This window comes from Marimonas arenosa, from assembly GCF_030848945.1.
Classification (GTDB): Bacteria; Pseudomonadota; Alphaproteobacteria; order Rhodobacterales; family Rhodobacteraceae; genus Marimonas; species Marimonas arenosa.
Genome location: NZ_JANHAX010000005.1, coordinates 1 through 54433, shown reverse-complemented (window position 1 = coordinate 54433; position 54433 = coordinate 1). Strand labels below are relative to the sequence as shown.

Annotated in this window: 56 protein-coding genes and 2 tRNA genes (1 of these 58 cut by a window edge); 23 read left to right on the top strand and 35 right to left on the bottom strand. The window is 65.2% G+C overall.

What is annotated here, in order from left to right:
• The 6 genes from NO357_RS15390 to NO357_RS15365 all read right to left on the bottom strand — a co-directional run.
• Window positions 1–493, bottom strand: partial view of an MFS transporter gene (locus tag NO357_RS15390; protein WP_306736594.1) — the beginning only. The gene continues 713 nt to the left of window position 1, outside the view; only the first 493 of its 1206 coding nucleotides appear in the window; it begins with the start codon at window positions 491–493; the stop codon falls past the left edge of the window.
• Window positions 494–608: 115 nt separating this feature from the next.
• A complete protein-coding gene (locus NO357_RS15385) occupies window positions 609–1517 on the bottom strand; it encodes a hypothetical protein (protein ID WP_306736593.1) in 909 nt (302 codons plus the stop codon).
• 156 nt (window positions 1518–1673) lie between these two features.
• Window positions 1674–2093 (bottom strand): OsmC family protein, encoded by a 420-nt coding sequence (locus NO357_RS15380; RefSeq protein WP_306736592.1) that lies wholly within the window; start codon window positions 2091–2093, stop codon window positions 1674–1676.
• Entirely contained in the window at window positions 2090–2983 is an 894-nt protein-coding gene (locus NO357_RS15375; protein WP_306736591.1) for a DMT family transporter, read from the bottom strand. The genes NO357_RS15380 and NO357_RS15375 overlap by 4 nt, the downstream gene beginning before the upstream one ends.
• A 171-nt stretch (window positions 2984–3154) precedes the next feature.
• Window positions 3155–3550, bottom strand: coding sequence for a hypothetical protein (locus NO357_RS15370; RefSeq protein ID WP_306736590.1), 396 nt, complete (start codon window positions 3548–3550; stop codon window positions 3155–3157).
• 796 nt (window positions 3551–4346) lie between these two features.
• Window positions 4347–4766 (bottom strand): Fur family transcriptional regulator, encoded by a 420-nt coding sequence (locus tag NO357_RS15365; RefSeq protein WP_306736589.1) that lies wholly within the window; start codon window positions 4764–4766, stop codon window positions 4347–4349.
• A 365-nt stretch (window positions 4767–5131) separates the two neighbouring features.
• Between NO357_RS15365 and NO357_RS15360 the strand changes: the two genes are divergently transcribed.
• On the top strand, window positions 5132–6391 hold the full coding sequence (locus tag NO357_RS15360) for a DEAD/DEAH box helicase (RefSeq protein ID WP_306736588.1): 1260 nt from the start codon (window positions 5132–5134) through the stop codon (window positions 6389–6391).
• 200 nt (window positions 6392–6591) lie between these two features.
• Here NO357_RS15360 and NO357_RS15355 read toward each other — a convergent pair whose 3' ends face one another.
• The 3 genes from NO357_RS15355 to NO357_RS15345 all read right to left on the bottom strand — a co-directional run bounded on the left by NO357_RS15355 (window position 6592) and on the right by NO357_RS15345 (window position 9553).
• Window positions 6592–7434 (bottom strand): PhzF family protein, encoded by an 843-nt coding sequence (locus NO357_RS15355; RefSeq protein WP_306736587.1) that lies wholly within the window; start codon window positions 7432–7434, stop codon window positions 6592–6594.
• Between the two features lie 15 nt (window positions 7435–7449).
• Window positions 7450–8712 (bottom strand): cation:proton antiporter, encoded by a 1263-nt coding sequence (locus NO357_RS15350; RefSeq protein WP_306736586.1) that lies wholly within the window; start codon window positions 8710–8712, stop codon window positions 7450–7452.
• 139 nt (window positions 8713–8851) lie between these two features.
• Complete coding sequence (locus NO357_RS15345; RefSeq protein ID WP_306736585.1) at window positions 8852–9553, bottom strand: endonuclease/exonuclease/phosphatase family protein; 702 nt, start codon at window positions 9551–9553, stop codon at window positions 8852–8854.
• Window positions 9554–9591: 38 nt separating this feature from the next.
• Here NO357_RS15345 and NO357_RS15340 point away from each other — a divergent pair, with 38 nt between their 5' ends.
• Both NO357_RS15340 and NO357_RS15335 read left to right on the top strand, forming a co-directional pair.
• The gene (locus NO357_RS15340) at window positions 9592–10296 is read left to right on the top strand and encodes a DUF2238 domain-containing protein (protein WP_306736584.1); all 705 of its coding nucleotides are present in this window, start codon (window positions 9592–9594) and stop codon (window positions 10294–10296) included.
• Window positions 10297–10344: 48 nt separating this feature from the next.
• Window positions 10345–11220 (top strand): DMT family transporter, encoded by an 876-nt coding sequence (locus NO357_RS15335; RefSeq protein ID WP_306736583.1) that lies wholly within the window; start codon window positions 10345–10347, stop codon window positions 11218–11220.
• 67 nt (window positions 11221–11287) lie between these two features.
• Here NO357_RS15335 and NO357_RS15330 read toward each other — a convergent pair whose 3' ends face one another.
• From NO357_RS15330 to NO357_RS15315, 4 genes are all read right to left on the bottom strand, one after another.
• Window positions 11288–12706, bottom strand: a complete 1419-nt coding sequence (locus NO357_RS15330; RefSeq protein ID WP_306736582.1) for a protein adenylyltransferase SelO — start codon at window positions 12704–12706, stop codon at window positions 11288–11290.
• Window positions 12707–13035: 329 nt separating this feature from the next.
• Window positions 13036–13482, bottom strand: a complete 447-nt coding sequence (locus NO357_RS15325; protein WP_306736581.1) for a GNAT family N-acetyltransferase — start codon at window positions 13480–13482, stop codon at window positions 13036–13038.
• On the bottom strand, window positions 13479–13883 hold the full coding sequence (locus tag NO357_RS15320) for a GrpB family protein (protein WP_306736895.1): 405 nt from the start codon (window positions 13881–13883) through the stop codon (window positions 13479–13481). The genes NO357_RS15325 and NO357_RS15320 overlap by 4 nt, the downstream gene beginning before the upstream one ends.
• Window positions 13883–14824, bottom strand: a complete 942-nt coding sequence (locus tag NO357_RS15315; protein WP_306736580.1) for a nucleoside hydrolase — start codon at window positions 14822–14824, stop codon at window positions 13883–13885. Before NO357_RS15315 ends, NO357_RS15320 begins: the two co-directional genes overlap by 1 nt.
• A 180-nt stretch (window positions 14825–15004) precedes the next feature.
• Between NO357_RS15315 and NO357_RS15310 the strand changes: the two genes are divergently transcribed.
• Together NO357_RS15310 and NO357_RS15305 are read left to right on the top strand one after the other, a co-directional pair.
• Window positions 15005–15841 carry an FkbM family methyltransferase gene (locus NO357_RS15310; RefSeq protein ID WP_306736579.1) on the top strand — a complete coding sequence of 279 codons (837 nt, stop codon included), beginning with the start codon at window positions 15005–15007 and terminating at the stop codon, window positions 15839–15841.
• A 4-nt stretch (window positions 15842–15845) separates the two neighbouring features.
• Window positions 15846–16742, top strand: a complete 897-nt coding sequence (locus NO357_RS15305) for a hypothetical protein (protein WP_306736578.1) — start codon at window positions 15846–15848, stop codon at window positions 16740–16742.
• A 63-nt stretch (window positions 16743–16805) separates the two neighbouring features.
• On the opposite strand, the gene NO357_RS15300 is transcribed toward NO357_RS15305, so the two are convergent.
• Together NO357_RS15300 and mazG are read right to left on the bottom strand one after the other, a co-directional pair.
• Entirely contained in the window at window positions 16806–17804 is a 999-nt protein-coding gene (locus tag NO357_RS15300) for a Fe(3+) ABC transporter substrate-binding protein (RefSeq protein WP_306736577.1), read from the bottom strand.
• Window positions 17805–17972: 168 nt separating this feature from the next.
• Entirely contained in the window at window positions 17973–18794 is an 822-nt protein-coding gene (gene mazG, locus NO357_RS15295) for a nucleoside triphosphate pyrophosphohydrolase (RefSeq protein WP_306736576.1), read from the bottom strand.
• A gap of 58 nt (window positions 18795–18852) precedes the next feature.
• Between mazG and NO357_RS15290 the strand changes: the two genes are divergently transcribed.
• Both NO357_RS15290 and NO357_RS15285 read left to right on the top strand, forming a co-directional pair.
• The gene (locus NO357_RS15290; RefSeq protein WP_306736575.1) at window positions 18853–20022 is read left to right on the top strand and encodes a M20 aminoacylase family protein; all 1170 of its coding nucleotides are present in this window, start codon (window positions 18853–18855) and stop codon (window positions 20020–20022) included.
• Between the two features lie 417 nt (window positions 20023–20439).
• Window positions 20440–21600, top strand: coding sequence for a M20 aminoacylase family protein (locus NO357_RS15285; RefSeq protein WP_306736574.1), 1161 nt, complete (start codon window positions 20440–20442; stop codon window positions 21598–21600).
• Between the two features lie 78 nt (window positions 21601–21678).
• Here the strand turns inward: NO357_RS15285 and NO357_RS15280 are convergent, their stop codons facing one another.
• Window positions 21679–22383, bottom strand: a complete 705-nt coding sequence (locus NO357_RS15280) for an SDR family NAD(P)-dependent oxidoreductase (protein ID WP_306736573.1) — start codon at window positions 22381–22383, stop codon at window positions 21679–21681.
• Window positions 22384–22644: 261 nt separating this feature from the next.
• Between NO357_RS15280 and NO357_RS15275 the strand changes: the two genes are divergently transcribed.
• The 3 genes from NO357_RS15275 to NO357_RS15265 all read left to right on the top strand — a co-directional run bounded on the left by NO357_RS15275 (window position 22645) and on the right by NO357_RS15265 (window position 25455).
• Window positions 22645–23910 carry a hypothetical protein gene (locus NO357_RS15275; RefSeq protein ID WP_306736572.1) on the top strand — a complete coding sequence of 422 codons (1266 nt, stop codon included), beginning with the start codon at window positions 22645–22647 and terminating at the stop codon, window positions 23908–23910.
• Between the two features lie 117 nt (window positions 23911–24027).
• Entirely contained in the window at window positions 24028–24993 is a 966-nt protein-coding gene (speB, locus tag NO357_RS15270) for an agmatinase (protein WP_306736571.1), read from the top strand.
• Between the two features lie 51 nt (window positions 24994–25044).
• Window positions 25045–25455 (top strand): DUF1499 domain-containing protein, encoded by a 411-nt coding sequence (locus NO357_RS15265; RefSeq protein WP_306736570.1) that lies wholly within the window; start codon window positions 25045–25047, stop codon window positions 25453–25455.
• On the opposite strand, the gene NO357_RS15260 is transcribed toward NO357_RS15265, so the two are convergent.
• Entirely contained in the window at window positions 25372–25683 is a 312-nt protein-coding gene (locus NO357_RS15260) for a hypothetical protein (protein WP_306736569.1), read from the bottom strand. The genes NO357_RS15265 and NO357_RS15260 overlap by 84 nt on opposite strands.
• A 94-nt stretch (window positions 25684–25777) precedes the next feature.
• On the opposite strand from NO357_RS15260, the gene prfA reads away from it, so the two are divergent.
• The 3 genes from prfA to NO357_RS15245 all read left to right on the top strand — a co-directional run bounded on the left by prfA (window position 25778) and on the right by NO357_RS15245 (window position 28424).
• Window positions 25778–26827, top strand: a complete 1050-nt coding sequence (gene prfA, locus NO357_RS15255) for a peptide chain release factor 1 (protein WP_306736894.1) — start codon at window positions 25778–25780, stop codon at window positions 26825–26827.
• On the top strand, window positions 26824–27663 hold the full coding sequence (prmC, locus tag NO357_RS15250; protein WP_306736568.1) for a peptide chain release factor N(5)-glutamine methyltransferase: 840 nt from the start codon (window positions 26824–26826) through the stop codon (window positions 27661–27663). The genes prfA and prmC overlap by 4 nt, the downstream gene beginning before the upstream one ends.
• A 236-nt stretch (window positions 27664–27899) precedes the next feature.
• A complete protein-coding gene (locus NO357_RS15245) occupies window positions 27900–28424 on the top strand; it encodes a DUF4167 domain-containing protein (protein WP_306736567.1) in 525 nt (174 codons plus the stop codon).
• A gap of 55 nt (window positions 28425–28479) precedes the next feature.
• Here the strand turns inward: NO357_RS15245 and rsmA are convergent, their stop codons facing one another.
• From rsmA to lptF, 6 genes are all read right to left on the bottom strand, one after another.
• Window positions 28480–29316, bottom strand: a complete 837-nt coding sequence (gene rsmA / locus NO357_RS15240; RefSeq protein WP_306736566.1) for a 16S rRNA (adenine(1518)-N(6)/adenine(1519)-N(6))-dimethyltransferase RsmA — start codon at window positions 29314–29316, stop codon at window positions 28480–28482.
• Between the two features lie 114 nt (window positions 29317–29430).
• The gene (gene pdxA, locus NO357_RS15235; protein WP_306736565.1) at window positions 29431–30411 is read right to left on the bottom strand and encodes a 4-hydroxythreonine-4-phosphate dehydrogenase PdxA; all 981 of its coding nucleotides are present in this window, start codon (window positions 30409–30411) and stop codon (window positions 29431–29433) included.
• Window positions 30408–31637: a peptidylprolyl isomerase gene (locus tag NO357_RS15230; protein WP_306736564.1), complete on the bottom strand. Its 1230-nt coding sequence runs from the start codon at window positions 31635–31637 to the stop codon at window positions 30408–30410. Before NO357_RS15230 ends, pdxA begins: the two co-directional genes overlap by 4 nt.
• 80 nt (window positions 31638–31717) lie before the next feature.
• Window positions 31718–33913: an LPS-assembly protein LptD gene (locus NO357_RS15225; protein WP_306736563.1), complete on the bottom strand. Its 2196-nt coding sequence runs from the start codon at window positions 33911–33913 to the stop codon at window positions 31718–31720.
• Complete coding sequence (lptG, locus tag NO357_RS15220) at window positions 33910–35007, bottom strand: LPS export ABC transporter permease LptG (RefSeq protein ID WP_306736562.1); 1098 nt, start codon at window positions 35005–35007, stop codon at window positions 33910–33912. The genes NO357_RS15225 and lptG overlap by 4 nt, the downstream gene beginning before the upstream one ends.
• Window positions 35004–36152 carry an LPS export ABC transporter permease LptF gene (gene lptF / locus NO357_RS15215; protein WP_306736561.1) on the bottom strand — a complete coding sequence of 383 codons (1149 nt, stop codon included), beginning with the start codon at window positions 36150–36152 and terminating at the stop codon, window positions 35004–35006. The genes lptG and lptF overlap by 4 nt, the downstream gene beginning before the upstream one ends.
• 158 nt (window positions 36153–36310) lie before the next feature.
• Here lptF and NO357_RS15210 point away from each other — a divergent pair, with 158 nt between their 5' ends.
• Together NO357_RS15210 and NO357_RS15205 are read left to right on the top strand one after the other, a co-directional pair.
• Window positions 36311–37780 carry a leucyl aminopeptidase gene (locus NO357_RS15210; protein WP_306736560.1) on the top strand — a complete coding sequence of 490 codons (1470 nt, stop codon included), beginning with the start codon at window positions 36311–36313 and terminating at the stop codon, window positions 37778–37780.
• 19 nt (window positions 37781–37799) lie between these two features.
• Window positions 37800–38264, top strand: coding sequence for a DNA polymerase III subunit chi (locus NO357_RS15205; protein WP_306736558.1), 465 nt, complete (start codon window positions 37800–37802; stop codon window positions 38262–38264).
• Window positions 38265–38445: 181 nt separating this feature from the next.
• Here NO357_RS15205 and NO357_RS15200 read toward each other — a convergent pair whose 3' ends face one another.
• The 6 genes from NO357_RS15200 to NO357_RS15175 form a co-directional block, all read right to left on the bottom strand.
• Complete coding sequence (locus tag NO357_RS15200) at window positions 38446–39747, bottom strand: NAD(P)/FAD-dependent oxidoreductase (protein ID WP_306736557.1); 1302 nt, start codon at window positions 39745–39747, stop codon at window positions 38446–38448.
• Complete coding sequence (locus tag NO357_RS15195) at window positions 39744–41114, bottom strand: glutamine synthetase family protein (protein WP_306736556.1); 1371 nt, start codon at window positions 41112–41114, stop codon at window positions 39744–39746. Before NO357_RS15195 ends, NO357_RS15200 begins: the two co-directional genes overlap by 4 nt.
• Complete coding sequence (locus NO357_RS15190) at window positions 41111–41797, bottom strand: type 1 glutamine amidotransferase (protein ID WP_306736555.1); 687 nt, start codon at window positions 41795–41797, stop codon at window positions 41111–41113. The genes NO357_RS15195 and NO357_RS15190 overlap by 4 nt, the downstream gene beginning before the upstream one ends.
• 94 nt (window positions 41798–41891) lie before the next feature.
• The gene (locus tag NO357_RS15185; protein WP_306736554.1) at window positions 41892–43208 is read right to left on the bottom strand and encodes a glutamine synthetase family protein; all 1317 of its coding nucleotides are present in this window, start codon (window positions 43206–43208) and stop codon (window positions 41892–41894) included.
• A 97-nt stretch (window positions 43209–43305) separates the two neighbouring features.
• On the bottom strand, window positions 43306–43884 hold the full coding sequence (locus NO357_RS15180) for a retropepsin-like aspartic protease family protein (protein ID WP_306736553.1): 579 nt from the start codon (window positions 43882–43884) through the stop codon (window positions 43306–43308).
• Between the two features lie 19 nt (window positions 43885–43903).
• Window positions 43904–44533 carry a MarC family protein gene (locus tag NO357_RS15175; RefSeq protein WP_306736552.1) on the bottom strand — a complete coding sequence of 210 codons (630 nt, stop codon included), beginning with the start codon at window positions 44531–44533 and terminating at the stop codon, window positions 43904–43906.
• A gap of 198 nt (window positions 44534–44731) precedes the next feature.
• Between NO357_RS15175 and NO357_RS15170 the strand changes: the two genes are divergently transcribed.
• On the top strand, window positions 44732–45262 hold the full coding sequence (locus NO357_RS15170) for a hypothetical protein (protein ID WP_306736551.1): 531 nt from the start codon (window positions 44732–44734) through the stop codon (window positions 45260–45262).
• Window positions 45263–45265: 3 nt separating this feature from the next.
• Here NO357_RS15170 and NO357_RS15165 read toward each other — a convergent pair whose 3' ends face one another.
• On the bottom strand, window positions 45266–47101 hold the full coding sequence (locus tag NO357_RS15165) for an ABC-F family ATP-binding cassette domain-containing protein (RefSeq protein ID WP_306736550.1): 1836 nt from the start codon (window positions 47099–47101) through the stop codon (window positions 45266–45268).
• A 170-nt stretch (window positions 47102–47271) separates the two neighbouring features.
• Between NO357_RS15165 and NO357_RS15160 the strand changes: the two genes are divergently transcribed.
• Window positions 47272–48465 (top strand): multidrug effflux MFS transporter, encoded by a 1194-nt coding sequence (locus NO357_RS15160; RefSeq protein ID WP_306736549.1) that lies wholly within the window; start codon window positions 47272–47274, stop codon window positions 48463–48465.
• A gap of 79 nt (window positions 48466–48544) precedes the next feature.
• Window positions 48545–48967 carry a nucleoside-diphosphate kinase gene (gene ndk / locus NO357_RS15155; RefSeq protein WP_306736548.1) on the top strand — a complete coding sequence of 141 codons (423 nt, stop codon included), beginning with the start codon at window positions 48545–48547 and terminating at the stop codon, window positions 48965–48967.
• Here ndk and NO357_RS15150 read toward each other — a convergent pair.
• Together NO357_RS15150 and NO357_RS15145 are read right to left on the bottom strand one after the other, a co-directional pair.
• A complete protein-coding gene (locus tag NO357_RS15150; RefSeq protein WP_306736547.1) occupies window positions 48964–49296 on the bottom strand; it encodes a TfoX/Sxy family DNA transformation protein in 333 nt (110 codons plus the stop codon). The genes ndk and NO357_RS15150 overlap by 4 nt on opposite strands.
• Before the next feature lie 26 nt (window positions 49297–49322).
• Window positions 49323–49445 carry a hypothetical protein gene (locus NO357_RS15145; protein ID WP_306736546.1) on the bottom strand — a complete coding sequence of 41 codons (123 nt, stop codon included), beginning with the start codon at window positions 49443–49445 and terminating at the stop codon, window positions 49323–49325.
• A gap of 267 nt (window positions 49446–49712) precedes the next feature.
• Between NO357_RS15145 and NO357_RS15140 the strand changes: the two genes are divergently transcribed.
• The 3 genes from NO357_RS15140 to NO357_RS15130 all read left to right on the top strand — a co-directional run bounded on the left by NO357_RS15140 (window position 49713) and on the right by NO357_RS15130 (window position 50583).
• A tRNA-Asp gene (locus NO357_RS15140) sits at window positions 49713–49789 on the top strand.
• A 454-nt stretch (window positions 49790–50243) separates the two neighbouring features.
• Window positions 50244–50320 (top strand) — tRNA-Asp (locus NO357_RS15135).
• 32 nt (window positions 50321–50352) lie between these two features.
• Window positions 50353–50583 carry an RND transporter gene (locus NO357_RS15130; protein WP_306736544.1) on the top strand — a complete coding sequence of 77 codons (231 nt, stop codon included), beginning with the start codon at window positions 50353–50355 and terminating at the stop codon, window positions 50581–50583.
• On the opposite strand, the gene NO357_RS15125 is transcribed toward NO357_RS15130, so the two are convergent.
• Window positions 50568–51341 carry a hypothetical protein gene (locus NO357_RS15125; protein WP_306736543.1) on the bottom strand — a complete coding sequence of 258 codons (774 nt, stop codon included), beginning with the start codon at window positions 51339–51341 and terminating at the stop codon, window positions 50568–50570. The genes NO357_RS15130 and NO357_RS15125 overlap by 16 nt on opposite strands.
• A 142-nt stretch (window positions 51342–51483) precedes the next feature.
• Between NO357_RS15125 and NO357_RS15120 the strand changes: the two genes are divergently transcribed.
• Both NO357_RS15120 and NO357_RS15115 read left to right on the top strand, forming a co-directional pair.
• On the top strand, window positions 51484–52359 hold the full coding sequence (locus NO357_RS15120) for a glycosyltransferase family 2 protein (protein ID WP_306736542.1): 876 nt from the start codon (window positions 51484–51486) through the stop codon (window positions 52357–52359).
• A gap of 155 nt (window positions 52360–52514) precedes the next feature.
• The gene (locus NO357_RS15115) at window positions 52515–53087 is read left to right on the top strand and encodes a c-type heme family protein (protein WP_306736541.1); all 573 of its coding nucleotides are present in this window, start codon (window positions 52515–52517) and stop codon (window positions 53085–53087) included.
• Between the two features lie 10 nt (window positions 53088–53097).
• On the opposite strand, the gene NO357_RS15110 is transcribed toward NO357_RS15115, so the two are convergent.
• Both NO357_RS15110 and NO357_RS15105 read right to left on the bottom strand, forming a co-directional pair.
• On the bottom strand, window positions 53098–53286 hold the full coding sequence (locus NO357_RS15110) for a hypothetical protein (RefSeq protein ID WP_306736540.1): 189 nt from the start codon (window positions 53284–53286) through the stop codon (window positions 53098–53100).
• A gap of 155 nt (window positions 53287–53441) precedes the next feature.
• Window positions 53442–54433 (bottom strand): 2-oxo acid dehydrogenase subunit E2 (locus NO357_RS15105; protein WP_306736539.1); only part of this gene is annotated, 992 nt, incomplete at its 5' end.

Genomic DNA, 54433 nt, shown 5'->3' with positions numbered 1-54433 from the left:
CCTGGCGCCAGCCATAGGTCAGGAGCAGCGCCGCGGCCAGCGGCGGAATGGTGATCTGGCCCAGTGCGGTGCCGGTTTTCACCACGCCCGACATGATGCCGCGGCGGTTTTCGAACCAGCGGGCGATGGTCGACAGGGTGACGACATCATGGGTGCCAAGACCCAGCCCCATGAAGATGCCGAAGATCGCGAACATCTGCCACGGCGCGGTGATCTGCGACAGCAGAAGAAAGCCGGTGGCATAGGCGATGCCGGTGAAGGTGAGCACGAGGCGCGGACCGAAACGGTCATTCATCCGTCCGCCCAGGATGGCCAGCACCCCCATCATGAAAAACGACAGAGACGACGCGCTGGACAGCAGGGTGCGAGACCAGCCGAACTCTTCCTGCAACGGCTTGAAGAACAGGCCGAAGGCAAAGAGCAGGCCGATGACGGTAAACTGCGTCAGACAGGCGCCGAAGACGATGCGATAGCGTGTTTCGATCAGTGGCATGCCCGTCTCCTTGCTGCCGGTCATCCGATCACGGCGCAAGGCAGGGGGCAAGTGGAACGTTCCGGAAGGTCGGACGGGTGGGTCGGGCCGTGGCCACGCGGGACGGTGCGGTGCGTCAGTCGAAGCCGTAAATCCGCTCGTATCCGCTCAGGATGTTGTCGCATCGGATCGTGATCGATATGCCGCGGCGGCCTTCGCCCTTGATGCCCCAGCCGAAGGCGAGCCGGTCTTCGTGTTCGATCAAAAGCTCGCGCCTGGCGGTTCCGTCATCTTCATAATACCAGTCGAACCCACCCATGAACACGTTGGGCGGGCGGGCCGTGAGCATGGCACGGATGTCGCGCAGAGCCTGGGCGACTTCCGGGTGGCCCGCGGCGGCCTCGAGTTGGCTGAGATCGACATAGGAATAATGGTGATCGCCGAACCCGAAATGGAAATCCTCGGTCACGGTGCGGCCCATCGGACCGACGGTGGAAATCTGGTAGTTGCCGGCGCGCGGGCGCACATCGGTGACGACCCGGTAGAGGCTCCAGTCGAGGCTGACCCAAAGCTGCACCCGCGCCTCGCCGGAACCGCCGCCCGAGGAGGTGGTGGTGTGACCCGCCAGCGCGATCGGATCCGAGGAAACGGTCCAGCGATGACGGTGAGCGAAGCGTTGGCCGGCGCGGGCGGGACGCAGGTTGATGCGTTCATCGGCGTAGAATTTGGCGCCGCCGCCGGTCGGAATTTGGGCCTCGAGTTGCCAGGTCAGGACGCCGGAATAGCAGCCGGGATCGACCGGCCGGAAGCCGCGGACGGCATAGAAATTGTTGGGTGGCCGCGCGCCGGGGCGGGAAATGCGATAATCGCCGCTGCCATAGACCTCGCCCCTGCGATTGTCGTCTTCGAAGTCTTCCGCCAGGGGCTTGGGCTCTTCGGCCGGGGCATCGGTGCTTTCGGTATCGTGGCTTTCGGCTGTGGCCCGAAGGGTGGGAAGGGCGAGCAGCAAAACAAGGACCGCAAGGAAACGCAGGATCGTCGGCATCGTCGGGGCCCCCGTTTTGTTGTGCTGTGCAGGTCTGACGCAACCCCACCACGGCGCAAGACGTCTCAAACCCCGCGCGGGCGGCAGCCTGCACCCATATATACCATACCATCGCAGGTGGCCCTGTGATGATGCGACACAAAACCCCTGTGCCGTTCAGGCCGTGTCGATCAGCTCGAAATCATGGGTCATCTCGGCCGTGGCCGCCATCATTGCCGAGGCCGAGCAGTATTTCTCGATCGACAAGCTGATGGCGCGCTCGACCTTGGCCGGGCTCAGGCCGGGACCCTTGACGATGAAATGCATGTGGATCCTGGTATAGACCTTGGGATCGGTTTCGGCGCGGGTGGCGTCAATCTCGACCACCACGTCCTCGATCGGCTCGCGGCCGCGTTCGAGGATATGGACCACATCATAGGCCGAGCAGCCGCCGGTGCCGAGCAGCAAGAGTTCCATCGGGCTGGGCCCGGGTTTCTTGCCGTCGTCGCCATGCGCTGCGCCGAAAGCGATGGTATGGCCGGACTCGGTGCGGCCGAGGAAGGTGCGTTCTCCGGCCCAGGTGACGCGTGCTTTCATGACGGGGTTCCTTTCAAGCTTTGCTGTTGAGCGACGCGGCGTTCGCGCAGGAAGGCATAGAGACCTGCGGCGATGGTGATGCCACATCCGACATAGGTTATCCAATCGGGTTCTTCGCCGAAAACCACGAACCCAACCGTCAGGGCGAACAGGATGCGGGTGTAGCGGAACGGCGCAACCACGGAAATCTCGCCGATCCGCATCGCCTGGATCATCAGGTAATACCCGAGGGCGCCGAATCCGATGCTGCCGGCGAGATAGGCCTGCGTGGCGGCGTCTGGCGGCGTCGGTGGCGCGATAACTGCCATGTGCAGGCTGCCGGCCACCACCAGCGTGGCCATGCCGTAAAACGCGATCCGGGTCGACGGCGTGGTGCCGGGCATCAATCTTGTCGAGACGTCACGCAGCGCCAGCCCGATCATCGCGGAGACCGCCCAGAGCGCGTTGATGTCGAAGCCTTCGAGGCCGGGTCGGAGGATCACCAGAACGCCGGCAAAGCCTGCCAGGATCGCCCCCCAGCGGCGCCAGCCGACCTTCTCGCCCAGCAGCACGATGGCGACGAACGTCACGACGAGGGGCGTGGCCTGGATCACCGCCGAGGCCAGCGAAATGCCGACGGTGGAGAGCGCGGTGACGAAGCTGAACGTGGCGAGGATCTCGGCCCCGTTGCGCAGCAGCATCGGCCAGCTGACCAGGTCGGGCGCGACGACCCGGTGGCCGCGCGCCCGGGTGATGGCGGCAAAGATCACGGCCCCACCGAGCCCCATCGTGGCCAGCACCTGGCCCTTGGGCAGGCTCTGGGCGGCCAGTTGCACGCAGGCGTCGGTGGTGGCGAAGAACGCCATGGCGGCAATCAGATAGGCGATGCCGCGCAGGTTGTCGCTGGGCATGGGGAGCCTTTCACCAGATGACTGCGCCGTCATTGGCTGCGCGGTGCGGGATTGTCTAGGCTCGTGAGCACAAATTTCGCGATATTTGTCAGATGACAGGTTTTGGTCCGAAGACGACGTCAAGAGAAGCAGATCGGTTGTCCGCTTTTAGCGCCCTGCGGACGTCAGATGTCAGCGTGGTCGGCGTACCACTGCGGCCAATTCAACAAGCCCGGTTCCCAGAACAACAATCGTGACAGTCCACAAGACCACGTATCCGCGTGCCGGCATGTTAAAGGGATCGACCAGCAACCATACGAGTACCGTTCCGGCGGCAAGGATGTTGATTGCGATTGCGCCGGCCAGGCCAAGACCGCGCCAGCGATCCTCATTCCGACGTTCAATCCAAAGCGCGATGCCGATACCAAGAAGTACCGCACCAAGCACGGTGACATAGAAGTACGTGCCGGTCACCGGCAGTCCAAAAAACGCGATGGTTTGCCCGGGAAACACCAGGAGGCAGACCCCAAGCACAACGTTGATAACGGCGTCTATGGCAAGAAGTCCCTTGCGGTGTCGTTCGTTCATCACGGCAGTTTCGCACGGCGACAATGTCAGAATCAATCAGCAAGTGGCCGACACGAAAACCGTTTCGAATCCAAATCTACCGGGCCCCGTCGCTTGCGGCGCGCCATGGCGCAGAACAGGAAGTTTTATTTTGCGTCGGATCGTCTGCCGTCGTTTCAAACCGGCGAGTGTTTACGGAAAGCGAAAGCCTCAGACGAAATCGGCACGGCAATGAACATTGAGCCGCCAGCCAACCGTTACATAGCCAAAGGAGCGTGCCTGCGCCGCTTTTGGCCGCGAGGCAAAACTTCCGGCAAACTCAGACAAACAAGTTTTGATGGGCCCCGCTTGCGACAACCACGGACATCGCGAAGACAAATGCCGACGCATAGTCGGTCAGTTTCCGCTGTGCCTTCTTGGGCCGCATCGTCCACTCGGACCATTTCTTCTGGTCATCTTCAAGGTTTGAGTCATCCGAGTAGTTCATAGCATTCCCATTCGTCACCCCACAGAACCTGGTTCAAAATACACAACAATTTGGCAGAACTATGGCAAATACGGTGAAAAGAAGCCGAAACTGACCAATCGATGATCCCAAGGATCAGCGGCGGAAATCGGAGTTCCGGCATAGTCTTGCTTACTGCGATTGCGTCCGCCGCAATTGCATATGTTGGGTAAGTCCCGCGGAGCCGTCATTGAATACCGTTTATGCCTGTCGGGGCTGCAACCCGCAGTACTGCCGCCGTGCTTTTCCTGGCCGCGGTTACGCGCCAAAGCAGTGCAGCTGCGCGCCCGGGACAGACCGGCTTCCGAAGGGTTACTTGCCGGGTTTGTGGATCGGCACGCCGTAAAGCTCCAGCCGGTGGCCCTTGAGCCGGTAGCCGAGTTTCTCGGCGATCTTTTCCTGAAGCGCTTCGATCTCGGAATCGACGAATTCGATGACTTCGCCGGAGTTGAGGTCGATCAGGTGGTCGTGGTGGTCGCGTTCGGCATCTTCATACCGCGCGCGGCCGTCGCCGAATTCGAGCTTGTCGAGAATGCCGGCCTCTTCGAACAGCTTCACCGTGCGATAGACCGTGGCGATCGAAATGCCGGGGTCGCGGGCCGAGGCGCGGGCATAGAGTTCTTCCACGTCCGGGTGATCGTCGGCATCCTCGAGCACCGCCGCGATGGTGCGGCGCTGGCCGGTCATGCGCAGGCCCTTCTGTTCGCAGCGTTCGGTGATGGTTTCGGTCATGGATCGGTGCGCGCCTCGGGTCTGCCACTTGGTGTATCGGTTTAGCCGCAGGGGCGGGCGATTTCCAGATGCAATGCGGCCAGCCATTGACTTCCAGCGAGGGGGAGACCATGTAGCACCCAACCGACGTCTCCTGCCGCGTGAGCAGTGAAAGCAACATCCGGACAAGACCGGAGCCGAGACGAGATGTCGAGTGATGTTCCCAAAATCACGCGTGGGTGCAGGCGCTGCTGCGGCGGGCACGGGCAATCGGCCCCGCCCGTGAGGCATGCCAGCGCAACCCATATGACCGCAGCCTTGCCCATGATGGGCCGGGCCGGTTTGAACATATGCGCGGCGCGACGTGCCCCGCGCGAAAGGACAAGATGAAAGATTTCAATTCGATGGGCCTGTCCCAGCACCTGAAGACGCAGCTGGGCAAGCTGGGCTTTTCCGAGCCCACCCCGATCCAGGCCCAGGCCGTGCCGCATGCCATGGACGGCCGCGACGTGATGGGACTGGCCCAGACCGGCACCGGCAAGACCATGGCCTTCGGCCTGCCGCTGGTGGCGCAGATGATGAGCCGCGGCAAACCGGCGCCGAAAACCGTGCGCGCGCTGGTGCTGGCGCCGACGCGGGAACTGGCCAAGCAGATCTCGGAAAGCCTGAAAGCGCTGGTCGAGGGCACGCCGATGAAGGTGGGTCTGGTGGTCGGCGGCGCCGGCATCAACGCCCAGATCAACCGCCTGGCGCGCGGCACCGATATCCTGGTGGCGACGCCGGGGCGGCTCATTGACCTGCTCGACCGCAGGGCCCTGACGCTCGATGAAACCCGTTTCCTGGTGCTCGACGAGGCCGACCACATGCTCGACATGGGCTTCATTCACAGCTTGCGGAAAATCGCGGCGCTGTTGCCGCAGCCGCGTCAGACCATGCTGTTCTCGGCCACGATGCCGAAGCTGATGGAAGAGCTGGCGCAGAGCTATCTGAGCGATCCGGTGAAGGTTCAGGTTTCGCCGCCGGGCAAGGCCGCCGACAAGATCGACCAGGTGGTGCATTTTATCGCCAAGGCCGAGAAGCTGAACCTGCTGATCGAACTGCTCGACACCCACCGCGACGAGCGGGCGCTGGTGTTCGGTCGCACCAAACACGGTTCGGAGAAGATCAAGCGCCAGCTCGAGAACGCGGGATTTGCCGCCGAGTCGATTCATGGCAACAAGAGCCAGGGTCAGCGGGACCGGGCACTTGCCGCCTTCAAGGCGGGTGACACGCGCGTGCTGGTCGCGACCGACGTGGCGGCGCGCGGGCTGGATATTCCCGAGGTGCGGCATGTCTATAATTTCGACCTGCCCAACGTGCCCGACAACTACGTGCACCGGATCGGCCGCACAGCGCGGGCCGGCGCCGATGGCGCGGCGATTGCGTTCTGCGCGCCCGACGAGATGGGCGAGCTGAAGGCGATCCAGAAGGTGATGGGGATCACCATTCCCGTGGCCTCGGGTCGAGCTTGGGAACCGATGGAGGCGGCCAAGCCGAAAGCGCGGCGCGGCGGCAAGCCGGGCGGCGTTGCAGCGAAAGGCAAGCCTGGCGGTGGGCGCCGCCGACGGCGGCGTGGGCCGGGCAAGGCTGCGCAGAAAGCGGCCTGAACAGGATCACGCGGCGTGAACGGGTCTGTTCGTATCGGAATGAGGGAGACTTCTAGCCTGGAACTGTCATTGGCTGACCCGCGCGAATAGCGGCTCGGTGCTCAATGACCGCTCCAGGCCCAAAAACGGGGCACCCTCTCCGGCAAGACCCGCCGCGGCCTAACCCTTCCCGCACGCATGTGCCCCGAATTGCGCCTCCGTCAGAGCAGCAGAGACCCCTCCATGACCGGGCAGACCTCGCCCGTAATGGTGACTGTTTGGCCGTCGGTTGAGACCCCGATCTGCGACGGCCGGCCCATGTCTTCGCCCTGCCGGACCGTGAACGATTGATCGGCCCCGGCCAGCGCCGCGAGCAGCGCACCCAGCGTTGCCGCGGCCGAACCGGTGGCCGGGTCTTCGGGGATGTTGTCGAGCGGTGCGAACATGCGGGCATGGATCGCGTCCGGCCCACGCCAGTAGCAGAACTGCGCGAAATCGAGCGCGCCGGGGTATTTCGCGTTGCCGGCGCGAAAGCCGGCTATGTCGGGCGTGGCGGCCGCCAGCGCGTCGCGGCCGCCAAGCTCGGTGAAGGTGAAGGGTAGGCCCAGCGTCGCCATGACCGGCGCGTGGGCGGTCGTGGCGATCTGGTCAGGGTCGAGCGACAGCGCGGCGGCGATCTCCCCCACCGTCGGGTGCGCAAGAGTGCCGAGGGGCGCGGCCGTGGTGAAGCGGGCCCGCGATGCGGTCGCGTGGGCGCGGATCGGGCCAACGCCCAGGTCCAGCACCATGTCGGGGCCGTGGCCGGCCCGGGCCAGCGCCACGGCGGTGCCGATGGTCGGGTGGCCGGCGAAAGGCACCTCCATGGTGGGGGTAAAGATGCGCACCCGGGCGGTGTGGGCCGGGTCTGCGGGCGGATAGACGAAGGTGGTTTCCGAGTAGTTGAACTCGGCCGCGATCTTTTGCAGCAGCTCTTCCGGCAGGCTGGTCGCGTCGGGGATCACGGCGAGGGGATTGCCGCTGAACGCGGCGTCGGTGAAGACGTCGAAGGTGAGATAACGGGTCATAACCAGGTCTGGCCCTCAGACAAGACCGGGCTCGCGCCCGAAGCGGTGGGCGACGCGGGTGACGGTGAGCCCCTGCACGACGATCGAGAAGACGACGATGACATAAGTCACGGTCAGGATCATCGGCTTCCACTCGGTGTCAGGCAGCGACAGCGCCAGGGCCACCGAGATGCCGCCCTTGAGCCCGCCCCAGGTCATGATCGGGATCACGCCGCGGGAAAAGGCGCGGAAGGGCGACAGCATCAGCACCGGTACCGCCACCGCAGCGAGACGCGCCACCAGCGCCAGGGCAATGCAAAGGACGGCGATGACAAGATAGCTTTCATCCAGCACCACGGCGAAGACTTCGAACCCGATCAGCAGGAACAGGACGGCATTGAGGATCTCGTCGATCAGCTTCCAGAAGGCATCGACATAATGGCGGGTTTCCTCGCTCATGCCGTGGCGCGCGCCGATATCGCCGATCAGGAGCCCGGCGCAGACCGCCATGATCGGGGCCGAGAGATGCAGGAAGAGCGAAATCTGGTAACCGCCGAAGGCCAGCGCCAGGGTGAGCAGCACCTCGAGCGAGTAGTCGTCGATACGCCTCATGATGCGGAAGGTGAGCCACCCAAGCACCACGCCCATCACCGCGCCGCCGATGGCCTCCTGCGCGAACAGAGCCAGCGCGTCCATCGCAGCGTTCTCTTCGCCGTGGCCGCCATGCCCGCCAGTTGCGGGAAAGGCGAGGCCGAGCAGCACCAGGAAGACGACATAGCCGACGCCGTCATTGAACAGGCTTTCGCCGGCGATCTTGGTTTCCAGCGACTTGCGCAGGTTGGCCGCGCGCAGAACACCGAGGACGGCGACCGGGTCGGTCGGCGAAATCAGCGCGCCGAAGACCAGCGCGATCAGCAGCGGCGCGCCGGTGAGCCAGGCGAAGCCGAGGCCCACGATCGTGGTCGAGAGCGCCACGCCGATCGTGGCCATCAGGAACACCACGCGCCACTGTTCGCGCAGGTCCGAAATCTTGACATGTAGCGCTCCGGCGAAGAGCAGCAGCCCCAGCATGCCTTCGAGCAGCGCTTCGGAAAAGTCGATGCCGGTGATCAGGGCGCGCGAGCTTTCGGCGATGGTGAGCTGCGGCCAGATCCAGTCGGTTATCAACACGCCGAAACTGGCGAAAAGCGCCACGACGAGGATGCCGATGGCTGAGGGCAGTTTCAGAAACAGGTAGTTAATGGCGCCGAACGCCGCGGCCAGCACGATGAGAAGCGAGGCGATCTGCAAAAGGTCCATGGCGTCGGTCTGTCCACTGATTGATCTGCGGCAGGGCCTAGCATGAGGGTGGGGGTTTTCAAAGCGTTGCGGCGGCCGGAAAGAGCGTGGAGGGTGGTGTGTGTCGGTTCGGCACGGGCCCGGTCCGTGCCGCTCGCACCTATCTCTGGCGCGCCAGGTCGGCCCAGACCGGCAGGTGGTCCGAGGCCACTCGGGCGGGGCGGGCGGAATGGGTGCCGTGCGCCAGGGCGCGCAGATCGGGCGAGAGCGCGAAGCGGTCCAGCGGCGCGACCGGGCGCGGCGACGGAAAACTCGGGCGTTCGGGCAGGATGGTGAGACCGGGCGTGGCGACGTCGAGTGCTCGGGCCGGCCCCCATTCGTTGAAATCACCGGCGAGCACCGTTGGCAGTGGCGGCAGCCGTCGCAGGTGGCGGGTGATCGCGGCGAGCTGCAGCAGGCGGTAGCGGCGGATCAGACCGAGATGCACGCCGAGCACCCGCAGCGGGCCGATCGGCGTGGCGAGTTCGGCCAGGATCGCGCCGCGCGGCTCGAGTCCTGGCAGGTCGATATGGTCGGTTTTGAGGATGTCGATCCCGGGGGCGAGCAGCATGGCGTTACCATGCCAGCCCAGCGATCCGCCCGGCTCGCCGAAATGCGCCACGTGCCAGCCTTCGTCCTCGGCCATCTCGTGCGGCAGTGCCGCGGGGCGGGGCGGCAGGCGCTTGTCCGCCTCCTGCAGCACGACGATCTGCGCTTGGAGCGCACCGATCACCTCGAGCGAACGGTCCGGCCGCCGCCGCAGGTCGAGCCCGACGCATTTCTGCAGGTTGTAGCTTGCAATTCTGACATGCTCTGCCTTCATGGGCTCTATATGCAAACCATGAACGGGAATGTCACGAGGTGTTGCGCGAGCAGACATTGCTGACCAAGCTGATCTGGGCGGCGCTGCTCATCATTGCGGCAGATGCGCTGCTGACCGGGCGTTTGCCGGTCGCTTTCGTGGCACTGGCAACGCTGGGACTGTCGGCCGTGCCGGTGGTGTTTGCCCGTTGGGCAGCGGTGTATGTACCGCCCTCGTTCATGCTGGCGGTGGTGGCCTTCGTCGGCGGCACGCTGTTCCTGGGCGAGGTTTATGATTTCTACGAGCGTTTCTGGTGGTGGGACATCACCATGCACGGCGCCAGCGCGCTGGGTTTCGGGCTGATCGGCTTTCTCCTGGTCTTCATGATGTTCCAGGGCGACCGGTTCGCCGCACCGCACTTAGCGGTGGCGTTTTTCGGTTTCTGCTTCGCCGTCGCCATCGGCGCGGCCTGGGAGGTGTTCGAGTTCGTCATGGACCAGCTTTTCGGGCTCAACATGCAGAAATCGGGACTGATGGACACGATGGGCGACCTGATCGTCGATATCATCGGCGCGTTCCTGGGCGCGACGGTGGGGTGGGCCTATCTCAAGGGTCGGCAGGCGGCGGGGCTGCAAAAGCTGGTGGCTGAGTTCGTCGAACGCAATCCGCGGTTTTTCAGCCGCCTGAACGGCGACAAACCGGTGACGCGGCCGCGCGGGCCGGATACCGAACAGACCGGAGCGCGACGCAACGGCGCGGATTGACCTTTCACGCCGCTTGCCGGCTTGATGGCGGTGGGGAGGACTGCGCGGATGGAGCGAAAGGACAGGGTCGACGCGGCCGGAGCCGCCGCGATGGTGGCATTCGCGCTGCTCTTGGGCTTCAACCAGGTGGTGATCAAGGTGTCCACCGATGGTTTCCAGCCGGTGTTTCTGGCCGCGCTGCGCTCGATCGGTGCGGTGGCGGCGATCTGGCTGTGGATGCGGCTCCGCGGCATCGCCATCCGGCTGCCGCGCGAGGCCCGGCTCGGGGCGCTGCTGCTGGGGTTGTTCTTCACCTCGGAATTCGTCTGCCTCTACCTGTCGCTCGACCGCACCAGCGTCGGCCGGGCCTCGATCATCTTCTATTCCATGCCGGTCTTCGTGGCGCTGGCGGCGCATCTGTTGTTGCCCGCAGAGCGGCTTAACGCGACCCGCGCGCTGGGGCTGGTGCTGGCGATGGCAGGGGTGGCCTGGGTGATGGCCGACCGCGGCGCCGGCGAGGCGGACCTGACCGGCGATCTGCTGGCGCTGCTGGCGGCGGTGTCCTGGGCGGGGATCGCGCTGGTGGTGCGGGTGACGCCGCTGGAGCGGGTGGCGCCCGAGGTCCAGCTTCTCAGCCAGCTGGCGATCTCGGCGGTGCTGCTGACCGGCGCGGCGTTCTTCTTCGGGCCGTTCATCCGCGACCTGCAGCCGGTGCACTTGGCCGGTCTGGCGTTTCAGACCCTGGCGATCGCGAGTTTCGGATACCTGTTCTGGTTCTTCCTGATGAAGAAATACCCGGCATCGGGCGTGGCGTCATTTTCTTTTCTGTCGCCGGTCTTCGGCGTCGGTCTCGGTTGGCTGATGCTGGGCGAGACGGTGGGCGCAGAGATCGTCGGCGGCCTGGTGCTGGTGGCGGCGGGAATCACGCTGATCAACCGGCGCTGAGGCGGCCTGGCCACCCGTCGGCGCGCCGGGCGTTTGCACGGCAATCCGTCGCGGCGGGCAGGGGCCGTCAGGTGCCGCAGAAAGTCTGCCGCACCCGTTCATGCGGCTCCGGCGGGCGGGTGAGATCGGCCGCCTCGGGCTGGTCGTCATGGGGGCGCGCCAAGACCTTCAGCAGCCGTTCGAACGGCGCGAAGTCACCAGCGACGGCGGCGCCGATCATCTCTTCGACGCGGTGGTTGCGCGGAATGATGACCGGATTGCTGCGCGCCATCAGCGTCGCCGGATCGCCGGGTTCGGTCGCGCGGCGGGCTTGCCAGCGGGCCTCCCAGGCCTCGAAGCGGGCGCGGTCGGTGACCTGGTCGCGGGCCCGGGCCGTGCCGAGGGCGCGGAAGGTGTTGGTGAAATCGGCGCCGTCCTGCGCCATCAGATCGAGCAGCTCGTCGATCAGCACACGATCAGCCTCGCGGGGACGGGACAGCCCCAGCTTGGCGCCGAAGCGGACGAGCCGTTCCGTCTCGATCCGGGCCGGCATGGCATGGACGAGATCGGTGAACTCGGCCACCGCCGCGTCGGCATCCGGGCAAAGCGGCACCAGCGCGGTGGCCAGCTGGGCCATGTTCCAGACGATGACATGCGGCTGGTTCGACCAGGCATAGCGACCGTGGCGGTCGATCGAGGAGAATACCGTGTCGGGGTGGAAATCGTCGATGAAGGCGCAGGGACCGTAATCGATGGTCTCGCCCGACAACGTGGTGTTGTCGGTGTTCATCACCCCGTGAATGAAGCCGAACGACATCCACTGCGCCACCAGCTTGGCCTGCCGGTCGATCACCGTCGCCAGCAGCTCGGCCGGGGTTTCGGCCTGGGGATAGTGGCGGGCGCGGGTATAGTCGAACAGCGTCCGCAGACCGTCGATGTCGCCGCGGGCGGCAAAGAACTGGAAGGTGCCGACCCGGATATGCGAAGCAGCCACCCGCGTCAGCACCGCGCCGGGCAGACCGGTTTCGCGCCAGACGGTTTCACCGGTCGTCACCGCGGCCAGCGCCCGGGTGGTGGGCACGCCGAGCGCATGCATCGCCTCGGACAGGACGTATTCGCGCAGCACCGGCCCGAGCCAGGCCCGGCCGTCGCCGCCGCGGGAATAAGGCGTGCGGCCGGCGCCCTTGAGCTGGAGGTCGACCCGGCCCGCTTGGGTCTCGACCTCGCCCAGCAACAGCGCCCGACCGTCGCCCAGTTGCGGCGAGAAGCCACCGAACTGGTGGCCGGCATAGACCTGGGCCAGAGGGTCGGCGCCGGGTGGCACGTGGTTGCCCGCGAACACCCTCGCGAGTTCTTCGGGGGTGCCTTTGTCGATGCCGAGCAAGTCGGCCAGCGCGTCGTTGAAGGCGATCAGGCGCGGCTCCGCCACCGGGGTGGCGGGCTGACGGGTGTAGAAACGCGCCGGCAGCGTGCCGTAGCTGTTGGAGAAGGGAATGTGCAGCGTCATCGGCTAAATATAACATTGAGGAGCACCTTTTCCAGCGCGTGTCTTGTTGAGCAGGGCAGACGCGGGGGCCAGCCCCCGCACCCCCGGGATATTTCGGGTCAGATGAAGAAGCCGTCCCGGGGGCGAAATGAAACGGGATCAGCAGGGAATGAAGGCGACGTCCGCGATGCGGGAGACGAGAACCAGGCCCGGCGCGCCGGCTCGCAGGTGCGGCGGTGCCATCCGCCGGAGGGCCACGCAGATTTCGACAATCCCTCTGTCCCCGGGGGCGGCGCGGCGCGTGCCGGAAGAGGCGATGGGACATTTGGCAGCCGGTGGGCCGCCGCCGGTCAGGCGATGCGGGTCATCAGGTGGAAGGCTTCGCGCGGCTTGAAGCCGGCGCGCTCATAGAGGCGGCGGGCCCGGGGATTGTCGCGATCCACCTCGAGATGCAGCGCCTTGATGCCGTGGCTTTCGAGCGCCGGCAGCAGCGACAGCAGCACCTCGGTGCCCATGCCACGGCCGCGGACGCGCTCGCGGATGAAGAACTCGTCAATGAAACCGTCAATGCCGCCCATCTCGACCGAGTAGCCGAACGAGATCACGATATAGCCCACCGGGGCGCGGCGCGGGCCGATCAGGTAGGCGACGCCGTGGGGCGTGCCCTCGAGCAGCGGCACCAGGGCAGCGCGGCGCTGGTCCTCACCGGTCTCGATACCTGCGAAGCCGTGATAGGCGGCAACCAGCGGTTCGAGCCTGTCGAGGTCGTCGGGGCGGGCGAGTTGCAGGGTGCTCACAGGGCGGGGCTTTCTCTTGGGGCGCGGGTTTCGCGCGCGTCGATGGGGACGGATTTGCAGTCCCCGTGGGCGGCGTGGTCATCGGGACACGCCGCCAGGCAGCGCGCTTTGGCAGCTGCACAGGCGGTGCGGGACCGCGCGTCACGGCGCAGGTGGCGGCGGTTGGGCAGGCCAAACGTCCCCATCCATTTGTCGCCCGCGGCCCCGAGTGCCGGGCGGGCGGCGTCGAGCCCGTCCAACATCGACACGACAGGCTGCAGATCGATCAACGGTTTCGCGGGCAGGCCGGGCACGGCTGTGGACCCAACAGGATGCACGCCCAGGCAGTCGGGGCCGGGAAGGGCGCTCAAGTCCCGGGCCACCACGGGCCAGGCGGAATCGGAGGGTGGGCGCGGAGGCATCATAGCCGCGCCAGCCTTTCGGTCAGCAGGGAAAAGAACCCATCGGCATCGATATCGCCGATGAACATTGCGTTGGGGGAGCGGCCCGAGACGCCCCACCAGTCGGCCACGGTCATGCCCAGGGTGAGCTCGGAGCGGGTCTCGATCTCGACATTGACGACCCGGCCCGAGAACAGATCGGGCCGAAGCAGGTAGGCGGTGACGCAGGGGTCGTGCAACGGGGCGCCTTCCGAGCCGTATTTCTCCTTGTCGAAGCGTTCGAAGAAATCGGTCATCTGGGCGACGGCGACGCCCACCGGCGTGCCCAGGGCGCGAAATGCGTCGTTGCGCGGCGCCGTGACCAGCGCCTTGTGCGTGACATCGAGCGGCATGACCGTGAGTTTGACGCCGGATTTGAAAACGATATTCGCGGCTTGCGGGTCAACGTAGATGTTGAACTCGGCCGCCGGCGTGATGTTGCCGACCTGGAAGTAGGCGCCGCCCATCAGCACGATTTCGGCGACGCGCGCCATGATGTCGGGCGCTTTCTCGAACGCCATCGCGATGTTGGTGAGCGGCCCCAAAGGGCACAGCGTGACGCTGCCCGGGGCCTCGCGGCGCAGGGTCTCGACGATGAAATCGACGGCGTGGTCCGGTTGCAGTGGCATCGCCGGGTCGGGCAGGGTCGGGCCGTCGAGCCCGGTCTTGCCGTGGACATGTTCGGCAGTGACCAGCTCACGGCCCAACGGACGATCGCAGCCGGCAAAGACCTTGATGTCAGGTTTGCCTGCCAACTCACAGACAATACGGGCATTTTTCGACGTGAGGGGGAGTGGAACGTTGCCGGCGACGCAGGTGATGCCCAGCAGGTCGATCTCGTCCGGCGATGCCAGCGCCAGCAGGATGGCGACCGCATCGTCCTGGCCGGGGTCGGTGTCGATGATGATCTTGCGCGGGGCCATGAACTCCTCGTAACCGGTTCTCAGTGATTTGGCGGTATTCCGGGCCGGGCTGCAAGGTAAATCACGGCGAGGCGAATCGGAAATGCCACAGGCGGCGAAGGCTTGCCAACCGGGGCCTGTGCAAGTTGTGCCGGGCCGTGTACTTTGTCGCAAATGCCGGAAAACGGCAGGCAACCGGGCATGGGCAAGGGCAAGGAAATGGGTGGCACTCTGAGCGCGGGCATGGAGCCAGTGGCCAGCAAGGCAATGGATGCCAAGCTGCGCGAGATATGGGGAAAATTCGAAAAAGGTTGGATGCGGCGCGAACTGCGCAGCGTTCTGCCGCCCACGCGTATTGAGTGGATGGGCGTGAAGTTCATTGTCTATCCCCGTGATAATTTTACGGAATTCCGCATGTGGGAACTGGGCCGCCCGCCCGAACACGAGGCGACCGAGGAAATCGCCGCGATGTTGGCGGGCAGCAACGCGGTGATCGTGGATGTGGGCGCCAACGCCGGGGCATTCGGGCTGCCGATCCTGGCGCGGGCAGGCAAGACCGCGCGCGGCCTGTTTTTCGAACCCAATCCGGTGATGCTGCAACGGTTGAACGCAAATATTGGGCTCAATGAAATCAAGAACGCCCGCGTCTTCGATTGTGCGATCAGCGACGCGCCGGGTCGTTCGGCCATGTTTTTCCCAAAGAACGGCAATCTCGGGCAGGGGCGCGTCGAGCTTTCCTACGCCGGCACCGCCGAGGCCGACGAGACGATCGAGGTCGAAATCAAGACGCTGCCCGATTGCCTGCGATCGGCCCGGGTGGCCCGGGTGGATTTTCTCAAGGTCGATGTCGAAGGGCTGGAGGACAAGGTGATCGTGCCGCTGCTGGACGGCGACGAGAAGCTTTGGCCGGGGATGATTTACTTCGAGGTTGAGCACCAGGGGTCCTGGGACCTGCCGCTGCTCGGCCGGCTGGCGGAATGCGGCTACGACGAAGTCAAGAGTTTCGGCAAGAACCGGCTATACCGGCGGGCCAAGTGAGGCCATGAAACTCGCCTTTCTGACGATGGTGTGGCGCGACTACTGGTTGCTCGGGAAATGGGTGCACCACAATGCAAAGATTGTGCCGAAACGCCAACTTTACGTGATCAATCATGGCGGCGACCCCGAGGTGGATCGTCTCGCGGAAGGCTGCAATGTGATCCACGTGCCGCGCGACGAACTGACCACCGATCTGACCCGCCGCCGCTGGGACCTGAAAGGCGCGATGACCAACGGGTTGCTGGCCTTTCACGACAGGGTGGTTTGCACCGATGTCGACGAACTCCTGGTCTATGTCGGCGATAAGCCAGGCGGGTTGATCGAGCATCTGGAGGTGGCACCGATGGAAGGCAATGCCACTGCGCCGGTGGGGCTCAATCTCGTGCCGCGCGAAAGCGATAGCGCGGAGGACGGCCTGACCGTTCTGGAGCGGCATCCCAACGCGCTTCTGGCCGGGAAATACACCAAGCCCTGCATCGCCCACGCTCGCGTCGTCTATACCGTGGGCGGGCACGGGTTGCAGCGCGGCCAGTTTCGCATCGACCCGGAGATCCTGCTGTTTCATCTGCACTACGTGACGCCGGACTACCAGGAACGGATGGCGGCGCGACAGGGGATCGTGGCGCAGGCGAAGGACCACAACGCACTGCAGGAAAACCCCGAGGTGATCCGCAAGCGCCACTGGATCAACTGGTCGAACCCGGAGCATGTGCGGAACAAGGATTTCGGCAATTTCGACCGCGCCGAGGAGATCGACGTCTCTGGAGGCTTTTCCGCCTGTGCCGACCTGTTGCGGGGGGCGATCAAGCGCAGCGACCGCCAGATGGTGGTCGACCCGCGCATCATCAACGAGCATCCTCGGCGGATCGTTGTGCCAGCGGCGCTGCGCAAGGCGATCTGAGGCACGAAAAAGGGCGCCCCAAGCCGACGGGGCGCCCTTCTCGAAGCGACAGGTGCTGGGAGATTACCCGTCGAAATCCACTTCCTCGATCAGCTTCAGCGCGGCGGGTCGGAGCCGGGCGAGCTCCATCAGGTCGGCCTCGTCGGGGGAGAAGCTGCCCCAGCTGGCGACCAGCGGGTCGGGGTCGACGCCGGGGGTGATGGGGTATTCGAAATTCGCCTCGGCATAGATTTTCTGGGCCTCGGGCGAGGCGAGGAATTCCATCAGTTTCAAGGCGTTGTCGCGGTTGGGGGCGGCCTTGGTCATGGCCACGCCCGAGATGTTCACATGCGCGCCGCCATTCTCGAAGGTCGGGAACAGCAGCCGAACGCTGTCGGCCCATTCTTTCTGCTCGGGGTCGGCCAGCATCGCGCCCATGTAATAGGTGTTGCCGATCGAGATGTCGCATTCTCCGGCCCAGATCGCCTTGACCTGGGCGCGGTCGTTGCCTTGCGGCTTGCGTGCGAGGTTGGCCTTGAGACCTTCGAGCCAGGCGCGGGTCTTTTCTTCGCCGTGATGCTGCAGATAGGCCGCGGTCAGTGCGATGTTGTAGGGATGCGTGCCCGATCGGGTGCAGATCCGGCCCTTCCACTTCGGATCGGCGAGGCCTTCGTAAGTTGTCACATCGCCGTCTGCGACGCGGTCCTTGCTGGCATAGATCACCCGGGCGCGGCTGGTCAGCGCCCACCATTCGCCACTGGGCCCGTGGAAGGCCGCCGGTACGTTGGCCTCGAGCGCCGGGCTGGAGACGGGCTGGGTGAGGCCGGCATCGACGATGGCCGCGAGACGCGCGGCGTCGACGGTGAAGACCAGATCGGCGGGCGAGCGTTTGCCCTCGGCGCTCAGGCGTTCGACCATGCCTTTCGACATGTGGGCGACGTTGACGCGGATGCCGGTTTCAGCCGTGAAAGCCTCGGTCAGCGGGGCCAGGAGCTCGGGCTGGCGGTAGGAGTAGATGTTGACCTCATCGGCCAGCGCGGGCGTGGTAGCCAGCACGGCGAGAAGCGTGAAGCGGGTGAACATGCGCACTCTCCTGTTCATGTGTTGCGTGGGCTCGGTTAAATCCGACAAAATCAGTCAGGTCAATACTTGAGTCGAAAAGTCAGATACTTCGGCGCCGGTCCGGATGAGGCGAGGGTCCGGTCGCTCCGGATCTGCCGAATGACCGTAAAACATATTCCAAGCAGACTCTTAACGGCTGTTCTTCTCTTCGGCCTTGGCCAGGTTCCAGAGCGCGTCCATTTCTTCCAGATCGCTGTCTTCGGGGGTCTTTTCGCGCTCGGCGAGCAGGCCCTCGATGCGCTCGAACCGGCGGGTGAACTTGGCATTGGCGGCGCGCAGGGCCGATTCGGGGTCGATCTTCAGGTGCCGTGCAAGGTTAGCGATAACGAAGAGCATGTCGCCGAACTCCTCGAAAACCTCGGTCTCGCTCATCGTGTCACGGGCCTCGGCCAGTTCACGCGCTTCTTCGACGATCTTGTCGACCACCTCTCTGGTCGAGGGCCAGTCGAAGCCGACGCGGGCGGCACGCTTCTGCAGCTTGACCGCGCGCAGCAGCGCCGGCAGCCCGACGGCGACACCATCGAGCGTGCGGTGTTGTTTCTTGTCCGCCCGTTCGGCGGCCTTGATGGTTTCCCAGTCGACAGTCTGCTGCTCGGCCGACTTGTCGCGGCTCTCGTCGCCGAACACGTGCGGGTGGCGCGCCACCATCTTGTCGGACATGGTGTCGGCCACCTCGTCGAAGGTAAAAAGCCCGGCCTCGGCTGCCATCTGGGCGTGGAAGACCGACTGGAACAGCAGGTCGCCGAGTTCGCCCTTGAGCTCGTCCCAGGCCTCGCGCTCGATCGCGTCGGCGACCTCATAGGCCTCTTCGATCGTGTAGGGGGCGATGGTGGCGAAGGACTGTTCGATATCCCATGGACACCCGGTTTCAGGATCGCGCAGGCGACGCATGATTTCCAGAAGGCGGGGCATGCCGCCATGGGGATCGTGGATGAGGTGGTTTTCGGCCATTGCGTCGGGGTCCTTTCCGGGATTGTTTGTGCCGGGTGAGCAACAGGGAGTCCAGAGAATGGCAGTGATCAACCGTATTGCCGGGTTCGCCGACGAGATGGCCGGATGGCGGCGGCATCTGCACATGCATCCCGAACTGGGGCTCGACTGCCACCAGACGGCTGCGTTCGTGGCGGAGAAGCTGCGCGCGTTTGGGGTCGACGAAATTCACGAGGGCATCGCAGAAAGCGGCGTGGTGGCGGTGATCCGCGGACAGGGACTGGGGCCGGTGACCGGTTTGCGCGCCGACATGGACGCGCTGCCGATGGATGAGGCGACCGGGGCGGGCTGGGCCAGCACTGTGCCGGGGCGGATGCATGCCTGTGGCCATGACGGGCACACCGCGATGCTGCTGGGCGCGGCGAAATACCTGGCCGAGACGCGGAACTTCAGCGGGCGCGCGGTGCTGATCTTCCAGCCGGCGGAAGAGACCATCGGCGGCGGGCGGATCATGGTGGAAGAAGGCATCATGGACCGTTTCGAGGTCGAGGAGGTCTATGCGTTGCACACCGATCCGTTCGGGGGGCTGGGGGAGTTCCGCACGCGGCCAGGGCCTCTGATGGCGGCGGTGGACGATTTCGAGATTTTCCTCACCGGCAAGGGCGGGCACGCCGCCTATCCCGACACCTGCATCGACCCGCTGCCGGCGGCGGCGGCGATTCTGCAGGCGATGCAGACGGTGGTGAGCCGTAACACGCGGCCCCTGGAAGAGCTGGTGGTGTCGGTGACGCAGATCCACGGCGGCAGCGCGATGAACATCATTCCCGAAACCGCCTATCTGGCCGGGACGGTGCGCAGCTTCTCGCCCGCGATCCGCGACATGGCCGAACGGCGGATCGGCGAGATCGTCAGCGCCCAGGCGGCGGTTTACGGCGTCGAAGCGCGGCTCGCGTATCAGCGCAACTATCCTGCGACGGTGAACCATGCCGCGCAGACCGGGAAGGCCGCCGAGATTGCCCGCGAAGTGGCGGGCGAAGACAACGTGCTGACCGCGCTGCCGCCCGAGATGGGTGCCGAGGATTTCTCCTATATGCTTGAGGCGCGGCCGGGGGCGTTTTTCTTCCTCGGTCAGGGCGTTGGGCCGTCGGTGCACCATCCGGAATTTGATTTCAACGACGCGGTGGCGCCATTCGGGGCCAGCTTTTTCGCCCGGCTGATCGAGCGGCATCATCCCGTGGCAGGTGGGTGAGAGCTGCGCTGGGTGCCCGGAAAGGGCTGGCTTTAGAGGCGTGGATGTTCCGTTTTCGGATCGCGCGCCGCGATCCGACCGAGGCGGGGGAGGCGCTGCCTCCCCCGCACCCCCTCCGGGATATTTCAGGTCAGATGAAGGAAAACACGCTTGTCTTCCTCTTTCTCCAAATATCCCGGGGGTCTGGGGGGCTGGCCCCCCAGTCGGTCGGAGTGGCGAAGCCAATGCGAAACCAATGTCTGCTCCAGGCCAGAACTCACCCCATCCCGAAGCGGGGTGACTATGCAAAGGCGTCGTCGGTTTGCGTGGCTTCGCGCGTCTCCTGCGCTGTTTCGGCGTTGGCAAGCGCGTAAGGCTTGCCGGGCGGCCGCGATTGGGCTTGAGTGGGCGCAGGACTTGGACGAAAGGGCGCGAGACATGGCCGTGATCAACAGAATCGCCGGGCTGGCCGACGAGATGACCGCATGGCGGCGGCATATCCACGAAAACCCCGAGCTGGGGCGCGACTGCCACCAGACCGCGGCCTTCGTGGTCGAGCGGCTCAAGGAGTTCGGGATCACCGACATCTCCACCGGCTGGGCCGAGTCGGGTGTCGTGGCGGTGATCGAAGGGCAGGGCGAGGGCCCGACCATCGGGCTGCGCGCCGACATGGACGCGTTGCCGATCGAAGAGGAAACCGGGCTCGACTACGCGTCGAAAGTGCCGGGCAAGATGCATGCCTGTGGCCATGACGGGCATACCGCGATGCTCTTGGGGGCCGCGAAATACCTTGCCGAGACGCGCAATTTCCGCGGCCGCGCGGTGCTGCTCTTCCAGCCCGACGAGGAAGGCGGCGGCGGTGGGCAGGCCATGGTGCAGGAAGGCGTGATGGAGAAATACGGCATCGACGAGGTGTACGGCATCCACAATGGCCCCGGCCTGCCGGAAGGCTTGATCGCGATGACACCGGGGCCGCTGCTGGCGGCAGTCGATGCCTTCTATATTGATATTCAGGGCCGCGGCGGCCACGGCGCCGAGCCGCACGACACGGTCGATCCGGTGGTGGCAGCGGTTTCGATATGCCAAGCGATCCAGACCATCGTAAGCCGCAACAACAACAGCGCCAACCGGCTGGTGATCTCGGTCACCCAGATCAGCACCGGTACGGCCACCAACATCATTCCCGATACCGCGCGGGTTTGCGGCACGGTGCGGAGCTTTGCCCCGGAAGCGCGCGACATGGTCGAACGCCGCATGGGCGAGATCGTGGCCGGACAGGCCGCTGCGTTCGGCGTCGAAGCGGTGCTCGACTATGACCGCGGCTACCCGGCTACCGTGAATCATCCCGAGCAGACCGTCTTTGCCGCGGGCGTGGCCCGCGACGTGGTGGGAGCAGACCGGGTGGAAGACAACGCCACGCCGATTATGGCGGCCGAGGATTTCGCCTATATGCTGGAAGCGCGGCCCGGGGCCTATGCCTTCGTCGGCAACGGCGAGGGGCCGACGGTGCATCACCCGAAGTACAATTTCAACGACGCCATCGCGCCGGTTGGGGCATCATATCTGGCCCGGATCGTCGAGAAGGCGGCACCGCTCTGACCCCTGCCTTTCAAGGGGGCTCCCACCCGCCAACCCCGCGCCCTTGAAAGGCAGGGGGCGACGCTTGCGGCGACGCGGTCACCAGGTTTCACCGAACGGGCGCAGGTCGAGCTCGAAACTCCAGGCCTGACGGTCCTGCTGGCTGAGCAGGAAGGCGGCATCGGCGACGCCGGCGGCGGTGAGAAAAAACGCGTCGGGCTTGTCGGGGAAGCGGTGTTTCGCACGGTCGAGATCGACGATGCCGTCGAGCACGAGATAACTGACATGGATGTTCTCGGGGCCGAGCTGGCGGGCCAGCGACTGGGCGATCGAGCGCTGCGCCGCCTTGGCGGCTGCGACCGAGATCGAGGCCGGCCGGCCCCGTAGGGCCGCCCCCGCGCCGATCACGATGATGGTGCCGTGGCCGGCCGCCCGCATGTCGGGCAACACGGCCTGGACGGCGCGGAACAGGCCGAGGGCGTGGAGGGTGAAATCCTGTTCGAGGGCGGTATCGTCGAGATCGTCGATCCCGCCCCAGTGCGAGGCGCCAGCGTTGAAGATGAGCGTTGTGATCGGGCCCAGTTCGGTTCGGATGGCGCCGAGCGCCGATGCGAGCGAGGCGGGATCGGTGATGTCGCAGGAGAAGGGGCGGGCGCCGTCGATGTCGGCGGCCAGCGCATCGAGACGCGCCACGTCGCGGGCGCAGAGTGCGGTGGTATAGCCTGCGGCGGCAAAGCGCCTTGCGCAGGCGGCGCCGTTACCGGGGCCGGCACCGAGAATGGCGCAGACGGTGTTTTCTGACATGGGCACCTCGGATTTTGTTAGTGACGTTAGGAAAAATAGCACGAAACCGCCCGATGGCTGTGACAAACATCTACAAGACGCGCCTGGTTCGCCCAAGCCGTGACGCGGCGACTACGAGCGCCCTGCACGGTCGGGAACCCGGCGCATTCCCTGTGCGGAGGTCCATCGCCAAGACCGGGCGGCCGGCGCGTAAACCCTTTGGCGCGGCCGCCGGTTTCTGTCAGCTTGGGTCCGTTGAAGAAGGCAATAGGAGAAAGTCGCATGAGTGAATTTGACATTGTCATTTTGGGAAAGAGCCTGGCTAAGGGAATTTCCGGCGGGTTCGTCGGAGCAATCGGCGGCCGGCTGTTCGATGCGATCTTTCCTGCCGACGAAGTTCCCACTTATTTCGACGAAGTTTATGAGCACATCCGCGGCATCGTGCATTCCGAATTCACCAAGGCGGAAATCCAAAGGGCGGACGATGCGCTCAACGAAGTGAAACGTTCGATGCAGTATACCTATTTGCCAATGCTGAAACGCGGCGATTCGCGTGAATTGCTGCTCGCTGAACTAAGCAAGAACATTTCCAGCCTGAGACTCGTGCTGGAAACCGTGCAGGCACCGACAGATCGGCGCATGCTGGGCGCTGCGATCTATATTCTTGCCAATTCGATGGTTTATGCCATCGCCCAGGAAATGGCCAAGGTCGAAACGCTGGGACCGCCGTCTGACGATCCGGCATCGATACAGCCCGAACTGAGTGGCCATCTGAACGAGATCCGCGATACCGCAAAGGAAAACGGTCAGTTTCTCAACCAGACGCTGGGATATCTGTGCGCGGCTGTCGAGAAGGAGTTCTCGAAAGATGGCGATATCGGGGAGGCCCGGGTTTTGCGAAACGGCAAGGTCGTTCAATCTTACAAAATCGACCCGCCGCTGACATTCCGCAACGAGGCGGGGATCGCGGCGGCGCGCAGTGAACTGGACATGGTCTTTCATCTGGAAATCGAAAAAGCTAAGCGACAGGACGTATTCGTGCGTCTGGGCGATCCGTTTCAGGGCGACGGCGCGGTGGTGCAATGGGAGTATTTGGCCCAGCACCCGCTGTTCGGTGGCGACATTCGCAACCCCGGCACCGATCGGCAGGACTGGCAGATTCACACCTATGGTCAGGATCGCCGCTTCGTCAAAGGCCAGTACTGGGAGACGGCGCAAGGATATAAGCTGGAATTTCACCCCGAGGATGGCGGGCTTCGCATTCTCAGCCCATCCGGCGCCGAACCAGAAGTGCTTTTGCCGCCGCATCCCGAGGCCAATGAGTTGCGGTTGCGGGCCGATGCAAGGATTGCCACCTACAACCGGGCGTGCGAACCGCTTTGCTGGATGCACGAGCACCGCGGGCTTCCGGACCCGGCCGCAGGGGCGCAAGGGCTGTTGATCCGCTTCATTCTCGAAAATGACGGGAACTTCGATTGTTGGGGCGACCCGGAACAAGGCGGCGCACAGCAAGGACCACTGTTCAGCCTGGAAATCGGCGGGTTCTGACGGGGCACATTGCACTTGGTTTGCAAACGCCGCTGCGCAAATTTGCAGCCAGCTTGCTTTGCGCTTGACGTTTGGACTCCGAATGCCAAAATTTGATCAAATTATGGAGGCGGAGCCATGGCGCTGGAAGATTCGAAACGCTACGTGGACGAAGCGTTCACCCGCGAAAGCGACCGGGGCCAGTCCTTTGAGAACACCTTTGGCGGCGCGACCTCGTTCCTGCGGCGGCGCTATACCAAGGATCTGACCGGCGTCGATATCGCCGTCACCGGCATCCCCTTCGACCAGGCGGTGACCAACCGCCCCGGCACGCGGCTTGGCCCGCGACAGATACGCGAGATGAGCGCGCTGCTGGCCCCCGATCCGCCCTATGGCTGGGGCTATTCACCGCTCGAGGAGTTCGACATCGTCGATTATGGCGACATGGCGTTCGACTACGCCAACATCCCGGCCTTTCCCGACACGGTGACAGCCCATATCCGCAGCATTCTCGACGCCGGCGCGGGGAGCGTGACGCTGGGGGGGGATCATTACATTTCCTTCCCGATCTTAAAGGCTTATGCCGAGAAGTTCGGGCCAATCTCGCTGATCCAGGTGGACGCTCATACCGACACCTGGGCGGATGACAACATGGATCGGGTCGACCACGGCACGATGTTCTACAAGGCGGTGAAAACCGGCATCGTGGACCCGAAGACATCGGTGCAGATCGGCATCCGCACGGTGAACGACGACACGCTGGGTGTGAACATCATCGACGCGCGCGAGGTGCATGAGACAGGCCCGCAAGCCGCCGCCGCAAAGGCCCGCGAGATCGTCGGGGACCGGCCGGTCTACCTGAGCTTCGATATCGACGGGCTCGACCCGGCCTTTGCGCCGGGGACCGGCACGCCGGTGTGGGGCGGGCTCACCAGCGGGCAGGCGGCGATCCTGCTGCGCGACCTGGCCGGGATCAACCTGGTCGGCGGCGACGTGGTCGAGGTGTCGCCGCCCTTCGATCCGAGTGGAACCACGGCGGTGGCGGGGGCGCATGTGGCGATGGAGATCATCTGCCTGTGGGGGTGGACGCGGCGCAAGGGATAACTGGAGAGGCGAGGTGGCGCAGAAAAATCAATGGGTTTCAGGGTGAGCTTCATGTGGATTTTTGCAGTGGTCTTGGTGGCCGTGCTGCTGACCGGGGCTTATGTGCGGCTGGCACCGAGCGATCCGGCGCGCTGGCATGTCAGCCCCAAATTCGACCGGGACCGGAACTTTGCCAACGCTGCGGTGCGGGTGATCGACGATGCGCCGACACGTCTGGCGCGGCTCGACGCGATTGCGCAGGACTGGCCGCGGACACGGACCCTGGCCGGTTCGGTCGGGGTGGGGATGATCACCTATGTCAGCCGGTCGGCGCTTTGGGGCTTCCCGGACTACACCACCGTCCACGCGGCGGACGGCAAGATCGTGTTGTGGGCCCGGTCAAGATTTGGCCGCGGTGACGCGGGCGTCAACCGGGAGCGACTGGAGGCCTGGCTGGCCATTTTGCGGGGTGAAGACCTGTGAACTGAGACAGCCATCGCGAATCTTGCGCCACATCGGCACGTTCAGGCTCATCTGGCATTGCGCCATGAACATTTTGCCGTCGACCTGCAGGCAGATGGTTTCCCCCAACTCGACCCGCCCGCCAGAGGAATCGGTGCAATAGCAGTCGATGGTCTTGCCGTTGAGGTTGTAGTCGGCCAGCCCCGGGCTGGCCGCCAATGCGAAGGGAAGGATCAGAAGCCATTTCATACCTACATAATAACATGTTAGTTCGGCGTCCGGAATTCCGCCAATCCGCGCAGGTGGGCTTGACCCGGTGCGGCCAATCATGGACAGACGGCGCATGGTTCCATTGGACAAGCTCGACCAGATCACCGGACGGTTTCACTACCTCGAGGCGCAGATGGCCGAAGGGGGCGGGGATATCGCGAAACTGGCCAAGGAATATGCCGATCTGAAGCCGGTGGTGGAACAGATCGACGTCTATCGCCAGCTGCTGAGCGATCTTGACGAGGCCGAGGCGATGCTCAGCGATCCGGAAATGCAGGCGCTGGCCGAGGAGGAACTGCCGACGCTCAGGGCGCAACTGCCGCAAGCCGAAGCGGCGCTGCAACTGGCGTTGCTGCCGAAGGACGAGGCGGATGCCCGTCCCGCGCTGATCGAGATCCGGCCCGGCACGGGCGGCGACGAGGCGGCGTTGTTCGCCGGCGATCTGCTGCGGATGTACCAACGCTATGCCGAGGTGCGGGGCTGGCGGTTCGAGATCCTCGAACAGCAGTTGACCGAACTGGGCGGCATCAAGGAGGTGGTGGCACGGGTTTCGGGAGAGAATGTCTTTGCCCGGCTCAAGTTCGAAAGCGGGGTTCACCGGGTGCAACGCGTGCCGGAGACCGAGTCGGGCGGACGGATCCACACCAGCGCGGCGACGGTGGCGGTGCTGCCCGAGGCCGAGGATGTCGATATCGACGTCGACCCGAATGATCTGCGCATCGATACCATGCGCAGCTCGGGCGCCGGCGGTCAGCACGTCAATACCACCGATTCGGCGGTGCGGATCACCCACCTGCCGACCGGCATCGTGGTGACCTCGTCCGAGAAGTCGCAGCACCAGAACCGGGCGATCGCGATGCAGGTGCTGAAAACCCGGCTCTATGACATGGAGCGCCAGCGCGCTGCCGAAGCCCGCGCCGCCGACCGCAAGGCCCAGGTCGGGTCTGGTGATCGCAGCGAGCGTATTCGCACCTACAATTTCCCGCAGGGTCGCCTGACGGACCACCGCATCGGGTTGACGCTCTACAAGCTTGACGCCGTGATGGGTGGCGACCTCGACGAGATCATCGACGCGCTGACCGCCGACCATCAGGCCAGCCTGCTGGCGGAGATGGAGGGGTGAGCGGGACGGTTCAGCAGGGTCTGACCGCGCTCAGCCGCTATTTCCGCAAGGCCGGGCTCGATACGCCGCTGACCGATGCGCGGCGCTTGCTGGCGCATGTGCTGAAGGTTGATCCCGGGCGGCTGATCGTCATCGCCGAAGACCCGTTGCCGGACGCCGATCTGGAACGGGCATTCATCCTGGCCGCGCGGCGCAAGGACCGCCGGCCGATGTCGCATATTCTTGGCGGGCGGATGTTCTATGGCCGCTGGTTCGAGGTCACGGCGGACGTGCTCGATCCCCGGCCCGAGACCGAAACGCTGATCGAGGCGGCGCTGAAACAGCCATATTCCGAAGTTCTCGACCTTGGCACCGGGTCGGGCGCAATCATTGTCACGCTGCTGGCCGAACGGCCACAGGCGACCGGGGTCGGTACGGATCTGTCCGCGGCCGCGCTCAAGGTCGCGGACCGCAATGCCCGGGCGCTGCAGGTGGCAGACCGGGTGGTGTTCCTGGAAAGTGACTGGTTTGCCGCGGTCGGAGGAAAGTTCGACCTGATCGTGTCCAATCCCCCCTATATCGCTCAGAGCGAGATGGAAACGCTTGCCCCCGAACTGGCATTCGAGCCGCGCCAGGCGCTGACGGACGAGGGCGACGGGTTGTCGGCCTATCGCACCATTGCTGGTGGCGCGCCGACGCATCTGGTTCCAGGCGGACGGCTGATGGTGGAAATCGGGCCGACGCAGGGCGTGGACGTGGCAGAAATGTTTCGCGCTGCGGGTCTTGAAAACGTGACCGTCCTGCCCGATCTCGATGGCAGGGACCGGGTCGTTGTGGGCGAAATGCCGCGTGACTAGGGCCCAAAAGCCACGCAACAGCGCGAAAATTACGCAATCGGGCGCAGTTAGCTCTTGTTAATCCCGCCGGTCCATGCTTACTCAGGTGCATCAAGCCGGTCGATGGCGTTCCTGCCGGTCCCGCTTGATATCAAGCCAAACAGTCAGCAAACCGGCACAGCACGCGCGACAAGCGCCAGATCGAAACAAGGCCGGTGAAGCGAAGGCCCGTTCAACCAACCTGAACCAAGGACGACATGAGATCATCGAAATCCCGCTCGCGGTCGAAACAGAGCCGCAACCGCCCGACCGGCAATATCGTCAACCGCGTGTTCGACAGTTCCGGCCCCGAGGGCAAGGTGCGCGGCACGCCGCAGCAGATCATCGACAAATACAACCAGCTGGCGCGTGATGCGCAACTGGCTGGCGACCGCGTCGCGACCGAGAATTTCCAGCAGCATGCCGAACACTACCTGCGCATGCTGAGCGAGGCGCAGCGCGAACAGGAGGCCCGGCGCGAGCAGCAGGAACAGCAGAACCGCGAACGCCAGGCCGAGCGCGACCGCGAGCGCGCCGCCCGCCAGGAGCGCGAGTCGAACGGCGGCAAGATGGTCAACGACCCTGCCGCGGCGCCGCAGCCCGAGGTGATCGATCCCTCGGAGGGCGGCGACAGTGGGCTGGTGGAGACACCGGAAAGCGCCGGCGAGGCCAAGAAGCCCAAGCCGCGGTCGCGGCGCAAGCCCAAGAAATCTGAAGACGAGGGCACCGAGGCGGCAGAGTAAGCACTCAGGCCTCCGACGGCTGACCGAGGGCCGCCTGCGGGACCGCAGGCGGCCCTCAGCGTTCCAGGATACGGGACAATGCACAGAACGCTTCGAGCGAAACCGTTTCCGCCCGCGCGGTGGGGTCGATCCCGGCGGCGCGCAGCTTGTCCTCGATATCCGGCCCCAGCCCCTTGAGCGCCGCACGCAGCATCTTGCGGCGCTGGTTGAAGGCCATCGCCACGACCCGTTCCAGCACCTTCGGATCGGCCGGGAAGCGTGGTTCGGGCAGGGCGCTCAGATGGACCACCGCCGAAGACACCTTGGGCGGCGGGGTGAAGGCCTGCGGCGGCAGGGAAAGCGCGATCTGCGCATCGCAGCGCCATTGCGCCAGGATCGCCAGCCGGCCATAGGTTTTGGACCCGGGTTGGGCGACGATCCGCTCGGCCACCTCGCGCTGGAACATCAGCGTGAGCGATTGCCAGAACGGCGGCCAGTCCGGCGGTGTGAGCCAGCGCACCAGCAACTCGGTTCCGACATTGTAGGGCAGGTTGGCGGCGATACGGATCGGCGGTGTCAGATACGCCAGCGGGTCGATGTCGAGAGCATCGCCCTCGAGGATCGTCAGCCGTCCGGGATAGGCCGCGCCGATCTCTTCCAGCGCCGGTATGCAGCGTGCGTCCTTCTCGATGGCAAGGACGTGGCGGGCGCCTTCGGCCAGCAGCCCGCGGGTCAGACCTCCGGGACCGGGGCCGATTTCGAGCACATCACAGTCGCGCAGGTCGCCAGCGGTGCGCGCGATCTTGGCGGTGAGGTTGAGATCAAGCAGGAAGTTCTGGCCCAGCGATTTGCGGGCTGACAGGCCGTGGGTCGCGATCACCTCGCGGAGGGGGGGCAGAGGGTCAATCGCCATGGCAGCCCTCGGTGCCGGGGCGCCATCGCGCAACGGCGTCGGACGCGATTGCGCAATCGCGTGACGTCCTGTCGCGCGACCGGGCGCAAGGGGGCGTGCACCCCCTTGCCGCGCTCATGGTGTCGCCCCGGCCATGCGCCAAGCCATCTTCAAGGCTTCGATGGTAGATGACGGATTGGCCTGGCCGGTTCCCGCGATATCGAAGGCGGTGCCGTGGTCAGGCGAGGTGCGGATGAAGGGCAGGCCCAGCGTGACGTTGACGCCGCGGTCGAAATCCAGCGTCTTGATCGGAATCAGAGCCTGGTCGTGATAGGCGCAGATCGCCGCATCATAGCGCGCCCGGGCGGCGGCGTGGAACATGGTGTCGGCAGGCAACGGGCCGAGCAGGTCGACGCCCTCCCGGCGCATTTCGTCGAGCAGCGGGATCATCCAGGTCAGTTCCTCGTCACCCATGGCGCCGCCTTCGCCGGCATGCGGGTTGAGACCTGCCACGGCGAGCCGCGGGTCGGCAATGCCGAACTGGGCGACGAGCCCGGCGCGGGTGATCTCGATGGTCTGACGCAACAGGGCGGGGGTCAGCGCGTCGGGCACGTCGCGCAGCGCGATATGGATGGTGGCGGGCACCACCCGCAGCCGCTCCGAGGCGAGCATCATCACCACGCGCTCGACCCCGGCGAGATGGGCGAGGTATTCGGTATGGCCGGGAAAGCCGAACCCGGCGCCGTCTTTCAAGGCCTTCTTGTGGATCGGCAGCGTGCAGACCGCGCCGGCCATACCGGTCGTGGCGAGGTCCACGGCGCGGGCGATAACGTCGATCACGCCCTGGGCATTGGCCGGATCGGCCTGGCCTGGCGTGGCCGGCGCAGGGAAGCGGTGGGCGAGCACGGGCAGGCCGTCAGCTATCACCCCGGGTACCTCGTCCGGGCTGGCGACCAAGCTCACCGGGGCGCCCGCGGGAAGATGCGCCGGATCACCGATCAGGAAGAAGTTCAGCTCGTCCTTCAGCGCCGCCCAGACCTTGACGGCCAACTCCGGCCCGATCCCTGCGGGCTCACCACAGGTCAGCGCGATGGGGGCCGGCTGGGCGCGGTTCATTTCTCGATGATACGCGCCTCGGAGCGCAGCTGTTCGAGATACCCCTTGGCAAAGCTTTCCAGCCGCCGGTTCTGCAGGCCGAGCTCGATCTGGTCACGGTCGATCTCGTCCGACAATTGCGGCACGCGTTCACAGAGCATCAAAAACACCAGCGTCTGCCCGTTGGCCCGCGTCAGGTTGGTCGAGACCTCGTGCTTGTCGAGCTTGGCCAGTTCCAGCGCGATGTCGCGCGGGATCTCTTCAGGTTTTTTCGAGCCGCGTTCCAGCACCTGTTCCGGCTGACCCTTGGCGATGCCGTAAAGGTCGTCGCAGGTGTCGATCGTGTCACGAATCTTGCTGGCGCGGGCCAGGGCCGGCTCGCTGCGGCCTCCGTCGATATAGTAGGCCGCATATTCGATCGCGGCGTATTCACGTTCGGGCGCATCGCCCTCTTCGATGGCGCGCATCTGGAACAGGGCGATGGCACCGGGGATCGGGATTGGCTGGGTCACCTGGCCCGGGGCAAGCCCGAGGATCTGGCCGCGGATCGCCGCTGGCAGCTGCGTGATCGGCAGCCAGTTGACCTTGCCACCGCGCCCGCGTGATCCGGCGGAGGAGTGTTTGCGCGCCGCCCTGGCAAACTCGGTCAGCGAGGTGATCTGCGAGATTTCGCGGGCCAGCGCTTCGGCCTGGGCTTCGCGGCCCGGGGGGGCGGCGATGTAAATCTCGGACAGCAGCACCCGCACGCCGGCACCGGCATTGGAGGCCAGCGCCCGGTCGATTTCGGCCTCGCCGACCTGGACGCGCGGGCCGAACTTGGCGCGCACCAGTTGCCGCCAGGTGACGCCGGCGATGATGAAGTCGCGATAGGTCTGGGCCGCCACGCCGGCACCGGCCAGCGCCTTGAGGAACTGTTCGGTGTTCATGTTGGCGCGGCCGGCGAATTCTTCCATGCCGGCCTCGATGTCTTCCTGTGCCAGAGTCAGGCCCAGCGCTTCGGCGGCATCGACCTTGAGCCGCTCCTCGACCAGTTGCTTGCGGGCTTCTTCCATCGGGTCGCCGGGCTGGCGAAACAGCTGCAACATGCGCGCGCGCTGCTGCAGTTCGTAACTGGTGATGACCTTGTCATTGACCTTGATCGCCGGCGCGAAAAGGTTTTGCGCCGCGACCCGGTCGACGGCCAGGGTCACAAGGCCCAGCATCGCGGCTGCGAAGGTGAAGAAGAAATATCTGGCGATCCGGGTCATCCTGCCTGTCCTGCCTTGTTCTGTTCCGGTTTCAAGTGGTTCATGCCTGTTGCGTTCGCCCGCGCTCGCGTTGCCGGGGATCAGTTTTTGCACCTGCGGGTGTAGCTCCTGTCGCTTGTCTTGGCGCTAAACCCCTTGAGCCCGATGGTAAAGCCGAAATCCGTTGATGGCGTCAGGATAACGGAAGAGGTGAAGCGACGCGAGACCGAAAGCTCGACCTCGACGCATTCGTTGCGGTATTGCAGGCCGAGCCCGGCCTCGGCGGTGGTGCTCGAAACCACGTCGTAGCGGACATTGGCGCTGCCGCTCCAGTGCCGCGACATCCGGTAGAGCCCGTCGAGCGACCATTCCGACACCGTGTTGGGGCGGTCCTCGAACGGATCGGGCCCGAGCCAGACATAGGAGGCGCCCAGCGCCAAACGCGGCGTCTGCCAGCTGCCGCGCGCCTCGCCCTTGGCGAGCTCGAGGTTGGCGTCGAACAGCGCCCGGCCGACCAGTGACAGCCCGTCCGCGGATTTGACATAGCCCGCCACCAGCAGATCCGAGGTGGTGCCACGCAGCCCCGAGGTAAGCGAAAAGTTGTTGTCGGGGCGTTCGCGCACGATCTGGCCCAGGGTCAGGCCGGTGTGCAGGCCCTTGGCGCCAAAGCGCGTCCAGTTGAGACCGTAGGCCGCCAGCAGCCCGCGTTCGCGCCGGTCGGCGGCGGGGAATCGCGACAGCGACAGCAGGTTGCCCTCATCGAATTCGACCCGGGTGCTTTCGTCATTGGCCACCGCCGGGTGATTGCCGCCCGTCCAAGCCAGCATCAACATCGGTTCGATCACATGGGTGGCTCCCGTCGCCGTCTGCCGATGCCACGGCCAGCGCAGGGTCACGGCGGCCATTGGTGTCACCTGTGTCGCCTGGTGCGGCAGCGCGAGATCGTCGCCGGTATAGAACTGGTCGAAGGCCACCCCGGCCTGGATGCCGGCACGCAGCCCGGGGCCAATGGTCCAGTTGCCCAGCCACGTCGCCTGGGCGTTCAACCGGGTCACGTCGCGGCCGTCGACCACGGTGTCGGCATCCGGCCCGTCGACGGCGACCCTGGAATAGCGCAAATGCGAATGCAGATCGGTGCTGAGCCGCACTTCACCGCCCAGTGCACGCGGAAAGTAACGCCGTTCATAACTGAGATCGCCGATGATCGACGGCATGGTCGAGGCATCTTCGCCCACTCGCAGCGTGTGGAAATGCCGGACGGCACCGCGGAAGAACTCGTCGCGCCGCACCCGGGTCACGGAGATGTCATTCTCGAGCCGCTCCTTGTCGGAATAGCCATAGTCGAGCAGATAGGACTTGTCCGACACCAGTTCGATACCGAAGCTGAGCTGGAAGTCGCGCTCGAGGTCGAACAACCCCTCGCCGAAGAGATAGCCGCGGTAGTCCCGGGTGGTAAGGGTGTCGTCGGTGAACGCGCCGCTGAACTGAATCCGGCCGCGGCGGAAGGCCTGGCGATAACGGAATTCCAGCGTGCGGGTGTTGGGCGACAGGTAGGGGGTCAGCGTCAGGTCGCGGTGATCGCCGATGCGGATGAAATAGGGTATCTTGATGCCGGTGCCGAGCTGCGAGGTGCCCCGCAACTCCGGGATCAGGAACCCGGTGGCGCGATCCAGCGTGGGGTCGGGCAGGCGCAGTCGAGGCAGGTAGAAGATCGGCACATCCATAACGCGCAACTGAGCATTCTCGAAATAGAGCTGCCGTTCGTCCTGATCGTGGATCACCTTGCGGGCGCGGATCTGCCACAAGGGCGGTCGGCCGTTTTCGCAGACCCGGCAGGCGGTGACGGCAGCTTTGTACATCTGATTGAACCGGCCATTCACGCGATTGAGCTGAAGCGCGGCCAGCTGCAGTTGCTGGCTCAACACCATCCGGGCACCGGTCAGCAGGGCATTTTCGAAGCCACGGTCCATCTCGGCCTGGTTCGCCAGCACCACCACGTCTTCGCCCTTGGTGATGGTGATCGGTCCTTCGATCACCAGCCGGTCCTCGGTGCGGTCATAGCTGATGCTGCGGGCCTTGATGCGCACGTCGCCATGCAGTGCTTCGACATTGCCCTGGGCGACCAGACGGGTCTTGCCGTCGAGAAAGACCTGGTCGGCGACCAGCACCGCGGCGGGGGCAGGATCGGGCGCCGGCGGCGTTTGCGCCGGTGCTGACATGGGCAAGGCGATCCAGAGCAGGACCGTCGCCAGAACGCGGCGCAGGGCGGTGCTGAGGAAGGCGACGTCGGGTGTCATCCATCCTCCGTGTGCAGCAGCAGTCCGCTGCCGAGCAGCAAAGCCGCCAAAGGCGGTGCCCAGGCGGCGAGCAACACCGGGATCTGGCCGTTTTCGCCGAGGATCTGGGCGAAGTTGCGGACATAGTGCAGGCCGAAGCCGAGCAGCAAAGACACCAGCACCGCCACGCCGGTGCCGCCAAGCCGCACATGGCGCATGGTAAAGGCGGCCCCGATCAATACCATCGCCATCAGGAACAGCGGCCGCGCCAGCTCCATCTGGAGCCAAACGGTGTGGCGCCGGGCCGAGAACCCGGCCTGTTCCAGTTGCGCGATATACGCCGGCAGATCCCAGACCGAAATGGCGTTGGGGTTGCCGAAACTGTCGCGGATGCGCTCGTAGGTCAGGGTCGAGGGCAGTTCCAGCCGGTCGTGCCGGGTGGCGTTGGCCTCGGGGTTGAGCCCACCGGTGAGCGGCCAGACCTTGGCGCCATGCAGAACCCAATGACCGTCGCCGATTTCGGCCTCGCGGGCCTCGATCCGTTTCAACGGTCCGCCATCGCGGGCATAGGCGATGAAGGTCACGTCATAGAGTACCGTCGCTTGGGCATTGGCGGCGCCAGCACGGATCACGGTCTGCCCCTCGGGGCCGCCTTGGCGCAGCCACAAACCCTCGGACGAGATCGACAGTACGTCGGCCGTGCCCGATCGGTACATCTGATAGAGCTCATGATAACGTTTCGAGGTGGCCGCGACGATCGGGTTGAACGTGGTCACGGCCAGACCGCCGACGATCAGCGCCACCACGATCGGCGCGATCAGCGTCTTCAGCCCCGAGCGGCCCACGGCGCGGGTCACGACTAGCTCCGAGGAGCGCGCCAGACCGATGAAAAGCGCCACGGTGGCAAGGATCATGACCAGCGGTAGCAGCTTATTGATGCCCTCGGGCGTGTTGAGCAGGGTGAGACCGAGAATGTCGGAGAAGCTTGCCTCGGACTCGCCAAGCTTGCGCAGCTGTTCGATCAGGTCGATCAGAACCTGCAACAGCAGGAACACGGTCATCAGGCCCAGGAAGATCCACAGAAACTTGCGCGCGAAATAGAAATGCAGCTTCATCGGCCGACTCCTGCCGCGGTCAGGGGGGGCGCCGCCTTGTGCCCGGGCACCCTGTGGCTCCGCCCGGCCCAGGCCAGCAGTCCGGCCGCGACCGCGAACGCGATCAGGGCCGGCAGGTACATGAGCGGCCAGGACTCGGCGTTGGCCCGCACCGGATCGGCGACCACCCCTTCCAGCAGCTTGATCAGCGTCAGAATCAGGATCGCCCCGACGATCTGTCGCCAGACGCCGAATCGGCTGAACTCGCCGACCAGCAGCGCCGCGAAACCCACCAGTGCATAGGCGATCCCGACCAGTGCCTGGGCGAACCGGCCGTGCAGCTCTTCGGTCACGGTGCCCACGGTGTTGCCGGCGCGTTCGGCCACGCCTGCGGGATCGGCCAGCAACATCGGCGTCGGCAAGTAGGATTCGTTGAAGACATTTACCTTTCCGGTGTCGATCAGGGCGCTGATGTCATAGGTGAAATCGGCGAAATGGGTGATGAACAATCGCCCGGTGCGACGGTTGTAGGTCTGTGACAACCCGTCCACCATCACCAGTTTCGCGGCCTCGCCATCCCGCACCACGAACGCGGTCTCGGCGGTGTAGCTGGTGCTTTCTCCTGGCCGGCGCCGGTCCGAGAGGAACACATCGTTCAGGGTGCTGTCCGGCGAAATCTCGCGGATGTAGAAGGTGACCCCGTTGGAGGGATGCAGGAACGTACCTTCGGTGAGCAGCTTGGAGGTCACGTTGCGGGCAATCTCGGCTTGGCGCTCGACCAGTTGACCCAGCGAGGCGGGCACCAGGAAGTGCGTCAGCGCTGACATCATCGCGGCGACGATCAGCCCGAACACCAAAACCGGCCGCGCCAGCCGCCACGGCGAAAACCCGGTGGCCTGCATCACCGTCAACTCGCTTTCTGAGCTCAGCCGGTTGGTGACATAGACTGACGCGGCGAAGCCCGCGACCGGCAGTACCAGCCGGATCACGTTGGGCAGCGTCAGCGCGGTGAACTCGGCGAAGATCCAGGCCGACTGGCCTTCGCCGATCAGCGTGTCGAACAGTTGCACCGCGCTGTTGATCCAATAGACCGACACCAGCACCAGGGCGAAGAACCCAAACAGCACCAGGAGCTGCGACAGCATGTAGCGGTCGAATCTGGCCAAATTGGACTCCCCCGGTACGTAGCTGGCAATGAAGCCAGGCGACTAGATATTGTGCGCAATCTACTGCAAAGGGGCAGGGAGGGTAAACTGCTATCTGGCCTTATCGGCGGCCGCGCGCTAGGGTCCACGCCGCAGGACATCCAAGGAGCATTTTTGCCATGAGCGCCCCCCTTTCGATCAGCTTTTCCGAAACCGATCTCGACGCCATCGCCGGGGCTCCGGGCCGCGTCGCGGTGATCCTGGGCGATGACGGCAAGATGACCCCGGCGGCACGGCGGGTGAACAAGCTGACCCGCGGCGCGCTGGCCCGCCTGATCGAGGCCGAGAGCTGGGGCAAGCTGAAGCCTGGCGACGCGGTGAGCCTGGCCTGGCCCGCGGGCATGGTGGCGGAAGCGGTCGACGTGGTCAAACTGCCGCGACCGGTCACGGTCGAAACCGCGCGCAAAGCCGGCGCGACGCTGGCATCGCGGATCGGCAAGGCCGACCTGCTGCTTCTGGCCGGCAGCACGCCGCGCACTGACGAGATCGTGACCGGGCTGGCACTCAGGGCCTACCGGTTCGACGCTCACAAGAGCGCCGAGCCCGCGCCGAACGGGGCGGTGTCGGTGATGGCGTCGAAACCGGACGAGGTCGAAGCCGCCTGTGCCGCGCCGCTGGCGGTGGCGCAGGGGGTGCATTTCACCCGCGACCTGGTCAACGCGCCGGCCAACCACCTGACCACCACGACCTTTGCCGACCGGCTCGTGGAATTGGAGGCGCTGGGCCTCAAAGTCGAGGTGCTGGAAGAAAAACAGCTGGAAAAGCTCGGCATGGGCAGCCTGCTCTCGGTCGGCCAGGGTAGCGACAGCCCGTCGAAAGTCGTTGTCATGCAATGGCTTGGCGGCAAGAAAGATGCCGCGCCGCTGGCGCTGATCGGCAAGGGCGTGGTGTTCGACACCGGCGGCATCTCCCTAAAGCCGGCCGCCGGCATGGAAGACATGACCATGGACATGGGCGGTGCCGGCGTCGTCGCGGGGGTGATGAAGGCGCTGGCGCTGCGCAAGGCCAAGGCCAACGTCGTCGGCCTGGTCGGTCTGGTCGAGAACATGCCGTCGGGCCGGGCAACGCGTCCGGGCGACGTGGTCACCTCGATGAAAGGCGACACCATCGAGGTGATCAACACCGATGCCGAAGGTCGTTTGGTGCTGTGCGACGTGATGTGGTACGCGCAGGATCGGTTCAAGCCGGTGGGCATGGTCGATCTGGCGACGCTGACCGGCGCCATCATCATCGGGCTGGGGCATGAGAATGCCGGGGTGTTCTCGAATGACGATGCTTTTTGCCGCAGCTTCCTCAAGGCGGCCGAGGCCGAGGGAGAGGGCGCCTGGCGGATGCCTTTGGGACAGGCCTATGACGAGCTGCTGAAGTCGCGCATCGCCGACATGAAGAATGTCGGCGGCCGGCCGGCCGGATCGATCACCGCGGCGCAATTCCTGCAACGGTTCGTCAAGGACGAGACGCCGTGGATCCATCTCGACATCGCCGGGGTGGCCTCGGTCAAATCGGCCACCAAGTATGCGCCCAAGGGCGCCACCGGCTGGGGTGTGCTGGCGCTGAACCGGCTGGTCGTGGATCACTACGAGGGGTAATCCGCGATAGGGCGATGTGATGGGCGACGTTCTGTTCTACCACCTGACGCGCCGCCCGCTCGAGGCGGCGCTGCCGGATCTGCTCGAACGCGCGCGCGGGCGGGGCTGGACAGTCATCGTCCGCGGCAGCGATGCGGCGCGGCTGGACTGGCTCGACCAGAAGCTCTGGCTGGGCCCGGACGAACGCTTCCTGCCCCACGGTCTGGCCGGCGGGCCGCATGATGCCCGGCAGCCGGTGCTGTTGACCACCGCGACCGACAATCCCAATCGCGCCGCCTGCCTGATGGCGGTGGACGGGGCCGAGGTGGCGCCGGAAGACGTACAGGCGCTTGACCGCACCTGCATCCTGTTCGACGGCAACGACGCGGCGGCGGTGGCCCGGGCCCGCAGCCAGTGGAAGACGCTGACCGACGCGGGCTGCGCCGCGCAATACTGGTCCGAGGAAACCGGCCGCTGGGAGATGAAGGCGCAGAGCGGCGCCTGACCTCCAGCGACACGCCGGTTGCGGCGGCGGGGGAGAGGGGCCAGCCCCTCGCGCTCCCCGAGGTGTTTTTCAACAGAAGAAGCATATGGCCTGTTGGCTTCTTCTGTTTGGAAATACCTCGGGGGTTTGGGGGCAGAGCCCCCAACAAACCAAGCCTGTGCGCCGCAGGCGCGCCTTGGGATCAGACGCCCAGCCGGTCGCGCAGCGCGTACCAGGTCATCGCCAGCGCCAGCAGCGGTGAGCGCATCGCCGGGCCGCCGGGGAAGGGGCGAGTCGGGATCCGTGCCATGGTGTCGAATCCCTCGGCGTCGCCCTGGATCGCGCGGGCCATCAGCTGGCCGGCATGGGTGGCGGTGCCGACGCCGTGGCCGGAATAGCCGGAGGCCGACAGCACGGTCTTGCCGGCCCGCGCCAGGTAAGGCAGGCGGCGCATCGTGATCGCCAGGGTGCCGCCCCAGGTATAGTCGAACGGAATGTCGGCGAGATGCGGGAAGATCTCGGCCATCGGTTTGCGCACGGTACGGTCGATGTCGGGGAAGCGGTAGCCATAGCTTTCGCCGCCGCCGAACAGCAGCCGCTGGTCGGGCGTCAGGCGGAAGTAGTTGACCACGAACTTGGTGTCGGCCACCGCCACGTCGCGGGTCAGGACCTTGGCCGCCTCGGTCCCCAGGGGCGGCGTGGCGGCGATGAAATTGTTAATCGGCATAACCCGCGCCGCGACCTTGCGGTTCAACCCGCCGAGATAGCCGTTGGCGGCCAGGATCACATGAGTCGCACGCAGCTTGCCTGCCTCGGTCCAAACCTCGTTCGGTGCGCCCTCTCTGATCTGGTGGACGTGGCTGCGCTCGTAAACCCGGGCACCGGCAGCTTCGGCGGCGCGGGCAAGGCCAAGCGCGAAATTGAGCGGATGCAGGTGGCCGGCCCCCATGTCGAGCGTGCCGCCGACATATTTCGGCGACGGGCAGAGCGCCTGCATCGCCGTGGCGTCGAGTGTCTCGATCTCGTTATAGCCATAATGCAGCGCGAGATGATCGGCGTAGGCATGTTCATGTGTCACCTCGCGGTCGCTGAAACAGGCATGCGCCACCCCGGGCTTGAGGTCACAGTCGATGGTGTGGCGGGCGACCAGGGCCTTGACGAGATCTTTCGCGTCTTCCGCCAGTCGCCAGAGGCGGCGGGCGTCGTCCATGCCCATCAGCCGTTCGATTTCGGTCTGCTCCAGCCGCTGACCCGAGCCGAGCTGACCGCCGTTGCGGCCCGAGGCGCCGAAACCGACCCGGTGGGCGTCGAGCAGCGCCACGTCGAAGCCGGCTTCGGCCAGATGCAGCGCCGCCGACAGCCCGGTAAAGCCCCCACCGATGATCGCGACATCGGCCCGCTGTTCGCCTTTGAGCATCGGCCGGTGTGGGGCCTCGTGCGCCGTGGCGGCATACCAGCTGGGCGGGAGCGCCCCGCGTTTGTCGTTGGAAAACAGCAGGTTCATACGTTCAGCAGCAGGTGCTCTCGTTCCCAGGGGCTGATCACCTGCAGGAACTCCTCGTATTCGGTGCGCTTGACGATGGAATAGACCCGGGCGAAATCCGGACCCAGCACCTCGTGCATCTTCGTCGCCTCGTCGAACAGGTCGAGCGCCGCGCCCATCTCGCGCGGCACGTCCTCTTCGCCCTCGTAGGCGTCGCCTTTCCACTGCTTGTCCGGGCGTTGCTCGCCGGTCATCCCGAGGTAGCCGCAGGCCAGCGATGCGGCGATGCCGAGATATGGATTGCAGTCCATGCCCGCCAGCCGGTTCTCGACACGGCGGCTTTCGGGGCCGGAGATCGGTATCCGGATGCCGGTGGTGCGGTTGTCGCGGCCCCATTCGAGGTTGATCGGCGCGGCGTGCTCGCGCACGTAACGGCGGTAGGAGTTCACGTAGGGCGCCAGCATCGCAATGACCGAGGGCAGGTGGTTTTGCAGCCCGCCGATGAAGTGGAAGAAGGCATCGGTCTCGCCACCCTGGGGACCGGAAAAGATGTTCTTGCCGGTCTCGAGGTCGATCACCGAATGGTGGATATGCATGGCCGAGCCGGGCTCGTCGGCGATCGGTTTGGCCATGAAGGTAGCGTAGCAATTATGGCGCATCGCCGCTTCACGGATAAGGCGCTTGAAATAGAACACCTCGTCGGCAAGCCGCACCGGATCACCGTGTCGCAGGTTGATCTCAAGCTGGCCGGCGCCGCCTTCCTGGGTGATTCCGTCGATCTCGAAGCCCTGGGCCTCGGCGAAGTCGTAGATGTCGTCGATCACCGGGCCGAACTCGTCGACCGCGGTCATCGAATAAGCCTGGCGGGCGGCGGCGGGACGGCCTGAGCGGCCCATCATCGGCTCGATCGCCTTGGCCGGGTCGAGGTTACGGGCCACGAGGTAGAACTCCATCTCGGGCGCCACCACCGGCTCCCAGCCCTGCTGGCGGTAGAGGTCGACCACCCGCTTCAGAACGTTGCGCGGCGCATAGGAAATCGGCCGGTTCTTGCGGTCATAGGCGTCGTGGATCACCTGCAACGTCCAGTCGCCGGTCCAGGGCGCGGCGGTCGCCGTTTCCATGTCCGGTTTCAGGATCATGTCGCGTTCGATGAAGCCTTCCTCGCCGGCGGCTTCGCCCCAGTCGCCGGTGATGGTCTGGAAAAAGATCGAGTCCGGCAGGTGGAAATAGCTTTGCCGGGCAAATTTCGATGCCGGTACCGCCTTGCCACGGGCGATTCCGGGCAGGTCGGCGATGATACATTCCACCTCGTCGAGCCGGCGACCTTCGAGATAGGCCTGTGCCGGCTGGGGCAGGGTGGTGAGCCAGCTGTCTTTTTCGGTGCTCATGCTGTGGGGGCTTTCGCTTTGAGAAATGCGGCCATCCGGTCGGCGAAGGCCGCGGCGTCGCCGCCGTCGTCCAGTCGGGCCTTGGCGGCGTCGAGCAAATCGTCCGGCACCACGCCGCGGCCGCGCTGGTCAATCAGGCCGGCAAGGAAGGCGGCGTTGAATTCGGGGTGCGGCTGGATGGTCAGGATGTTGTCTCCGATCAGCAGTGCCGCATTGACGCAGAAACGGTTCGACCCGATCACCTGTGCCCCGGGCGGCAGCGCGGTGACCTGATCCTGGTGCCAGGCGTTGAGTTTCAATGTCTGGCCGTCGATGTCGTAGTTCTGCGGGCCCACGGCCCAGCCGCCCTGGAACTTCTCGACCTTGCCACCGAGTGCCTGGGCGATGATCTGGTGCCCGAAGCAGACCCCGATCAGCGGCCGCTCCGAAGCAGCGATCTGGCGGATCAGTTCTTCCAGCGGCGGGATCCAGGGGTGATCCTCATAGGCGCCATGACGCGAGCCGGTAATCAACCAGCCGTCGCAGCTTTCGGCGCTTTCGGGAAACATCCCGTCGACCACCGCGAAGGTCTCGAAATCGAAGCCGTGGCCATCGAGCAGCCGAGCGAACATCGCGGCATAATCTCCGGAACTGCTCAGGAGCGACTCGGGCGCGTGGCCGGTGAGCAGGATGCCGATCTTCATGGGATACCTGTTTGGGTGACGTCTGATTTGATCAAATTCAGCATGGGTCAAAGGCGCGATGGCGTCAAGGCAGGCCGCCGACTGTTCCGGCGTTTCAGACCGCTTCGAGATAGGTCATCCACTGCTCTTCGGGCACGATGTCGGCCATGCGCCGCATTTCCTGACGTTTGGTATGACACAGGTTGCGGATCAACTCCGGCGGGAGGCAACGTGCGATGAAGGGATCGGTCTCGAAGGTGGCGATGGCGCTGGCCCAGTCGGGGGCAAGCTGCGGCAGGTCGAGGTCATAGGCGTTGCCGGAGATTGGGGCGGGTGGCTCGGCGCTGTCCTCGATACCGGCCAGCGCCGCGCTCAGGATCACCGCAAGCGCGAGATAGGGGTTGATATCGCCGCCCGAAACCCGGTGTTCGATCCGCCGGGCCTGAGGAGCACCGGCCGGGACGCGCACGGCGGCGGTACGGTTGTCATAGGCCCAGCAAATGCCGGTCGGGGCGTGCGCCCCCGGCACCAGCCGTTCGTAAGAATTGGCGTGCGGCGCGAAAATGAGGGTCGACCCATGAGCGGCGTGCAGGCAGCCGGCAACCGCGTGGCGCAACAGCGCAGACCCGGCTTCGCTGCCGTCGTTGAAGATGTTGTTGCCGGTCTCGTCCAGCACCGAGAAATGCACGTGGCAGCCGTTACCGGCATCCGCGCCATAGGGTTTCGCCATGAAGGTCGCAGCCATGCCATGGCGCCGTGCCAGACCCTTGACCAGTGTCTTGAAAAGCCAGGCGTTATCGGCTGCGATCATCGCCTCGTCGTGCTGGATGTCGATTTCGTACTGGCCCAGCCCGGCCTCGGAAATGGTGCTCTGGGCGGGGATGGCCATGATCGCGCAGGCCTCGTAGAGCGCGGTGAAGAAATCGTCGAACGCATCGAGCTGGCGGAGCGACAGGATCGCGTGGCTTTGCAGCGGCCGGTTCGACAACGGGTTGCGCGGCGGCATCAGCACGGCGCCGGCGTCATCGACCAGATAGAACTCCATCTCGGTCGCCGCCTGGACTGTCCAGCCGCGCGCGGCATAGCGGGCAAGAACCTGCGCCAGCGCATGCCGCGGATCGCCGGCAAACGGCGTGCCATCGTCATGATGCATCCACATCGGCACCAGCGCCGAAGGGTTCTCCAGCCACGGCATCGGCACCGCGCCGCGCTCGGTCGGCAGCAGCATGCCGTCGGCGTCGCCGGTCTCGAACACCAGCGGGCTGTCCTCGATATCGGCGCCCCAGATATCGACATTGAGCACCGAATAGGGCATCCGCACGCTGCCTTGTTCGAGCTTGTCCGCCGCTTGCGCCGGCAGCCGCTTGCCGCGCATCTGGCCGTTGAGATCGGCCGCCACGGCGCGGAAGGTTTGCAGATGGGACAGGTCCATGAGGGGCTCGTTTTGATAATTTGATCAAAATATCCCGGCCCGTGACGGAAATGTCCAGTCCCAATCCGCGCAACCGCCACGGTATGGGCCGCAGGCCTCAGCGGGTGAGCGTCAGTGCCCCGTCGGTGATCTCAATCCTGGAATAACGCTGCAGATAGCTCATGCCCAGAAGCGAGCCGTCCATCGCACCTTCGTTGACGTAAGCGCGGATACCAATGTCGCGGATCGGTCCGACGGCAAAGCTGTCGAGTCGCACCGGCGCGGTGCGCACCTCGCCATTGGCGGTGAAGGCGCGGCCGACATAGGCGAGGTTGTTGGTGTCGATCCCGGCGGACTGCGCGTCCGAGAGGCTCAGCACGATCTCGCTGGCACCGGTATCGACGGTGAAGCGCACCGGTGCGCCGTTGACTTCTGCCGTAAGGTAATAATGTCCGTCCGGCGCGCGCGGCAACTCGATCCGGCCTTCGTTGGCGAAAACCGCCTGCTTTGGCGCGATCGCGCCCATGATGTCGTCCTTGAGCGCCACCACCGCCAGCGCGCCGGCAAAGATCAGCCCCCAGGCCAGGGCCTGTTGGGTGAGCTTGCCGAACGAGGCGCGGTTCTGGGTAATGAACCAGAACACCACCGCCGACAGCAGCAGCGCGAGATAGACGAGACTGGCAGGATCGTTGGTCATGGGATGGGATATAGGGTGCTCAGGCGCCGCCCGCAAACCCGAAGGTCTTGAGGCCGTCGAGGATGAACTGCACCGACAGCGCGGCGAGCAGCATGCCCAAGAGCCGGGTGGCGATGTTGATGCCGGTCTTGCCCAGCGCGCGCTCGAGAAGACCAGAGGCGAGGAAGAAGGCGAACACCACCAGCAGGACGGCCACCGTGACGCCGATCACCGCCACCACGCCCAGCGCCTCGCGCTGCTGACCGGCCAGCAGGATGACCGTGGCGATGGCGCCGGGCCCGGCGATCAGCGGCAGGGCCAGCGGAAAGACCGAGGGATCGGGCAATTCGTCGCCGCTGCCCCCGGCCTGATCCTCGCGCCGCTGGCTGCGGCGTTCGAACAGCATGTCGAGCGCGGTCAGGAACAGAAGCGCCCCGCCGGCGACGCGGAAAGCGGGCATCGAAATGCCGACGAAACCCAGCACCGCCTCGCCGAACAGCGTGAAAGCGGCGAGGATGAAGAAAGCCACGATGCAGGCGCGGATGGCGATGCCGCGGCGATGGCGTGCGTCGGCGCCTTGGGTGAGCGTGACGAACAGCGGCGTCAGGCCGACCGGGTCGATCACCACGAACAGCGCGGTGAAGGCGGTGATGAGAAAGGCGGGGTCCATGGACCTGTGCTAGGGCGGAATGGCCCGACTAGCAAGCCGCTCGCCGGTCGTTGCGTGCCGTCTTTCTGGCGGCGCGGCAAGGAATTGCACCGGGAATGTCATGTTTTGGCCGGGATGCGCGGCCAGGTTGCATCCGGGCTTGGTAGGTATTGTCTTGGGTATGCTATGTGGTTTCTTGGGGTTTCAACAGGCATTGCCTTGTCGGTTTTTATGCTTCTGCAGGTCGGGCTGATGCGCTCGAACCGCCTGTTGCAGAACCCGAGCCCGAATTATGGCCTTCCGGGACGTATCTATCAGGCGCGGTTGGAGCGGTTCGACGAGGTGCTGGAGGCAGTTTTTCCCGAGGCTCCGGCGCGGTCCTATATCCTGATTGAACGGCCTCAGACTGCAACGACCATCATGAGACCCGATGTCAGCGATGTCGGCTTCTACCTACGTAGCGTAGGCAAGAGGGCCGGGCATCACCGCTTTCGGGTTGAGATTCGGTTGGACGAGACCAGGCGTGAGGCAATTGCCCGGGCCGCGGCGATTGCCGCGCGGTTCGGCGAGGTCGAGGTCATCGAAAAATCTTATGGCGGGGTCTGGTTCCATAACGCTCCGTTCGGGTCCCTGGACGGAGTCCGTGCCGCTGCGCAGGATTTTTGCCGCGATATCATGGCTGTAGGAGAGAGCGACCCGATCACGATTGGCTGGCACATTGCTGGGCGGGCGGCGCAGGCTTGGGGCTGATCGTCAGCTTTCGGCGGTTTCAAGTTTCTCGAGCGCGCCCATCCACAGCCCTTCGGCGCGGTCGAGCCCGTCCATCACCTCGGCGTATTTCTTTTGCCAGACGGCGGCCTCAGCGGGATTATCGTAAAGCTCGGGTGCGGCCAGTTTTGTGGCGAGCTTATCACGCATTTCATTCAGCTTATCAACGCGTTCTTCGCACTTCCTCACCTCTGCGCGCAGGGCGAGGATGGCGTCGCGCGACGGGCGCTTGGGCTTGGCTTTCGGCTTTTCTGTCTTCGCCGGCCTCTCGGGGGCGAGCAGCATCTCACGATACGACTCGAGATCGCCGTCGTAGCGGGTGACGCGCCCGTCCGAGACCAGCCACAGCCGGTCGGCGACAAGTGACAGCAGGTGCATGTCGTGGCTAACCAGCACGACCGCCCCGGTATAAGCGGTGAGCGCCTCGACCAGTGCCTCGCGGGACTCGATATCGAGGTGGTTGGTGGGCTCGTCGAGAATGAGCAGGTGCGGCGCATCGAGCGTGGCCAGCATCAGTGACAGCCGCGCCTTCTGCCCGCCCGAAAGCTGACCCACCAGCGTTTCGGCCTGTTCCGCCCCGATGCCGAAGCCGCCCAGACGGGCGCGGAGCTTCGCCGGCGGCTCGTCGGGGCGCAGGCGGCGGATATGATCGAGCGGGGTCTCATCGACGTGCAGCTCGTCCACCTGGTGCTGGGCGAAATAGCCGACGCGCAGTTTCGCCGCCCGCGTCACGCGCCCCTGCATCAGACCAAGCCGGCCGGACAACAGCTTGGAAAGGGTGGATTTTCCCTCGCCGTTGCGGCCCAGCAGCGCGATCCGGTCGTCTTGGTCGATTCTCAGGTCGAGATGGCTCAGAACCGGTTTGTCATCATAGCCCACCACCCCGTTCTCGACCCGCAGGATCGGTGGCGACAGCTCTTCCGGCGTGGGGAAGCTGAACGCGCGCAGTGCAGCTTCCTGCGGTGGGGTGATCGGTGTCATTTTCGCCAGCGCTTTCAGCCGCGACTGCGCCTGTTTCGCCTTGTCCGCCTTGTAGCGGAACCGGTCGACATAGCTCTGCAGATGCGCCCGGCGGGCGTCCTGTTTCTTGGCCTCGGCCTCTTGCGCCAGAAGCCGCGCGGCGCGGGTTTCGGCAAAAGCGTCGTAGTTTCCCTGATAGAGAGTCAGCTTGCGGTCCTCGAGATGCAGGATCGCGCCCACCGCACGGTTGAGCAGTCCCCGGTCGTGGCTGACGATGATCACCGTGTGGGGGTAGCGCGCCAGATAGCTTTCCAGCCACAGCGCGCCCTCGAGGTCGAGATAGTTGGTCGGTTCGTCAAGCAGCAGCAGGTCGGGCGCGGCAAACAGCACCGCCGCCAGCGCCACCCGCATCCGCCAGCCGCCCGAGAAGGCCGCGCAGGGCATATGCATCTCGTCCGCAGTAAATCCCAGCCCGCGCAGAATCGCCGACGCCCGGGCCTCGGCGCCCCAGGCGTCGATATCGGCCAGCCGGGTCTGGATCTCGGCGATGCGGTGGGGATCGTCGCTATGCTCGGCCAGAAGCGCGGCGCGCTCGGTGTCGGCCGAGAGCACGGTGTCGAGCAGGCTGACCTCGTTGCCCGGCACCTCCTGCGCCACCCCTCCGATACGGGCGCGGGATGGCAGGGTGATTTCGCCGGTCTCCAGTGCCAGCTCGCCACGGATCAGACGGAACAGCGTGGTCTTGCCGGTGCCGTTGCGGCCCACAAGACCAACCTTGTGGCCGGTCGGGATGGTGGCCGAGGCGTGCTCGATCAGCGGCCGCCCGGCCACGGAATAGGAGATGTCGTCGAGCCTGAGCATTGGGGGGACGTGCCAGAGGGGGCGGGGGGTGTCAATCGGGGTGGTGGCGGAATTCGATACGAATTCCGGGCCGGAAAACGCGACGTTTTCCGGGCGTCCGTCTGCAATCGTCTTGCAGCCCTCCCGGCGCGGCGCTACCGCTGAGACATTCACATGTGAACGGATGCCTCATGGCCCCCGCAAAATCCCCGCCCCGTATGCTGACGCTGGTGCTTCTCACCTCGCTGAGCGTGCTGTCGCTGAACATGTTCCTGCCGTCGCTCAAGCAGATCGCGGCGGAGTATGACGCCGATTACGGCCTCGTTTCGCTGGCGCTGGGCGGGTACCTGGCTATGTCAGCGGTGTTGCAGATGATCCTTGGGCCGTTGAGCGACATGATCGGGCGGCGACCGGTGATGCTGGGAGGATTCGCGGTTTTCGTGGTGGCCTCGGTGGGGTGTGCGCTGGCGGAAAATGTCTGGGTTTTCCTAGGGTTTCGCATGATGCAATGCATGGTCGGCGTGGGCATGGTGCTGAGCCGGACGGTGGTACGCGACATTGCCCCCAAGGAAGAGGCAGCGCGGCTTTTGGGCATCATGGGCACGGCGATGGCGCTGGCGCCGCTGTTGGGGCCGGTCCTTGGCGGCTACCTCGATGAATGGTTCGGCTGGCGGTCGACCTTCTGGTTCTTTGCCATTGCAGGCGTGGCGCTGTTGCTGCTGATCTGGGCCGACATGGGCGAGACCAACCAGACGCCCTCGGTCAGTTTTTCAGTGCAGTTCCGCTCGTATCCGGAATTGTTCCGGGAGCGCCTGTTCTGGGCCTATTGCGCTCTTCTGGTGTTCTCGGTTGGGGGGTTCTACGTGTTTCTCGGCGGCGCGCCGCAGGTCGGTGAGGCGGCCTACGGGCTGACGCCGGCGCTGCTGGGGATCGGTATGGGCTCGATCTCGGGCGGGTTCATGCTCGGTAATATCGTCTCGACCCGGATGGCGCGGTCCTGGGGCATCGTGCGGCTGATGGTGCTGGGGCGCTGGTGCGCCACGCTGGGTCCGCTGGCGGCCATGCTGACGGTGCTGGCCGGGATCTCGCATCCGGCCGTGATGTTCGGCGGCGCAATCTTCGTTGGCTTCGGCAACGGGCTGACGCTGCCTGGCGCCAATGCCGGGGTGATGTCGGTGGCACCCAGGCTCGCCGGCTCCGCCTCGGGGCTCTCGGGGGCGCTGACGCTGGCTGGCGGTGCGGCGATTTCCACCTTGGTCGGTGCGCTGGTGACCAATGCCTTCGGTGTCTACGTGCTTCTGGGCGCGATGGTGGTTTCAAGCGGGGTCGGGTTGGCGGCAGCCTATGCCGTGGGCCGTCTCGAAAGCCAGCGCAGCGGGCTCTAATCTGCGGCTTTTCAAAGCCTCGCCCCCATGGTAGCAGGGCGCCCAAACGCTGACCAACACGCAACAGGAGCCCATGACCATGGCACTCGAACGCACCTTCTCGATCATCAAGCCCGACGCCACCAAGCGCAACCTGACCGGCAAGATCACCGCCATGCTGGAAGACGGCGGTCTGCGCGTTGTCGCCTCCAAGCGGATCCAGTTGACGCTGGCCCAGGCGCAGCAGTTCTACGGCGTGCACAAGGAGCGCCCGTTCTTCGACGAGCTGTGCGAATTCATGATTTCCGAACCAATCGTGGTGCAGGTGCTGGAAGGCGAAAACGCCATTGCCCGCAACCGCGAGGTGATGGGCGCCACCAACCCGGCCGAGGCGGCCGACGGCACCATCCGCAAGACCTTCGCGCTGTCGATCGGCGAGAACTCGGTGCACGGCTCGGACGGGCCCGACACCGCCAAGGAAGAGATCGCGTTCTTCTTCTCGGGGCTGGAACTGGTGGGCTAACGCCGCTTTTCGACCACCCCGATCGCGTCTAGGGCCGCTTCCAGATCGGAGCGGCCCTTGTCATGTTTGGCCGCCTTCAACGCGTCGAATTTCCGGCGCAAGGCGGCCTTTTCGGCGCCCTTGCAGTCGTTCCAGCGGCGGCCCTGAAGCCCCATCACCAGAACGTAGTAGCCGATGAAATGCGGCCTATGGCCGTTTTCGAGCAGGCGGGCATAGGCGGCGTCGGGCCCAAGCGCGCGCAACTCCTCGGCCGAGTGGATCCCCGACCGGGCAAAAGCCGCCTCCATCGCGGGGCCGAGATTGCGAATGGTCGAAACAGGCGTGCCCATGTCGACAGCCTAACCGTCTCGCCAGCTCAGAGCGAGGCGTAATCGGTGATGATCGGTTTCGGCCGGGTCTGGCTGGCCGGCTGCGCCGGTGTCTTGGGTCCGGGCTTCGGCGCGGGGGCGGCCGGTTTCGGCGGTTTGGCAGAGGCCATCGGTCTGCTCCTTTACTCGTCAAAGGCGCCAGCCGGCCACGCGCCGGTCGGCGCTTTCTGCGGTTCGTCCGGCAAGGATGGTTGTGGATTGCGGCGTGGGGCGGACGAAAATAGGGAGAATTCGGACAGACCCCGCGACGTGGCCGATCTGCCACGGGTTTTTCGGTTGAATTTTTCACGCCCCGTGCATTCCGGCGCTTGACGCCCCGCGTGGGCGGGCATAAACACGTCGCCACGCTTCGGCGGCAATGCCGGGGCGGGCAGTGAGCGGTTGTAGCTCAGTTGGTTAGAGTACCGGCCTGTCACGCCGGGGGTCGCGGGTTCGAGCCCCGTCAACCGCGCCACCGCTGCCCTTCGCAAAAAGCGCCCTTTCGGGGGCGCTTTTTTCGTTCGGGCTTGGCGGTTGCCAGACATTCATCGGATATGGCTGGTGTCGCGAGGGCGGCGGGAAATGGCCTTAAGCTTCATTCACCAACCAAGCCGGGCCAGCGGCGGAGCGTGGGCTGCCGCAACGACCGTTGCGTTGGGCAGTTGATGCCAGCCAAGCACTTCCTTCCCTCCAAGTCAGGCACTTCGCCTGCAAAGGCGGCAGACCGCCGGGACGGTCCGCCGCTGGCCCGGCGGCGCGGGGCGCCTTGAGTCCGGGCCGGGAACTCCCGACAGCGTGAACGACCGCTTCCGGCCAAGAGCGGCAATCGAGTCGCCGGCAATCGCCGGGTTCACGCGAAGATCGGAGCGGTCTCGAAATCAAGGGCATTGACGCCCACCAAGACAGGCACTATGTCCCCCGGACACAACGCGGTTGTAGCTCAGTTGGTTAGAGTACCGGCCTGTCACGCCGGGGGTCGCGGGTTCGAGCCCCGTCAACCGCGCCATTCTTTCCTCGCAAACGGCAAGAAGGCAGACGATGCGATTTCTCGACGGCATACCCTGGAGCATCCTGATCCTGGCCTCGCTCTTTCTCGGCCTCGCGCCGTTCACGCCCGAGCCGCATATCTGGGAAAAGCTCAAGATGCTGGCCGCCGGAGAGCTGTCGCGCGGGATCGACATCTTCGATCTCGTCATGCACGGTACGCCCTGGGTGCTGCTGCTGCTCAAGGGCGTGCGCGAGATCACCAGGTCTCAACCAAGCGAATAGTCGTATCCCAGCGCCGTCTCGATCTCGAGATCGAGCTGCTGCATCATGAAGGCGTGATCCTCGGGCGGTATCTTCGCCGGCGTTTCGACCTCGGCCGAGCGGTTGAAGCGATTGCCCAGCCGCTGTGCCACCGGCTTGATGCGCAACCCGCGTAGCGGCAGGCCGAATTCTTCGATCATCCAGGCGACGAAGCCGACCTGGTCGCGCTGCACTTTTTCGGCTTTGACCACCAGCACGTTGCAGTCGCGGTTGAGCATTCCCAGAAGCGCCGCCTGCTTGAGATTGCGCAGCTCGAACAGGTTGGCGAACCGTTTGCCGGTGATCGGGTGGCGGTCGTATTGCAGCTCGGCGCCTTCGACATGTGGTACCATCTCGGGGTGCAGTTCCTCGAAATCGCTGGCCCGGTCGACGATGCCGCGCCAGGGGGATCGGATGAAGGCGGAAAACTCCAGTGTCTGCAGGTCGGGATGCGAATGCCAGGGGCGTTTGTGCATGCTGAGCGCCCAACTGGCGGCGTTGCGGACGGCGCAGACGATCAGCATGTCGCGCGGGATCGCCACCATGTGCGGCACGGCATGCTTCCAGCCCAGGCCCTCGGTGCGGTAAAGCTCGACATTCTTGTCGATCGCCTTGCGTACCATGTTGGTGCCGCAGGCGCGTTCGCCCAGCACCTGGAACTGTGCCAGGGGCACGTCGTTGGCGCGCTTCAGATAAAGCCCGGTTTCCGCGAAACGGGCGGTGAAATCGTCCGGCAACATGGCTGCTCTTGCCTCTTTTCTGCTATTCTGCCCGGTTTTTTCCGCCCGAGAAAGCCGGATTTTCATTTCGCGCGCAGGCGTAAGCCCCTATTGTGACGGCAAAGCCCCGTCGAACAGGGGCGAGAGCGAAGTGGGCGAGCAGATGCAATCGAAAGTGGCCGCGGTAACGATGGTACGCGAAGACCTGTTCTTCCTGCGCGCCTGGCTGCACCACTATGGCGAGGTGCTGGGGCGCGAGAACTGCTACATCGTCAACCACGGCCGCGGCGCCGACGTGGCCGAGCTCGCCACCGGCTGCAACATCATCGGCATCCCCGGCGACGCCCACAAAAATTTCGACATGAAGCGCTGGCGGCTTCTCAACAACATCGTGATGGGGCTCAGATCCTACTACGACCACATCATCATCGGCGATGTTGATGAGCTGGTGGTGGTCGACCCCGAGCGCGGTCAAAACCTGCTGGAATATCTGTGGGACGCGCCCATTCGACGGGTGCTGACACCGCTCGGGCTGGAAGTGACCCACCGCATCGACCTCGAGCCCGAGGCCATCACTGACCGGATCCTGGGCCCGCGCCGCCATGTCCGGCTGGCACCGCACTATTCCAAGCCCTGCGTCGTGTCGGTCGGAACCAAGATTGCACGGGGCGGGCATTTTACCCAGTATGGCAAGCTGTTTGCGCCCGACGACCTCTACCTTTTCCACCTGAAATATTGCGATTTCCCGGAATATGTCAGCGCCATGAACCGCCGCAACGCGGTGACCGAGGAAATCGGGACGGGGGTCAAGGACACCGCCATCGGCCGCCACTGGTTCGCCGAGTCTCGCGGCGAGGATCGTGCCACCTTCGAGGCCTTCGCCGATCTCGAGAAAGTCGACGGTTTCGACATGTCCGGTTATCGCGAGACCATGCGCCGGACCTTCCGGCCGCGCGGCGACACCGGCTTCTACGAGTTTGACCGCCCGGATTACCAGTTGCAGTTCGAACTGCCCGAGCGATTTTTCGGCCTGTTCTGACGATGACTTCTGACGGCGCGCGGGGCGCGGTCGCATCCGCGCAGACTTCTGCCGCACCGGCGCGTCTCGCGGAAAAAGCGATTGCATGGCAGAGCGGCACCGCTTTACCGTGACCGCACCCACGCCTTTCATACGTAGCTGACGGAGGAAAAGACATGAAGACGACAGTGACGGCGCTCGCCATCGGAATCGCCGCATGGGCGGGCATGGCCGCCGCGGCGGACAAGGCGGCCCTGGTCGAGGAAGGCAAGGGCGTGATGATGCAGTTCGGCGGCGCCCTGAAGAAAGAGCTGGTGGCGGCCATTGAGGCCGGTGGACCGGTCAACGGCATCTCGGTCTGCAACACCAAGGCACCGGAAATCGCCGCCCAGGTCTCCGGGGCAACGGGCTGGCGCGTGGCGCGGTCGTCGCACAAGCTGCGCAACCCCGAAAACGCCGCCGATGCCTTCACCGCCGCGGCGATCGAGGAGTTCCTGGCCCGCGAAGCCAAGGGTGAAAAAGCCGAGGACATGGCCAAGGCCGCGATCGTCGAGGAGAACGGACGCCAGGTCTTCCGCCTGGTCAAGGCGATCCCGACCGCGGCGGTCTGCCTGAACTGCCATGGCGGCGACAAGGTGCAGCAGTCGGTGGTCGACAAGCTGGCCGAACTCTACCCCGAGGACACGGCCCGCGGTTTCGAGGAAGGCCAGATGCGCGGCGTCTTCACGCTGATGAAGGCGCTCGACTGACTTCGCGTTCTCAGTTCTGAAAGACCCGGCCGGCGCCCAGCCGGTCGCGCCCCTTGTCGTCAAGCGGCGTGACGGTGATCTTAGGCGCCGGTCCCAACCCGGCGACGGCGCTTTTATCACCTTCCGGAAAATGGATCACGGCGAGGCCGGCGGCGGCAAAAGCAAAGAGCATGGCCGAGGTCTGCAAGGCTTTGGTCATCGGCGTCGGCTCCTTTCGCCTGCCTGTTGCGGGTCCGCGTCGGGCGGTGTGACAACAGGAAACAGCCGAGGCCGGATGCAAAGCAATAACAGCCCGCGCGAAGCGGGCCGTTATCCGATAACAGGTATCTAATACCCTGAAATCGCGTGTTTCTCTTAGGCGAGCATCGACAGCGGGTTTTCGATCTGATCGACGATCACCTGCAGCAGTTGCGCCCCGAGCGCGCCGTCGATCACCCGGTGATCGACGCTGAGCGTCACAGACATCACCGTCGCCACCGCCACCGCGCCATCGGCGTTGACCACCGGTTTTTTCACGCCCGCGCCGACGGCCAGGATCGCACCATGCGGCGGGTTGATCACGGCGTCGAAATTGTCGATGCCGAACATGCCCAGGTTGGAAATCGCGAAGCTGCCGCCCTGGTATTCGTGCGGCGCCAGCTTGCGGTCGCGGGCGCGGGCGGCGAGGTCTTTCATCTCGGTGCTCAGCGCCGAAAGGGACTTCTTGTCGGCATCCTGAATCACCGGGGTGAAGAGGCCGCCGTCGATCGCCACGGCGACCGCCACGTCTGACGGTTTGAGCTTGATGATCCTGTCGCCGGCCCAGACGGCGTTGGCCTCGGGCGCCGCCTGCAGCGCGTTGGCGCAGGCCTTGATGATGAAGTCGTTGACGGAAAGCTTGACGCCGCGCGCTTCCAGCCCGGCATTCATCTCGGCGCGCAGTTTCAGCAGCGCGTCGAGCTTGATGTCCCGGCGCAGATAGAAATGCGGAATGGTCTGCTTGGCCTCGGTCAGCCGTGCCGCGATGGTCTTGCGCATGCCGTCGAGCTTGACCTCCTCGGTCTCGCGGCCCTCATACATCCGCGCCACCATCTCCGAGCTGGCCGATTGCGGCATGGGGGCCGGAGCGGCGGCCGGAGCGGCTGCGGCGGCGGGCGCCGCCGCGGGAGCGGTGACGACATCGCCGATTACGTCGGCCTTGACGATCCGGCCCTTCGGCCCCGACCCCTTGATCCGGGCCAGGTCCAGCCCCTTGTCGGCGGCGATCCGGCGCGCCAGCGGGCTGGCAAAGATCCGGCCGCCATCGGCGGAGGCCGGGGCCGCGGGGGCGGGGGATGCGGCCGGGGCGGCGGGCGCGGCAGCAGGTG

What these genes read in the sequence shown, in the direction of transcription:
- NO357_RS15385 (WP_306736593.1), bottom strand. Translation starts at nt 1,517, where the DNA reads ATGCCGACGATCCTGCGTTTCCTTGCGGTCCTTGTTTTGCTGCTCGCC.
- NO357_RS15380 (WP_306736592.1), bottom strand. Translation starts at nt 2,093, where the DNA reads ATGAAAGCACGCGTCACCTGGGCCGGAGAACGCACCTTCCTCGGCCGC.
- NO357_RS15375 (WP_306736591.1), bottom strand. Translation starts at nt 2,983, where the DNA reads ATGCCCAGCGACAACCTGCGCGGCATCGCCTATCTGATTGCCGCCATG.
- NO357_RS15370 (WP_306736590.1), bottom strand. Translation starts at nt 3,550, where the DNA reads ATGAACGAACGACACCGCAAGGGACTTCTTGCCATAGACGCCGTTATC.
- NO357_RS15365 (WP_306736589.1), bottom strand. Translation starts at nt 4,766, where the DNA reads ATGACCGAAACCATCACCGAACGCTGCGAACAGAAGGGCCTGCGCATG.
- NO357_RS15360 (WP_306736588.1), top strand. Translation starts at nt 5,132, where the DNA reads ATGAAAGATTTCAATTCGATGGGCCTGTCCCAGCACCTGAAGACGCAG.
- NO357_RS15355 (WP_306736587.1), bottom strand. Translation starts at nt 7,434, where the DNA reads ATGACCCGTTATCTCACCTTCGACGTCTTCACCGACGCCGCGTTCAGC.
- NO357_RS15350 (WP_306736586.1), bottom strand. Translation starts at nt 8,712, where the DNA reads ATGGACCTTTTGCAGATCGCCTCGCTTCTCATCGTGCTGGCCGCGGCG.
- NO357_RS15345 (WP_306736585.1), bottom strand. Translation starts at nt 9,553, where the DNA reads ATGAAGGCAGAGCATGTCAGAATTGCAAGCTACAACCTGCAGAAATGC.
- NO357_RS15335 (WP_306736583.1), top strand. Translation starts at nt 10,345, where the DNA reads ATGGAGCGAAAGGACAGGGTCGACGCGGCCGGAGCCGCCGCGATGGTG.
- NO357_RS15330 (WP_306736582.1), bottom strand. Translation starts at nt 12,706, where the DNA reads ATGACGCTGCACATTCCCTTCTCCAACAGCTACGGCACGCTGCCGGCG.
- NO357_RS15320 (WP_306736895.1), bottom strand. Translation starts at nt 13,883, where the DNA reads ATGCCTCCGCGCCCACCCTCCGATTCCGCCTGGCCCGTGGTGGCCCGG.
- NO357_RS15315 (WP_306736580.1), bottom strand. Translation starts at nt 14,824, where the DNA reads ATGGCCCCGCGCAAGATCATCATCGACACCGACCCCGGCCAGGACGAT.
- NO357_RS15310 (WP_306736579.1), top strand. Translation starts at nt 15,005, where the DNA reads ATGGGCAAGGGCAAGGAAATGGGTGGCACTCTGAGCGCGGGCATGGAG.
- NO357_RS15305 (WP_306736578.1), top strand. Translation starts at nt 15,846, where the DNA reads ATGAAACTCGCCTTTCTGACGATGGTGTGGCGCGACTACTGGTTGCTC.
- NO357_RS15300 (WP_306736577.1), bottom strand. Translation starts at nt 17,804, where the DNA reads ATGTTCACCCGCTTCACGCTTCTCGCCGTGCTGGCTACCACGCCCGCG.
- mazG (WP_306736576.1), bottom strand. Translation starts at nt 18,794, where the DNA reads ATGGCCGAAAACCACCTCATCCACGATCCCCATGGCGGCATGCCCCGC.
- NO357_RS15290 (WP_306736575.1), top strand. Translation starts at nt 18,853, where the DNA reads ATGGCAGTGATCAACCGTATTGCCGGGTTCGCCGACGAGATGGCCGGA.
- NO357_RS15285 (WP_306736574.1), top strand. Translation starts at nt 20,440, where the DNA reads ATGGCCGTGATCAACAGAATCGCCGGGCTGGCCGACGAGATGACCGCA.
- NO357_RS15280 (WP_306736573.1), bottom strand. Translation starts at nt 22,383, where the DNA reads ATGTCAGAAAACACCGTCTGCGCCATTCTCGGTGCCGGCCCCGGTAAC.
- NO357_RS15275 (WP_306736572.1), top strand. Translation starts at nt 22,645, where the DNA reads ATGAGTGAATTTGACATTGTCATTTTGGGAAAGAGCCTGGCTAAGGGA.
- speB (WP_306736571.1), top strand. Translation starts at nt 24,028, where the DNA reads ATGGCGCTGGAAGATTCGAAACGCTACGTGGACGAAGCGTTCACCCGC.
- NO357_RS15265 (WP_306736570.1), top strand. Translation starts at nt 25,045, where the DNA reads ATGTGGATTTTTGCAGTGGTCTTGGTGGCCGTGCTGCTGACCGGGGCT.
- NO357_RS15260 (WP_306736569.1), bottom strand. Translation starts at nt 25,683, where the DNA reads ATGAAATGGCTTCTGATCCTTCCCTTCGCATTGGCGGCCAGCCCGGGG.
- prfA (WP_306736894.1), top strand. Translation starts at nt 25,778, where the DNA reads ATGGTTCCATTGGACAAGCTCGACCAGATCACCGGACGGTTTCACTAC.
- NO357_RS15245 (WP_306736567.1), top strand. Translation starts at nt 27,900, where the DNA reads ATGAGATCATCGAAATCCCGCTCGCGGTCGAAACAGAGCCGCAACCGC.
- rsmA (WP_306736566.1), bottom strand. Translation starts at nt 29,316, where the DNA reads ATGGCGATTGACCCTCTGCCCCCCCTCCGCGAGGTGATCGCGACCCAC.
- pdxA (WP_306736565.1), bottom strand. Translation starts at nt 30,411, where the DNA reads ATGAACCGCGCCCAGCCGGCCCCCATCGCGCTGACCTGTGGTGAGCCC.
- NO357_RS15230 (WP_306736564.1), bottom strand. Translation starts at nt 31,637, where the DNA reads ATGACCCGGATCGCCAGATATTTCTTCTTCACCTTCGCAGCCGCGATG.
- NO357_RS15225 (WP_306736563.1), bottom strand. Translation starts at nt 33,913, where the DNA reads ATGACACCCGACGTCGCCTTCCTCAGCACCGCCCTGCGCCGCGTTCTG.
- lptG (WP_306736562.1), bottom strand. Translation starts at nt 35,007, where the DNA reads ATGAAGCTGCATTTCTATTTCGCGCGCAAGTTTCTGTGGATCTTCCTG.
- NO357_RS15210 (WP_306736560.1), top strand. Translation starts at nt 36,311, where the DNA reads ATGAGCGCCCCCCTTTCGATCAGCTTTTCCGAAACCGATCTCGACGCC.
- NO357_RS15205 (WP_306736558.1), top strand. Translation starts at nt 37,800, where the DNA reads ATGGGCGACGTTCTGTTCTACCACCTGACGCGCCGCCCGCTCGAGGCG.
- NO357_RS15200 (WP_306736557.1), bottom strand. Translation starts at nt 39,747, where the DNA reads ATGAACCTGCTGTTTTCCAACGACAAACGCGGGGCGCTCCCGCCCAGC.
- NO357_RS15195 (WP_306736556.1), bottom strand. Translation starts at nt 41,114, where the DNA reads ATGAGCACCGAAAAAGACAGCTGGCTCACCACCCTGCCCCAGCCGGCA.
- NO357_RS15190 (WP_306736555.1), bottom strand. Translation starts at nt 41,797, where the DNA reads ATGAAGATCGGCATCCTGCTCACCGGCCACGCGCCCGAGTCGCTCCTG.
- NO357_RS15185 (WP_306736554.1), bottom strand. Translation starts at nt 43,208, where the DNA reads ATGGACCTGTCCCATCTGCAAACCTTCCGCGCCGTGGCGGCCGATCTC.
- NO357_RS15180 (WP_306736553.1), bottom strand. Translation starts at nt 43,884, where the DNA reads ATGACCAACGATCCTGCCAGTCTCGTCTATCTCGCGCTGCTGCTGTCG.
- NO357_RS15175 (WP_306736552.1), bottom strand. Translation starts at nt 44,533, where the DNA reads ATGGACCCCGCCTTTCTCATCACCGCCTTCACCGCGCTGTTCGTGGTG.
- NO357_RS15165 (WP_306736550.1), bottom strand. Translation starts at nt 47,101, where the DNA reads ATGCTCAGGCTCGACGACATCTCCTATTCCGTGGCCGGGCGGCCGCTG.
- NO357_RS15160 (WP_306736549.1), top strand. Translation starts at nt 47,272, where the DNA reads ATGGCCCCCGCAAAATCCCCGCCCCGTATGCTGACGCTGGTGCTTCTC.
- ndk (WP_306736548.1), top strand. Translation starts at nt 48,545, where the DNA reads ATGGCACTCGAACGCACCTTCTCGATCATCAAGCCCGACGCCACCAAG.
- NO357_RS15150 (WP_306736547.1), bottom strand. Translation starts at nt 49,296, where the DNA reads ATGGGCACGCCTGTTTCGACCATTCGCAATCTCGGCCCCGCGATGGAG.
- NO357_RS15145 (WP_306736546.1), bottom strand. Translation starts at nt 49,445, where the DNA reads ATGGCCTCTGCCAAACCGCCGAAACCGGCCGCCCCCGCGCCGAAGCCC.
- NO357_RS15130 (WP_306736544.1), top strand. Translation starts at nt 50,353, where the DNA reads ATGCGATTTCTCGACGGCATACCCTGGAGCATCCTGATCCTGGCCTCG.
- NO357_RS15125 (WP_306736543.1), bottom strand. Translation starts at nt 51,341, where the DNA reads ATGTTGCCGGACGATTTCACCGCCCGTTTCGCGGAAACCGGGCTTTAT.
- NO357_RS15120 (WP_306736542.1), top strand. Translation starts at nt 51,484, where the DNA reads ATGCAATCGAAAGTGGCCGCGGTAACGATGGTACGCGAAGACCTGTTC.
- NO357_RS15115 (WP_306736541.1), top strand. Translation starts at nt 52,515, where the DNA reads ATGAAGACGACAGTGACGGCGCTCGCCATCGGAATCGCCGCATGGGCG.
- NO357_RS15110 (WP_306736540.1), bottom strand. Translation starts at nt 53,286, where the DNA reads ATGACCAAAGCCTTGCAGACCTCGGCCATGCTCTTTGCTTTTGCCGCC.